Annotated in this window: 41 protein-coding genes, 3 tRNA genes and 1 pseudogene; 38 read left to right on the forward strand and 7 right to left on the reverse strand. The window is 36.9% G+C overall.

All coding sequences use genetic code 11. The features are described from left to right. Window positions 1-258: pseudogene (locus HWX04_RS03320) on the forward strand (late control protein); the annotation flags it as partial. Between the two features lie 126 nt (window positions 259-384). After that, the gene (locus tag HWX04_RS03325) at window positions 385-1,206 is read left to right on the forward strand and encodes a DNA adenine methylase (RefSeq protein ID WP_175868802.1); all 822 of its coding nucleotides are present in this window, start codon (window positions 385-387) and stop codon (window positions 1,204-1,206) included. A gap of 188 nt (window positions 1,207-1,394) precedes the next feature. On the opposite strand, the gene HWX04_RS03330 is transcribed toward HWX04_RS03325, so the two are convergent. After that, a tRNA-Ser gene (locus HWX04_RS03330) sits at window positions 1,395-1,484 on the reverse strand. 1,112 nt (window positions 1,485-2,596) lie between these two features. Continuing rightward, window positions 2,597-2,672, reverse strand: a tRNA-Val gene (locus HWX04_RS03335). A gap of 173 nt (window positions 2,673-2,845) precedes the next feature. On the opposite strand from HWX04_RS03335, the gene HWX04_RS03340 reads away from it, so the two are divergent. The 24 genes from HWX04_RS03340 (at window position 2,846) to HWX04_RS03455 (ending at window position 31,359) form a co-directional block, all read left to right on the forward strand. Next, window positions 2,846-2,922, forward strand: a tRNA-Asp gene (locus HWX04_RS03340). Window positions 2,923-3,213: 291 nt separating this feature from the next. Then, complete coding sequence (locus HWX04_RS03345) at window positions 3,214-3,579, forward strand: NADH-quinone oxidoreductase subunit A (protein ID WP_175868803.1); 366 nt, start codon at window positions 3,214-3,216, stop codon at window positions 3,577-3,579. Then, window positions 3,570-4,151 carry a NuoB/complex I 20 kDa subunit family protein gene (locus tag HWX04_RS03350; RefSeq protein ID WP_039758600.1) on the forward strand — a complete coding sequence of 194 codons (582 nt, stop codon included), beginning with the start codon at window positions 3,570-3,572 and terminating at the stop codon, window positions 4,149-4,151. The genes HWX04_RS03345 and HWX04_RS03350 overlap by 10 nt, the downstream gene beginning before the upstream one ends. 17 nt (window positions 4,152-4,168) lie before the next feature. Further along, a complete protein-coding gene (locus HWX04_RS03355) occupies window positions 4,169-4,777 on the forward strand; it encodes an NADH-quinone oxidoreductase subunit C (RefSeq protein ID WP_175868834.1) in 609 nt (202 codons plus the stop codon). Between the two features lie 119 nt (window positions 4,778-4,896). After that, a complete protein-coding gene (locus tag HWX04_RS03360) occupies window positions 4,897-6,087 on the forward strand; it encodes an NADH-quinone oxidoreductase subunit D (protein ID WP_175868804.1) in 1,191 nt (396 codons plus the stop codon). Then, a complete protein-coding gene (gene nuoE / locus HWX04_RS03365) occupies window positions 6,087-6,701 on the forward strand; it encodes an NADH-quinone oxidoreductase subunit NuoE (protein ID WP_175868805.1) in 615 nt (204 codons plus the stop codon). Before HWX04_RS03360 ends, nuoE begins: the two co-directional genes overlap by 1 nt. A gap of 206 nt (window positions 6,702-6,907) precedes the next feature. After that, window positions 6,908-8,215 (forward strand): NADH-quinone oxidoreductase subunit NuoF, encoded by a 1,308-nt coding sequence (gene nuoF, locus HWX04_RS03370; RefSeq protein WP_175868806.1) that lies wholly within the window; start codon window positions 6,908-6,910, stop codon window positions 8,213-8,215. Window positions 8,216-8,278: 63 nt separating this feature from the next. Beyond that, window positions 8,279-10,348, forward strand: a complete 2,070-nt coding sequence (nuoG, locus tag HWX04_RS03375) for an NADH-quinone oxidoreductase subunit NuoG (protein ID WP_175868807.1) — start codon at window positions 8,279-8,281, stop codon at window positions 10,346-10,348. Window positions 10,349-10,370: 22 nt separating this feature from the next. Beyond that, window positions 10,371-11,417, forward strand: a complete 1,047-nt coding sequence (gene nuoH / locus HWX04_RS03380) for an NADH-quinone oxidoreductase subunit NuoH (RefSeq protein WP_175868835.1) — start codon at window positions 10,371-10,373, stop codon at window positions 11,415-11,417. Between the two features lie 14 nt (window positions 11,418-11,431). Further along, entirely contained in the window at window positions 11,432-11,923 is a 492-nt protein-coding gene (gene nuoI / locus HWX04_RS03385; protein WP_175868808.1) for an NADH-quinone oxidoreductase subunit NuoI, read from the forward strand. Window positions 11,924-12,017: 94 nt separating this feature from the next. Beyond that, complete coding sequence (locus HWX04_RS03390) at window positions 12,018-12,638, forward strand: NADH-quinone oxidoreductase subunit J (protein WP_175868809.1); 621 nt, start codon at window positions 12,018-12,020, stop codon at window positions 12,636-12,638. A gap of 14 nt (window positions 12,639-12,652) precedes the next feature. Next, window positions 12,653-12,961: an NADH-quinone oxidoreductase subunit NuoK gene (gene nuoK, locus HWX04_RS03395; protein WP_175868836.1), complete on the forward strand. Its 309-nt coding sequence runs from the start codon at window positions 12,653-12,655 to the stop codon at window positions 12,959-12,961. A 6-nt stretch (window positions 12,962-12,967) separates the two neighbouring features. Next, on the forward strand, window positions 12,968-14,932 hold the full coding sequence (gene nuoL / locus HWX04_RS03400) for an NADH-quinone oxidoreductase subunit L (protein WP_175868810.1): 1,965 nt from the start codon (window positions 12,968-12,970) through the stop codon (window positions 14,930-14,932). Further along, window positions 14,932-16,401 carry an NADH-quinone oxidoreductase subunit M gene (locus HWX04_RS03405; protein ID WP_175868837.1) on the forward strand — a complete coding sequence of 490 codons (1,470 nt, stop codon included), beginning with the start codon at window positions 14,932-14,934 and terminating at the stop codon, window positions 16,399-16,401. Before nuoL ends, HWX04_RS03405 begins: the two co-directional genes overlap by 1 nt. Before the next feature lie 17 nt (window positions 16,402-16,418). Further along, complete coding sequence (gene nuoN / locus HWX04_RS03410) at window positions 16,419-17,873, forward strand: NADH-quinone oxidoreductase subunit NuoN (protein WP_175868811.1); 1,455 nt, start codon at window positions 16,419-16,421, stop codon at window positions 17,871-17,873. Then, window positions 17,873-18,682, forward strand: a complete 810-nt coding sequence (locus tag HWX04_RS03415) for a biotin--[acetyl-CoA-carboxylase] ligase (protein ID WP_175868812.1) — start codon at window positions 17,873-17,875, stop codon at window positions 18,680-18,682. Before nuoN ends, HWX04_RS03415 begins: the two co-directional genes overlap by 1 nt. 47 nt (window positions 18,683-18,729) lie before the next feature. Next, a complete protein-coding gene (locus tag HWX04_RS03420; RefSeq protein ID WP_175868813.1) occupies window positions 18,730-20,406 on the forward strand; it encodes a ribonuclease J in 1,677 nt (558 codons plus the stop codon). Between the two features lie 202 nt (window positions 20,407-20,608). After that, window positions 20,609-21,934 carry a proline--tRNA ligase gene (gene proS / locus HWX04_RS03425; protein ID WP_175868814.1) on the forward strand — a complete coding sequence of 442 codons (1,326 nt, stop codon included), beginning with the start codon at window positions 20,609-20,611 and terminating at the stop codon, window positions 21,932-21,934. Between the two features lie 11 nt (window positions 21,935-21,945). Beyond that, on the forward strand, window positions 21,946-23,214 hold the full coding sequence (locus tag HWX04_RS03430) for a lipoprotein-releasing ABC transporter permease subunit (protein WP_175868815.1): 1,269 nt from the start codon (window positions 21,946-21,948) through the stop codon (window positions 23,212-23,214). Beyond that, window positions 23,214-23,894 (forward strand): ABC transporter ATP-binding protein, encoded by a 681-nt coding sequence (locus HWX04_RS03435; protein WP_175868816.1) that lies wholly within the window; start codon window positions 23,214-23,216, stop codon window positions 23,892-23,894. The genes HWX04_RS03430 and HWX04_RS03435 overlap by 1 nt, the downstream gene beginning before the upstream one ends. A 66-nt stretch (window positions 23,895-23,960) precedes the next feature. Further along, window positions 23,961-24,248 (forward strand): FAD assembly factor SdhE, encoded by a 288-nt coding sequence (locus HWX04_RS03440; protein WP_175868817.1) that lies wholly within the window; start codon window positions 23,961-23,963, stop codon window positions 24,246-24,248. A 5-nt stretch (window positions 24,249-24,253) separates the two neighbouring features. Next, on the forward strand, window positions 24,254-27,754 hold the full coding sequence (mfd, locus tag HWX04_RS03445) for a transcription-repair coupling factor (protein ID WP_175868818.1): 3,501 nt from the start codon (window positions 24,254-24,256) through the stop codon (window positions 27,752-27,754). Between the two features lie 218 nt (window positions 27,755-27,972). Continuing rightward, the gene (locus HWX04_RS03450; protein WP_175868819.1) at window positions 27,973-28,830 is read left to right on the forward strand and encodes a hypothetical protein; all 858 of its coding nucleotides are present in this window, start codon (window positions 27,973-27,975) and stop codon (window positions 28,828-28,830) included. Window positions 28,831-30,747: 1,917 nt separating this feature from the next. Beyond that, window positions 30,748-31,359: an invasion associated locus B family protein gene (locus HWX04_RS03455; RefSeq protein WP_175868820.1), complete on the forward strand. Its 612-nt coding sequence runs from the start codon at window positions 30,748-30,750 to the stop codon at window positions 31,357-31,359. An 88-nt stretch (window positions 31,360-31,447) separates the two neighbouring features. On the opposite strand, the gene HWX04_RS03460 is transcribed toward HWX04_RS03455, so the two are convergent. Then, entirely contained in the window at window positions 31,448-34,078 is a 2,631-nt protein-coding gene (locus tag HWX04_RS03460; RefSeq protein ID WP_175868821.1) for an Rne/Rng family ribonuclease, read from the reverse strand. Between the two features lie 612 nt (window positions 34,079-34,690). On the opposite strand from HWX04_RS03460, the gene HWX04_RS03465 reads away from it, so the two are divergent. From HWX04_RS03465 to prfB, 3 genes are all read left to right on the forward strand, one after another. Then, complete coding sequence (locus tag HWX04_RS03465; RefSeq protein ID WP_175868822.1) at window positions 34,691-35,920, forward strand: N-acetylmuramoyl-L-alanine amidase; 1,230 nt, start codon at window positions 34,691-34,693, stop codon at window positions 35,918-35,920. Between the two features lie 162 nt (window positions 35,921-36,082). Continuing rightward, window positions 36,083-38,548, forward strand: coding sequence for a penicillin-binding protein 1A (locus HWX04_RS03470; RefSeq protein WP_175868823.1), 2,466 nt, complete (start codon window positions 36,083-36,085; stop codon window positions 38,546-38,548). Window positions 38,549-38,714: 166 nt separating this feature from the next. Continuing rightward, a protein-coding gene (gene prfB, locus HWX04_RS03475; protein ID WP_175868824.1) for a peptide chain release factor 2 occupies window positions 38,715-39,843 on the forward strand; the annotation gives its coding sequence in 2 pieces (ribosomal slippage) (window positions 38,715-38,783 and window positions 38,785-39,843; 1,128 coding nt in all). A 782-nt stretch (window positions 39,844-40,625) separates the two neighbouring features. On the opposite strand, the gene HWX04_RS03480 is transcribed toward prfB, so the two are convergent. The 3 genes from HWX04_RS03480 to HWX04_RS03490 form a co-directional block, all read right to left on the reverse strand. Then, complete coding sequence (locus HWX04_RS03480; protein WP_175868825.1) at window positions 40,626-41,111, reverse strand: peroxiredoxin; 486 nt, start codon at window positions 41,109-41,111, stop codon at window positions 40,626-40,628. A 173-nt stretch (window positions 41,112-41,284) separates the two neighbouring features. After that, entirely contained in the window at window positions 41,285-42,538 is a 1,254-nt protein-coding gene (gene tyrS, locus HWX04_RS03485) for a tyrosine--tRNA ligase (protein ID WP_175868826.1), read from the reverse strand. A 297-nt stretch (window positions 42,539-42,835) separates the two neighbouring features. Next, window positions 42,836-43,516 (reverse strand): alpha/beta hydrolase, encoded by a 681-nt coding sequence (locus tag HWX04_RS03490; RefSeq protein ID WP_175868827.1) that lies wholly within the window; start codon window positions 43,514-43,516, stop codon window positions 42,836-42,838. 161 nt (window positions 43,517-43,677) lie between these two features. Here HWX04_RS03490 and HWX04_RS03495 point away from each other — a divergent pair, with 161 nt between their 5' ends. The 9 genes from HWX04_RS03495 to HWX04_RS08530 all read left to right on the forward strand — a co-directional run bounded on the left by HWX04_RS03495 (window position 43,678) and on the right by HWX04_RS08530 (window position 51,589). Next, entirely contained in the window at window positions 43,678-44,823 is a 1,146-nt protein-coding gene (locus tag HWX04_RS03495; protein WP_175868828.1) for a cysteine desulfurase family protein, read from the forward strand. A 162-nt stretch (window positions 44,824-44,985) separates the two neighbouring features. After that, window positions 44,986-46,497, forward strand: coding sequence for a Fe-S cluster assembly protein SufB (sufB, locus tag HWX04_RS03500; RefSeq protein WP_175868829.1), 1,512 nt, complete (start codon window positions 44,986-44,988; stop codon window positions 46,495-46,497). Window positions 46,498-46,658: 161 nt separating this feature from the next. After that, window positions 46,659-47,414 (forward strand): Fe-S cluster assembly ATPase SufC, encoded by a 756-nt coding sequence (gene sufC, locus HWX04_RS03505; protein ID WP_175868838.1) that lies wholly within the window; start codon window positions 46,659-46,661, stop codon window positions 47,412-47,414. A 7-nt stretch (window positions 47,415-47,421) separates the two neighbouring features. Continuing rightward, a complete protein-coding gene (gene sufD, locus HWX04_RS03510; RefSeq protein ID WP_175868830.1) occupies window positions 47,422-48,684 on the forward strand; it encodes a Fe-S cluster assembly protein SufD in 1,263 nt (420 codons plus the stop codon). A 10-nt stretch (window positions 48,685-48,694) separates the two neighbouring features. Next, the gene (locus HWX04_RS03515) at window positions 48,695-49,939 is read left to right on the forward strand and encodes a cysteine desulfurase (protein WP_175868831.1); all 1,245 of its coding nucleotides are present in this window, start codon (window positions 48,695-48,697) and stop codon (window positions 49,937-49,939) included. After that, window positions 49,932-50,333: an SUF system Fe-S cluster assembly protein gene (locus HWX04_RS03520; RefSeq protein WP_175868832.1), complete on the forward strand. Its 402-nt coding sequence runs from the start codon at window positions 49,932-49,934 to the stop codon at window positions 50,331-50,333. Before HWX04_RS03515 ends, HWX04_RS03520 begins: the two co-directional genes overlap by 8 nt. Window positions 50,334-50,390: 57 nt before the next feature. Next, on the forward strand, window positions 50,391-51,140 hold the full coding sequence (locus HWX04_RS08520; RefSeq protein ID WP_246257388.1) for a site-specific DNA-methyltransferase: 750 nt from the start codon (window positions 50,391-50,393) through the stop codon (window positions 51,138-51,140). Window positions 51,141-51,158: 18 nt separating this feature from the next. After that, a complete protein-coding gene (locus HWX04_RS08525) occupies window positions 51,159-51,452 on the forward strand; it encodes a site-specific DNA-methyltransferase (RefSeq protein WP_246257392.1) in 294 nt (97 codons plus the stop codon). Further along, entirely contained in the window at window positions 51,383-51,589 is a 207-nt protein-coding gene (locus tag HWX04_RS08530; protein WP_246257395.1) for a DNA methyltransferase, read from the forward strand. The genes HWX04_RS08525 and HWX04_RS08530 overlap by 70 nt, the downstream gene beginning before the upstream one ends. A 563-nt stretch (window positions 51,590-52,152) precedes the next feature. On the opposite strand, the gene sodC is transcribed toward HWX04_RS08530, so the two are convergent. Continuing rightward, on the reverse strand, window positions 52,153-52,677 hold the full coding sequence (gene sodC / locus HWX04_RS03530) for a superoxide dismutase family protein (RefSeq protein ID WP_175868833.1): 525 nt from the start codon (window positions 52,675-52,677) through the stop codon (window positions 52,153-52,155). Window positions 52,678-52,837: the final 160 nt, after the last annotated feature.

Below are 52,837 nucleotides of genomic sequence, written 5' to 3' on the forward strand. Positions count from 1 at the left end.
CCCTTGTGAGGCAGAAGCTTTAGCAGCGGCTGCTTCCGAATCGGATAGGCTTTGTCGAGCCATGGGCAGTGGCTCTTTAAGCCTTGAGGGGCGCCCTGAAATCATGGCCGGTCAACCGCTTTTGCTTCAAGGTTTTCGAGGCGAAATCAATGGCCCAGGGAAAGCTGCAACCGTAACCCATCGCTATGAAAAGCAAAGCGGATACACCACAGAAATTACCTTTGAGGGGCACCAGATCAAGGAAAGGAACAAAAATAGAGGCTGGGCTGGTCACCCAGCCAACGGGAGATAGTTTTGCGAATACCTCGTCCGATGCAACTTAACTTAACATCGCAGCCACTTCTTATCACTTAAAGCAATGAGATGAAAGAGTGTTAAAAAATAATGGATATACTTCACAAAGAAAAATTAAAATCTGTCGAACCCATCTCGCCAGCTGCTGCTTATATTGGGGGCAAAATCAAGTTAGCCAAAACAATTATCAAAATCATTGAGGGCATTCCTCATCGTACTTATGCTGAACTTTTTGTTGCTATGGGAGGAATATTTTTTAGGAGAAAATTGATTCCCTTATATGAAGTTATCAATGATCGCTCAGGGGATGTGGTGAATTTTTTTCGGGTGTTGCAACGCCATTATCACCCTTTTATGGATCTGTTGCAGTTCCAGATAAGCAGCCGTGAGCTGTTTCAACGTTTCACTTCACAAGATCCAAGCACCCTCACGGATTTAGAGCGGGCTTTGCGGTTTTTATATCTCCAGCGATTGAGTTTCGCTGGTCAGGTGGCTAAGCGTACATTTGGAGTTGATCTTAACCGTGGAGTACGGTTTAATTCTTTAAAACTGGAAGGATTATTAAAGCTTATTTACTGCCGTTTAGCGGATATTACCATTGAACATTTAGATTGGTCTGATTTTATTGTGCGTTATGACCGGTCAAATACTTTGTTTTATCTTGATCCACCTTATTTTGGTGTTGAGGATTATTATGGCAAGGACTTGTTTCAGCGGGAGGATTACCAGACAATGTCTATGCTGCTTGCACAATTAAAGGGAAAGTTTCTTCTCTCTCTCAATGACGTGCCAGAAGTTCGCAAAACCTTCAATCAGTTTACCTTAAAAGAGGTGAGAACAACTTATTCCTGTAATTTGTCAAATAACGCGATTCCAGCAAAGGAACTGATCATTAGCAATTGCGATATTTAGGAGAAGAGAAAAAGATTCATTAAAGAGGCTTTAAATGATCTTTGAAAGGTCTTTGAAGACCCTTTGAGAACCCCTTAAAAATCATTGAATGAAAATAAATTGGTACAAAACCTAGTGTCAAAATATACAAAACCTAGTGGCAAGCTACATCTACAAAATCAATAAGTTATAGCACGATAAAAGTGTTGTGGCGGAGGGGGTGGGATTCGAACCCACGGTACAGTCTCCTGCACGCCGGTTTTCAAGACCGGTGCCTTAAACCGCTCGGCCACCCCTCCAAAGTAGATACGCCTTTTGACAAAATTTTTACAAAAGGTCAATCATTTTAGTATGCATTCTAAAGCGTTTTTTGTAAAATTATTTAAGTTTTAAGGAAAATAATTCCTCATAAGTCAATTCTTTGAGTGTGTTACCTAATAGTTTTATTTTAAAACATAATAATTCGTTCTGAAAAAATGAAAGGCAAAAATGGTATTTATCATTTCATTTTCCTGTCTAAAAGTTTTTCACAAAGCAATATTTTTTTAATTTAGGATAATCATTTTGTAATGATAAGATATATTCAATTGGAGATGTTTGATAAATTACATTAAATTGTTTTCGGACGTATATTTTTGAATTATTTTACCTTTCCAGATAGTTATTCTATTTAGATTGTTAATGTTATGCGAAAAGAAAATGTTATTGCTATGACAGTTTATGGAGGTGAATTGTAAGAACAACATATTATTCAAGATAAATTTGTATTGATTTTAAATAAGTATGATTTAATAAGAAAATTCTTTAAAAGATTTCAATTTTTTTAATAAAAATATTTAGATATCTCATACAGCGAAAGAGCAGCCTGAAGAAAACAGGAGATTTACTCTCATAGAGAAAAAACTGAAAAATTCAGCGAGAATCACAGCAAAATTTTTATTGATTAACAGTGATTTTTTTAATGCTTATACCATTTGAATAAAATTTTGCGCAATCTTTGCATTGACAGTGTAAAACCTCTTCCAAGCATGACTGGAAATTAGATATATTTATAACGCTTTTTTCTGTAAAATTAGTAAGAAGTTGATTTGAATAGAAGAAAAAGCTTATTGAGCGATACACTTAGATTAATAGAGAAAAATCCTTCTATAAAAGAATTAAAGCTTTCACAACAACATCTTTTAATTCTTTGAATTATAGAGGTAAAAGAAATGGACAGCGATTCTGAAAATACTAGAAGTTTGTTAAGGCCCTACATCGTTTTTCAAGTAGAAATTAAAAATGCTAATTCATATAGAAAAAAAGCATAAACCTTAATAGATAGGCTCTAAAAGTCTATTCGCTTATTCGGGTATCCGGCACATAAAAAACGTATGTAAAACCAATAGCTCATTTGTGATATGAAATCGTATGGTGGGCGATGAGAGACTCGAACTCCCGACATCCTCGGTGTAAACGAGGCGCTCTACCAGCTGAGCTAATCGCCCAATGCAATGATCAGCAACTGAATGAGACCTCTTTAAGGAAAATTTTTTCTAAACGCAAGAATAAAGATGGTATTTAATAATTTTTTTAAAAAATGCATAATCCTTCTTGACATAAACGAACGAACCCCTTACACGACCGCTTGTACCAAGARTAAATTGGTGCAAAAAAATGCGCGGGTGTAGCTCAGTTGGTTAGAGTGCTGGCCTGTCACGCCGGAGGTCGCGGGTTCGAGCCCCGTCACTCGCGCCATTTTATGTTTTCTTATGAAATTTCTTTTTAATTTATGTTCTGTGAATTAGGTCGTGGAGTGTCTAATTTAGGGGGGGGATATATTTTTTCTTCCTTTTTACATGGTTTATAAGAATAGGGCTTGCGTCTTTTGTTGCTCTGCGTTACCTATGCCGATAAGAAAAGTATCGCTCTGTATACCTTTCAAGCAGTATGTTAGAATGAATAGAGCGATTATAATTTGTCTGTTTGATCTCGCAATATCGAGTCATTGTGTTAAATTCAGGCATTTCGTTACGATGGAAGAGGGTTATGGCTTATTTATTGAGCTCTTATTTGCCAGTCTTGATTTTTATTATTGTCTCAGCGGTTATTGCTGGGGTTTTGTTGATTATACCTTACATTGTAGCATATCGTTCTCCCGATCCAGAAAAGTTATCAGCTTATGAATGTGGGTTTAATTCATTTAGTGATGCACGCATGAAGTTTGATATTCGTTTCTATTTGGTTTCAATTTTGTTTATTATTTTTGATCTTGAAGTTGCTTTTCTTTTTCCTTGGGCCGTTTCCTTCGAATCGATAGGTATATTTGGTTTTTGGTCGATGATTGTGTTTTTAGCGATTTTGACTATTGGATTTATATATGAATGGAAAAAAGGAGCTCTTGAATGGAATTAAGGTCTAATAATTCAACGATTACAGCTCCAAAACCGAAAGGAATCATTGATCCCAATACTGGTGAATTGATAGGATCAGATGATAAGTTTTTTCGTGATATTAATGCTGAGTTATCAGATAAGGGTTTTTTAGTTACCTCAGCAGATGCTTTGATTACTTGGGCACGTACCGGTTCTTTAATGTGGATGAGTTTTGGTTTGGCTTGTTGTGCTATTGAAATGATGCAATGCTCAATGCCTCATTATGATAATGAGCGTTTTGGATATGCGCCACGAGCTTCACCCCGTCAGTCCGATGTTATGGTGGTGGCAGGTACTTTAACAAATAAGATGGCACCTGCTTTAAGAAAAGTGTACGATCAGATGCCAGAGCCACGTTATGTGATTTCTATGGGATCATGTGCAAATGGTGGGGGATATTATCATTATTCCTATTCAGTGGTGCGTGGATGTGATCGTATCGTGCCTGTCGATATATATGTTCCAGGGTGTCCTCCTACAGCAGAGGCATTATTATACGGCATATTGTTGTTACAGAAAAAAATCCGTCGTACCGGATCTATAGAGCGATAGAGAGCTTTCGTGTCATGATGGATAAATCATTGGTTGAACTTGCTGCTTATTTGGAAAACAAGTTAGAAAATAAGCTTGAAGAGACTGTTCTTGCTTTTGGTGAATTAACCATTGTGGCACGCCTTGATGCAATTACTGATGTCTTAATGTTTGTTCGTGATGATTCTCGCTGTCAATTTATTAATCTTACAGACATTAGTGGTGTGGATTACCCTTCTCGCGATAAGCGCTTTGATGTCTCTTACCAATTATTGTCTCCTCGTGAGAATTTACGCTTACGTGTTAAGGTTCGTACGGATGAAAATACTCCTCTTGCTTCAGCTTGTACAGTTTATCCTGGAGCCGAGTGGTATGAACGTGAAGCCTATGATATGTATGGGATTTTATTTTCAGGTCATCCAGATTTGAGACGGATTTTAACAGATTATGGGTTTGAAGGATATCCTTTACGTAAAGACTTTCCTGTGACAGGATTTGTTGAATGCCGTTATGATAATGAAGCAAAAAGGGTGATTTATGAACCTGTTGTTTTGCGTCAAGAAATGCGTAACTTTGATTTTCTCTCTCCTTGGGAAGGCGGACAATATATTTTACCCTGTGATGGAAAAGCAAATGGAAAAAAATAAAATTGGTTGTGATAAGGCGTTATATTAGAGTAGTGTGTTCCTTAAATAATTAAATGTTTTTAGTGTGATAGATTTTTTAATATTTGATATGAAGTTTTTTAAAAAGCAAGGGGTTGATTGTGGCTGAGGTCAATGTTCGAAACTTTAATATCAATTTTGGTCCGCAGCATCCTGCAGCGCATGGTGTTTTGCGCATGGTTTTGGAGTTAGACGGTGAAGTTGTTGAGCGTGTAGATCCACATATTGGATTATTGCATCGCGGCACAGAAAAATTAATGGAAACAAAGACTTATCTTCAAGCGGTGCCTTATCTAGACCGTTTAGATTATGTTGCTCCTATGAATCAAGAACATGCTTTTGTTCTTGCGGTTGAAAAGTTATTAGGTGTTGAGGTCCCTAAAAGAGGGCAATTAATACGTGTTTTGTTTTCTGAAATTGGGCGTATTCTTAATCATTTGCTTAATGTAACAACACAGGCGATGGATGTTGGTGCTTTGACTCCACCGCTTTGGGGATTTGAGCAACGGGAAAGATTGATGATTTTTTATGAGCGTGCCTGTGGCGCTCGTCTTCATGCAAACTATTTTCGTCCTGGTGGCGTGCACCAAGACTTACCGGAATCTTTAGTTGAGGATATTGGTAATTTTATTGATCCGTTTCTTGATTCTCTTGGAAAACTTGATGCGCTTGTGACACCAAATCGGATTTTTAAGCAGCGTAATGTGGATATCGGTGTTGTCAGTATTGACGAAGCTTGGGCACGTGGCTTTTCTGGAGTGATGATCCGTGGAGCTGGTGTGCCATGGGATTTGCGGAAAAGTCAACCTTATGAATGTTACGATGAAATGGAATTTGATATTCCTATAGGTAAAAATAGTGATTGTTATGATCGCTATCTTATTCGTATGGAAGAAATGCGCCAATCAGCAAAAATTATGCGTCAATGCGTAGAACGATTACTTGGTGCTGAAAAGAATGGACCCGTTTCGAGTTTGGATCGCAAAATTGTACCACCAAGGCGAAGTGAAATGAAAAGCTCAATGGAAGCACTGATTCATCACTTTAAACTCTATACGGAGGGTTTTCATACGCCTCCTGGAGAAGTATATGTTGCAGTAGAAGCGCCTAAGGGTGAGTTTGGTGTTTATCTTGTTTCTGATGGAACCAATAAGCCTTATCGTGTTAAATTGCGTGCTCCTGGGTTTGCACATCTCCAAGCTATGGATTTTTTAACCCGAGGTCATATGTTGGCCGATGCTACAGCTATTTTGGGTTCAATTGATATTGTGTTTGGGGAGGTTGATCGCTAATGTCCGTACGCCGTCTTGCAGATGATGTCTATCAACCCGCTGAGTTTTCTTTTACAAAGGAAAATCAGGTATGGGTGAAAAATACCATAGAGAAATATCCTGTAGGGCGTGAACAATCGGCTGTTATTCCGTTGTTAATGCGTGCACAAGAGCAAGATGGTTGGGTGACGCGTGCTGCAATTGAGCATATTGCTCAAATTCTTTCTATGGCGTATATCCGAGTCCTAGAGGTTGCTACTTTTTATACTCAGTTTCAGCTTAAGCCTGTAGGGACAAAAGCGCATATTCAAGTGTGTGGTACGACTCCTTGTATGTTACGTGGTTCTGATGAATTGATTAAAGTTTGTCAGAAAAAAATTCATCGTGAACCTTTTACGACCAATCAGGATGGGACATTATCATGGGAAGAGGTGGAGTGTCTTGGCGCTTGTGTTAATGCTCCTATGGTTATGATTTTTAAAGATACTTATGAAGATCTCACGGCTGAACGCCTTGAAGAAATTATTGAAGCATTTGAGGCGGGAAAAGGTTCAGAGATAGCTGTTGGTCCACAAAACAATCGTCAATCGTCGGAGCCAATTAGTGGTTTAACATCTCTTCTTGATGATGAATAAAAAAGCAAATCTCTCAAATCTTCAAAGAAAAAGGATCATAAGGGAATGGGATCTTAGTTAAATATTTTTTTTGAAAAGATATTTCATTATTTTATCCATATTATAACGACATTTAATTAGAAGTAGAAAGTTTTAAGAAGTTTTTTAAAAAATTGCATTTGAGGAAAAGCTAAAAATGCTACGGGTAATAGAAAAAAAGGTGGGGTATGCTCGCTGATAAAGATCGTATCTTCACCAATATTTATGGTTTAAAAGACAAATCATTAAAGGCTGCGATGTTGCGTGGGCATTGGAATGGTCTGAAAGAGATTATTGATAAAGGTCGTGATTGGATCATTGATGAGGTGAAGGCGTCAGGTTTACGCGGTCGTGGTGGTGCTGGTTTTCCTACTGGAATGAAATGGTCCTTTATGCCAAAGCAGAATGATGGTCGCCCTCATTATTTGGTTGTTAATGCTGATGAATCAGAGCCTGGGACATGTAAAGACCGTGATATTTTACGACATGACCCCCATACTTTGATTGAAGGATGTGTAATTGCTACTTTTGCAATGGGAGCGAATATCGCTTTTATTTATATTCGTGGTGAATATATTCGTGAGCGTGAAGCGCTTCAAGCGGCTGTAGATGAATGTTATGAAGCAGGCTTGCTTGGCAAAAAAACAAAATATGGTCATGCTTGTGATATTATTATTCATCATGGGGCTGGAGCTTATATTTGTGGTGAAGAGACAGCGCTTCTCGAAAGTCTTGAGGGGAAAAAAGGACAACCTCGTCTCAAACCGCCATTTCCTGCCAATATGGGAATTTATGGCTGTCCAACAACAGTCAACAATGTTGAATCTATAGCGGTTGTTCCAACGATTTTACGTCGTGGGGCTTCGTGGTTTTCGTCAATTGGGCGTGCAAATAATGTCGGAACGAAATTGTTTATGGTTTCTGGGCATGTAAATGCTCCTTGTACCTTTGAAGACGCTCTCGGTATTTCTTTCCGTGAATTAATTGATAAACATACGGGGGGGATTCGTGGCGGATGGAATAATCTTTTAGCTGTTATTCCAGGAGGCGCGTCTTGTCCAGTTGTTCGTGGTGAGGATATGGTTGATGCAATCATGGATTTTGATGGAATGCGCGATGTCGGATCTTCTTTTGGCACGGGGGGGATGATTGTTATGGATAAATCGACGGATATCATAAAGGCAATTTGGCGTATAGCGGCTTTTTTTAAGCATGAAAGTTGTGGTCAATGTACACCATGTCGTGAAGGAACCGGATGGATGATGCGCCTTTTAGGACGTATGGTTGAGGGAAGAGCGCAAAAACGTGAAATTGATCTGTTATTTGAGGTTTCTAAACAGGTTGAAGGGCACACTATCTGCGCACTTGGCGATGCTGCAGCGTGGCCTGTCCAAGGGTTGATCCGCAATTTTCGTCCGGAAATCGAGCGTAGAATTGATGAATATACGCGAAATGTCGTTCAAAGAAAGAATATTGCTTTAGAAGCAGTGGGATAGAAAATTTTTTAAAGAGCAACTGAATGCAAATTTTAAGTGGATTGTCCGCAGGTTGGGTGGGTGATGATAAATATCAAAGTTGATGGTAAAGAGATTGAAGTCCCTGATTATTACACGTTGCTTCAGGCAGCGGAGGCGGCTGGTGCTGAAATCCCCCGTTTTTGTTTTCATGAAACTTTATCAATTGCTGGAAATTGTCGTATGTGCTTGGTTGAGGTCAAGGGAGGACCTCCAAAGCCTCAGGCTTCTTGTGCTATGGGGGTTCGCGATTTACGACTGGGTCCCAATGGTGAAGCACCAGAAATTTTTACCAATACCGAGATGGTAAAAAAAGCGCGTGAAGGTGTGATGGAGTTTCTTCTCATCAATCATCCTTTGGATTGTCCTGTTTGTGATCAGGGAGGGGAATGTGACCTTCAAGATCAAGCAATGCTCTATGGGCGTGATTGTTCTCGCTATACAGAAAATAAGCGTGCTGTAGAGGATAAATATATTGGACCTCTTGTCAAAACGGTGATGACACGGTGCATTCATTGCACGCGTTGTGTTCGTTTTACAACGGAAGTAGCAGGTATTTCTGAGCTTGGGTTGATCGGTCGTGGTGAAGATGCTGAAATTACGACATATCTTGAAAAAGCTATGACATCTGAATTACAGGGAAATGTTATAGATCTTTGTCCAGTGGGGGCTTTAACCTCAAAACCTTATGCTTTTCATGCGCGTCCTTGGGAGTTGTTTAAAACAGAATCGATTGACGTTATGGATGCACTTGGCAGTGCAATCCGTATTGATAGTCGCGGCCGTGAAGTTATGCGGATTATGCCGCGTACGAATGAAGATGTAAATGAGGAATGGATCTCTGATAAAACCCGTTTTATTTGGGATGGATTACGGACTCAGCGGCTTGATAAACCATATGTACGTAAAGACGGAAAGCTTCAACCTGTCAGTTGGACAGAAGCTTTTGCAAAAATTAAAATGATGCTTTCAAAAATCTTGCCAGAAAAAATTGGCGCTATTGCTGGGGATCTTGCTTCTGTTGAAGAAATGTATGCCCTTAAAGCATTACTAATCTCGTTGGGTTCCAAGCTCTTTGATTGTCGTCAAAAAGGCGTTGCTTTGTCGCCAGAGTTTGGACGTTCAAGTTATATTTTTAATCCTACAATTGCAGGGATTGAACAGGCTGATGCCTTGCTTATTGTGGGGTCTAATCCACGCCATGAAGCTGCTGTTTTAAATGCACGTATTTTAAAACGCCAACGGATGGGAAATTTTCCTATTGCGCTCATTGGAGAGGAAGTCGATTTACGTTATCCTTATTCTTATCTTGGATCTGGGAGTGATGCATTAAAAACACTTATTCGTGGAGAGGTTGCTTTTTTAAATGTCTTAAAAGAAGCAAAGAGACCTCTTATTCTTATCGGAGAGGGGGCGATTTGCGGAAATGAGGGGTTATCTGTTTTAAAAAATCTTGCTAAATTAGCGGATAATGTTGGTGCTCTTAGTGAAGAATGGAATGGGTTTGGGATTCTTCATAATGCAGCGTCAACCGTTGGAGGGTTAGACATAGGCTTTACGTCTCAGCTTGGGGTTGCAAATATTCTTAAAACCTGTGAAGTTTTATTTTTGCTTGGTGCTGATGAAGTGGAATTGACCAATATAAAAGCTTTTAAAGTTTATATTGGTAGTCATGGTGATAATGGTGCACATGCTGCTGATGTTATTTTGCCTGCATCGGCCTACACTGAAAAATCAGGGCTTTATGTGAATACAGAAGGGCGTGTTCAAATGACAAATCGTGCTGGTTTTGCTCCAGGTGAAGCAAAAGAAGATTGGGCTATTTTGCGTGCCTTATCAGATGTTTTAGGACAAAGACTTCCCTTTGATTCTCTTTCTCAATTAAGACAATGCTTGTTTAATGATTATCCACATCTTTATGCCGTTGATGATATAATGCCTTCTGATATAAGTGATCTTAAGGCGCTTGGTTCAAAAATGGTTTCCCTAGAAAGTCAAGCATTCACTTCTATGGTTAAAGACTTTTATTTGACAAATCCGATAGCACGTGCTTCTGCCGTTATGGCTGAATGTTCATCTCTTGCAAAAAGCCATGCTATACAAACTGTAGAGTAAGGGCAAAGGAAAAGGAATAATGATGTATGATTTCTTTATGACTTGGCTGTTGCCATTACTTATTATCGTTGGAAAAACACTTCTTCTTTTGGTTGTTCTTTTGCTCTTAATTGCTTATCTTCTCTATGCAGATAGAAAGATTTGGGCCGCGGTACAATTGCGACGGGGACCGAATGTTGTCGGTCCGTGGGGATTGTTACAATCTTTTGCAGATTTAATTAAATTTGCTGTTAAGGAACCTATTATCCCAGCAGGTGCCAATAAGGGGGTTTTCCTGTTGGCTCCTTTTGTTTCAGCGACACTTGCTTTATCAACTTGGGCTGTTATTCCTGTCAGTGAAGGATGGGAAGTTGCGAAGATTAATGTGGGATTGCTTTACATCTTAGCCATTTCATCTCTTGAAGTTTATGGTGTTATTATGGGGGGCTGGGCATCAAATTCAAAATATCCTTTCTTAGGAGCTCTTCGTTCGGCAGCACAAATGGTTTCTTATGAAGTTTCTATCGGTTTTGTGCTTGTGACTGTTATTTTAATAAGTGGGTCACTGGATCTTACAACAATTGTTCTTAAACAAACCAATGGCCTTGGTACAACTCTTGGTCTTCCTTTTAACAGTTTTCTCGATTGGAATTGGCTTATTCTTTTTCCAATGTTTATTATATTTTTTATTTCTGCGCTCGCAGAGACAAACCGTCCTCCATTCGATTTGGTGGAAGCGGAGTCTGAGCTTGTTGCTGGTCATATGGTAGAATATTCTTCAACGCTTTACATGCTCTTCTTTCTTGGGGAATATGTTGCTATTGTTTTAATGTGCACATTAACAACTATTTTATTTTTAGGGGGTTGGCTTCCTCCCTTAGATGTTTGGTGGCTTAATTGGGTTCCCGGTATCATTTGGTTTGTTTTAAAGGTCTGTTTTGTATTTTTTTTGTTTGCTATCGTTAAAGCATTTGTTCCACGCTATCGCTATGATCAGCTCATGCGGCTTGGTTGGAAGGTTTTTCTCCCTCTCTCATTGGCAATGGTCGTGATAACTGCGGCTTTTTTAAAATTTACGAATTTCGTTTAAGAGGAGATTTTTCGATGTCAAGTTTTATTCAGGCGGCAAAGTCACTCCTTCTATTGGAATTTATGAGTGCTTTTTTCTTAGCTATGCGTCAATTTTTTTCACCAAAGCCTACGATTAATTATCCTTATGAAAAGGGTTTTGTTTCTCAACGTTTTCGTGGTGAACATGCACTGCGTCGCTATCCGAATGGTGAAGAACGGTGTATTGCCTGTAAATTATGTGAAGCAATTTGCCCTGCACAAGCGATAACAATTGAGGCAGGTCCGCGACGTAATGATGGTACACGCAGAACTGTTCGTTATGATATTGATATGGTCAAGTGTATTTACTGTGGTTTTTGTCAAGAAGCATGTCCGGTAGAGGCTATTGTTGAAGGTCCAAATTTTGAATTTGCAACAGAAACGCGTGAAGAACTCTATTATGATAAAGAAAAGCTTTTAATGAATGGAGATCGGTGGGAGCGAGAAATTGCTCGAAATATATTAATGGATGCGCCTTATCGTTAAGTGTATCCTTAAATGAGGTGTCGGATAATTTTCCGATAAATTGTAATCTGGTATGAAGTTTGTACCAATTGTTTGGATAATTAAGGAGAAGCCTATGCTAACAGATCTAGCGGCGGCATTTTTCTATTTGTTTGCTTTTATTATGCTAACAAGTGCAGTGATTGTTATTACAGCACGCAATCCTGTGCATTCTGTTTTATTTTTAATCCTCGCATTTTTTAATGCTGCGGCTTTATTTTTACTTGCAGGAGCGGAGTTTTTGGGGCTTATTCTGCTTGTTGTTTATGTTGGAGCTGTTGCTGTTTTATTTTTATTTGTCGTTATGATGCTGGATGTTGATTTTTCTGAGTTAAAAAGTGGCGCTCTTCGATATGCGCCTATTGGAGCTCTTATTAGCGTTATTATCGCTGTAGAATTGATTGTTGTTTTTGTGAGTAGCCATTTTTCTCCAGTCTTGAGAACGCATGTTACGCAACCAATGCCAGATTTAGCGCAGCGAACAAATACACAAGCATTAGGAGATGTTCTCTATACGGATTATGTTTTCTATTTTCAAATTGCTGGAATAATTTTATTGGTTGCAATGATTGGTGCTATTGTTTTAACACTTTGTCATAAATCGGGAGTCAAGCGACAGTCTATTGCGGAGCAAGTTTCTAGAACGGTAGAAAGTGCTATTGAAATCAAGCAAGTTGAATCAGGTAAAGGTATTTAAGGGGGATTATGGATATGTATATCGATATTGCGCATTATCTCACTGTTTCTGCTTTGATGTTTACAATTGGTATTGCTGGAATTTTTCTCAACAGAAAAAATGTGATTATTATTTTGATGTCTATTGAACTTATATTACTCTCAGTTAATATCAATTTTGTTGCATGTTCAGCATTTCTTCATGATCTCGTTGGTCAGATATTCGCTTTATTTGTTTTAACCGTCGCAGCTGCTGAAGCTGCCATTGGTTTAGCAATTCTTGTCGTTTTTTTCCGTAATCGTGGTTCCATAGCGGTTGAAGATGTGAATGTAATGAAAGGCTAACCAGTGATGTATTATACGATTGTCTTTCTTCCGCTTTTGGGTTTTTTAATTGCTGCACTAGGTGGAAAAAACATAGGAGATCGTGCGAGCGAATTGATAACATCTAGCTTTATGGTGATTGTTGCCATATTGTCGTGGATAGCATTTTTCAATCTTGCACTTGGTCATTCTCCAGTGGTTGATGTATTGGTATTACATTGGCTCACCGTTGATGGTTTAAGCTTTAACTGGGCGCTCCATATTGATACATTAACAGCTGTTATGCTGATTGTGGTAAACAGTGTTTCGGCATTAGTGCATATTTATTCAATTGGTTATATGCATCATGACCCTTCAAGGTCCCGTTTTTTTTCTTATCTTTCTTTATTTACATTTATGATGCTTATGTTGGTGACGTCCAACAATTTGATTCAAATGTTTTTTGGCTGGGAAGGTGTGGGGCTTGCTTCTTATTTGCTTATTGGTTTTTGGTTTCAGCGCGATTCTGCTAATAAAGCTGCAATGAAAGCTTTTGTGGTCAATCGCGTTGGAGATTTTGGTTTTCTCTTAGGAATTTTTAGTATTTTTGTTTTATTCCAATCGGTTGATTTTGCCTCTATTTTTGCAAAAGCTGCAGACAATAGCTTTATACAAAATATGACATTTTTAGGTTGGCAGCTTGATGGTCAGGCAGTGCTTACCATTACATGTCTTTTATTATTTATTGGTGCGATGGGAAAATCAGCACAATTTCTTTTACATACTTGGCTTCCTGATGCAATGGAGGGACCAACCCCTGTATCAGCACTTATTCATGCTGCCACAATGGTAACGGCCGGTGTTTTTATGGTTGCGCGGATGTCGCCAATTTTTGAACTATCTTCAATTGCTTTGACTGTGATTATTATTGTTGGAGCCACGACGGCGTTTTTTGCAGCAACTGTAGGATTGGTGCAGAATGATATTAAGCGTGTTATTGCTTATTCTACATGTTCTCAACTTGGATATATGTTTGTGGCATTAGGTGTTGGAGCTTATGGCGCTGCTGTCTTTCATCTTTTTACGCATGCTTTTTTTAAAGCTTTATTATTTCTTGGCGCAGGCTCTGTCATTCATGCTCTATCTGATGAACAAGATATGCGAAAAATGGGTGGTTTACGCAAGTATATAAAGGTTACTTATTGGATGATGATGATCGGAACCATTGCATTAACTGGTGTTGGAATCCCAGGAACACTTTTGGGGACGGCTGGTTTTTTCTCCAAGGATGCCATTATAGAGTCTGCTTTTGCATCTCATAATATTGCTTCAGGATATGCTTTTTATCTTCTTGTTTTTGCGGCTTTATTGACAAGCTTTTATTCATGGCGGCTTATTTTTATGACATTCCATGGAAAACCACGGGCAACTGTTGATGTTATGCATCATGTTCATGAATCACCTCCAGTGATGTTAATGCCTCTCTTTATTTTATCACTTGGGGCAATATTTGCTGGTGTCTTTTTTCAGCCTTACTTTTTTGGTGACTTTTATGATGCTTTTTGGAAGGGAGCATTGTTTACAAGCAGCCACAATCATATTCTTCATGATGCCCACCATGTTTTTAATTGGGTAAAATGGTCGCCTTTTATAGCAATGGTTCTTGGCTTTATGTTTGCCTATTTATTCTATATTTCTTTTCCATTCTTACCTAAGAAAATGGCTAATGCCGTGCCAAGAGTATATCAATTTCTTTACCAAAAATGGTATTTTGATCAATTATATAACTTTTTCTTTGTTCTTCCTACCTTTAAGATTGGTTCTTTTCTTTGGAAAGTGGGAGATGGTAAAATTATTGATGGCCTAGGTCCTAATGGTATCGCAGCGCGTGTTGTTGATATTACAAATAGAGTTGTTCGGATGCAAACAGGCTATCTTTACCACTATGCATTTGCGATGCTTATAGGTGTTGCATTGCTGATTACATGGATGATGATCGGGGGCGTAAACTAATGACCGATTGGCCTATTCTTTCTACGGTTACATTTTTGCCACTTGTGGGTGTGCTTCTGATTTTGTTTATCAAGGATGATAGTGAAGCTGCGCGCCATAATATACGCAATGTTGCATTTTTTACGACGATATTTGTTTTTATTATTTCTTTAATTATTTGGATAGGATTTGATTCTAGCAACCCAAATTTTCAAATGGTTGAAAAATTCAGTTGGCTAGGGAATGGCATTAGCTATCATATGGGGGTTGATGGTATTTCTATTCTTTTTGTTGTTCTCTCAGCTTTTCTTTTGCCTTTTTGTATTTTAGCAAGTTGGGAGAATGTTAAAGAGAGATTAAAAGCTTATATGATTGCTTTTCTTCTTCTTGAAGTTGCGATTATTGGAGTCTTTTGTGCTCTTGACGCAATATTATTTTATGTTTTTTTTGAAGGCAGCCTCATTCCAATGTTTATCATTATAGGGGTGTGGGGTGGGGCACGTCGTGTTTATGCAAGTATCAAGTTTTTCTTATATACTTTACTTGGTTCAGTGCTTATGCTGGTTGCTCTTATGGCGATGTATTGGCAGGCAGGAACACTTGATATACCAACTTTACTCAATTATCAGTTTCCTGCTCATATGCAAATATGGTTATGGCTTGCATTTTTTGCTTCCTTTGCTGTTAAAATGCCGATGTGGCCAGTTCATACTTGGCTTCCTGATGCGCACGTGGAAGCCCCGACAGCAGGTTCTGTTATTTTAGCTGGTGTCTTACTTAAATTAGGTGGGTATGGTTTTCTTCGTTTTTCTTTACCTATGTTTCCTATCGCTTCAGCAGATTTTGCACCTTTTGTTTTCACATTATCGCTTATCGCTATTATTTATACCTCGTTGGTTGCACTTGTTCAAAGTGACATCAAAAAGCTTATTGCTTATTCCTCAATAGCGCATATGGGATATGTAACGATGGGTATTTTTGCGGCGAATGAACAGGGGATACAAGGGGCTATTTATCAAATGCTCTCGCACGGAATTGTTTCAGCAGCTTTATTTCTCTGTATTGGGGTGATCTATGATCGTCTGCATACACGTGAAATTTCAGCATTTGGTGGTTTAGTGAATAATATGCCCAAATATGCTGTTGTTTTCTTAATCTTCACGATGGCAAATGTGGGATTACCTGGAACTTCAGGATTTTTAGGTGAATTTTTAACCTTAATAGGTATTTTTCAAGTGAATAAATTGGTTGTTATTTTAGCGACAACGGGCGTTATCTTATCAGCAGCCTATGCCCTTTATCTTTATCGGCGTGTGGTTTTTGGTTCCTTGGATAAAGAGAATTTAAAAGTACTGATAGATCTTTCTTCAAGGGAAAAATTTATTCTTTATCCAATGGTTATTCTTACAATACTCTTTGGTATCTATCCAACGCCACTTCTTAAAGCAACGGCGTTTTCCGTAGAAGCCCTCATCAATAAATTACACTAGATAAGGGAAGAATTCTCATGCAAAGTGAAATAATAACACAACTCGTATTAATTCTTCCAGAGATTTTAATTGCATTAGGGGGAGTAGTATTGCTTTTGGTTGGAGTTTATTCCAATGCACGTGCTTCTTTCACAGTGACAGGTTTAGCCATGGCTCTTCTTGTGGCAACCATTATTATTCTCGTAGTTTTTCCGAAAAGTGGCTCATTTCAAACCAATGCACTTATTATTGATTCCTTTAGCCGTTATATGAAAATTTTAATGCTTATTGGCACACTCTTTTCGCTTATCATGTCCGTTGGTTTTGCCAATGCGCAAAAGTTCAATATATTTGAATTTCCAGTGCTTGTTCTTTTTGCAACCCTTGGCATGATGTTTATGATCTCAGCGGGGAATATGTTGTCGCTTTATATGGGGTTAGAACTACAATCCTTAGCTTTATATGTTTTAGCTGCGATTAATCGCAATAATGTAAAATCTTCTGAAGCTGGTATAAAATATTTTGTTTTAGGAGCATTATCTTCAGGATTGCTGCTTTACGGTATTTCTTTGCTTTATGGTTTTACTGGGCAAATTGGTTTTCATGAAATTGCTCTTGCTTTAAAAGGTGAAAATTTACAATTGGGGGTTATTTTTGGAATTGTATTTATTTTAGCTGGTTTGGCTTTCAAAATTTCTGCTGTTCCATTTCATATGTGGACACCTGATGTTTACGAAGGGGCCCCAACACCGATTACAGCGTTTTTTGCTGGGGCGCCTAAAGTTGCTGCAATGGCTTTAATCATCCGTATGATTGTGATGACTTTCATTCCCCTAGGGCGGGTTGATAGTGTGATGCCTGCATGGCAACAAATTTTGGTCTTTATGGCACTTGCGTCAATGATATTTGGTGCGTTTGCTGCAATTGGTCAAAATAATATTAAGCGCCTAATGGCTTATTCGTCGATCAGTCATATGGGCTATACACTTGTTGGTTTATCGGCAGGAGATATGCTTGGGGTAAAAAGTGTTATTCTTTATATGACCATTTATCTTGGTGTCACTCTTGGCTCATTTGCTTTTATTCTTGGAATGCGATCTCAGAGTGGCAATGTTGAAAATATTTATGATCTTTCAGGGTTAGCAAAGACAAATCCGTTTATGGCGATTGTCATGACAATACAGCTTTTCTCGCTAGCCAGTATACCTCCTATGGCTGGTTTTTTTGGGAAGTGGTATACATTTTCTGCTGCAGTTCATGCTGGACTGATACCCCTTGCTATTGTTGGTATGATAGCCTCCGTCATTGGCGCTTTTTATTATTTACGGGTTATTAAAATTATGTGGTTTGATGAGGCAAAAGCGCATTTCGTTATTTTATCAAAAGAGCTTCAGTTTTGTCTTGGTTTTTCTGCATTATTTATTTTATTTTATACCTTTTTGGGAATTTGGTTTGCTGAATTGGCAGAAAAAGCAGCCGCTGCATTATTTTAATGAATATGGTTTATATTTTATCAGATTTTGCACAAAAACAAGGATACACCGTTGAATCGTACGAAAGTGTTGATTCAACCAATCTCATTGCGCAACGAAAAGCGCAAACGGGTCATCAAGGTTATCTTTGGATTGTTGCGCAAGAGCAATTACAAGGTAGGGCAAGAAGAGGCAGGGCATGGAATAGTCCAAAGGGGAATCTTTATTCTAGTCTTTTGTTAATTGAGGATATTGTTCATCAAACTGCTGCTCAACTTGGTTTTGTTGCTGGAGTCAGTGTGGCAGAGGCAATAAAAAAATTTATAAAAGATGAAAAGCAAACAAATAATATTGTGAGCTTAAAATGGCCAAACGATATTTTGCTTAGAGGTGCTAAAAGCTCTGGAATTTTGCTCGAGATTTTTAAATTGCCATCACAACAAGATGCATTGGTTATTGGTATTGGAATAAATGTGAAATATAATTATGAAGATGCACTCTATCCCACTTCAAGTTTACAGAATATCGGTTCGCATATTGAAGCAGAACAGTTATTTACGGTTTTGACGGAATCTTTTTCTAAGAATTACCTTCTTTGGAAACAACCAAAGGGATATGAAATAATCCGAAATAAATGGCTTTTATATTCTGCTCACCTTGGAAAACATGTCAAAGTAATGAATGATGAAAAAATCATTGAGGGTATTTTTGATGGTCTTGATCGTGATTTTAACTGTATCATAAAACAAAAAAATGGTCAGACAGCTATTATAACAGCTGGAGATGTTCATTTTGGTTCGGCTGCTTCTGTTAATGCAGATTGTTATTAAAAAAATTATTTTACCATCAGATTATCTTAATGATTTGGGAGATGTTTATGGTTGCAACCAATGGATGTGAATTTGTTTTTTTACCTCTGGGAGGTGTGGGTGAAATAGGAATGAATTTGGCTGCTTATGGATTTGGCTCCCAAAATCTTCGTGAATGGGTGCTTGTTGATATGGGTGTTAGTTTTGCTGGTTCTGAATTACCAGGAGTCGATCTTATTTTCCCTGATATTCGTTTTCTAGAAAGTGAAAAACACAATATACGTGGTCTTGTTTTAACACATGCACATGAAGATCATTATGGTGCTGTTCTTGATTTATGGCCAAAGTTACAGATTCCACTTTATTGTACAGCGTTCACGGCAGGGTTATTAGAAAGTAAAAGGCAATCAGATTTTGAATCTCAAAAAATGTCATTCAATATTTTTCAAGCAGGGGATTGTTTTCAAGTTGGTCCTTTTGCCATAGAGGCTGTTGCTGTTAACCATTCGATACCAGAATCTGTATCTTTAGCCATTACAACGTCTTTGGGAACTGTGATCCATACTGGTGATTGGAAAATTGATCATACCCCTTCACTTGGAGCAGTAACGGATGAAAAAAGATTCCGCGATTTAGGCAATAAAGGTGTTTTAGCATTGCTTTGTGATTCCACAAACGCGTGTCGGGATGGTATATCTCCATCAGAGCAGCAAATTCAAACCAGTTTTTCTGAAATTATTTCGAAAGCTGAAGGGCGTGTTGCGATAGCAACTTTTTCTTCTAATATTGGGCGGATACGTTCTATTGCTCTTGCCGCTGAAGCTGTTGAGCGTAAAGTGCTTGTCATTGGGCGTTCCCTTAAGCGGAGTATTATGGTTGCACAAGAGCTGGGGTATATGAATGGGTTAGCGCCATTTGTAACGGAAGATGATTATGCCTACATCCCACGAAAAGAACTTGTTTTAATTGTCACAGGGAGTCAAGGTGAGCCATGCGCTGCTTTGGCTAAATTGTCACATGAGGGAATAAGGAATATTGCGCTTTCCACGGGTGATACTGTTATTTATTCATCACGAAGTATTCCAGGAAACGAAAAAGCGATTATAGAGGTACAAAATCGTTTCATCGATTTGGGGATTAAAGTTATTACGAATGAAGATGCACTTGTTCATGTTTCAGGTCATCCCCGTCGTTCAGAACTTTTACAGATGTATGATTGGATAAAACCACAGATACTTGTGCCTGTGCATGGTGAGGCAATACATCTTACGGCTCAAGCCGCTTTAGCACGTCAAGCAGGTATTAAAATTGTTAGGGATATTAGAAATGGTAATATGCTGCGTCTTGCACCAGCCCCTGTAGAAGTTATTGATCAAGTGCCTGTTGGTCGTATTTATAAGGATGGCTGTCTTCTTGGAGATGAGTATGAGCTAGGAATTCGTGAGCGTAGAAAATTAAGTTACGCTGGTCATGTAGCTGTTTCTCTCCATATGAATAGCAAGCATGAGTTATTAGATGATATAGGTCTAAGTATATTTGGACTCCCTGAGAATAATGAAGAGGGAAAAAAATTGAAAGATATTCTTTTAGAGGTTGTGGAAAATACCGTTTATAACATCCCACGCATGAAACGGAAAAATAATGAAGTTATTCGAGAGGCAACACGACGCGCAGTGAGGGCAGCTGTTTATGAAGTTTGGCAAAAAAAAACTCTCTGTACAGTTTTTTTACATCGGTCAAAATAAAGCATTTCCATATTACGTTATTTAAAAAGAAAAGAGCATTTTTATTTTATTGATCAATAAGAAAAATAGAGAATAAAGCACAACAAATTTTTAAACAATAAGATCGTTATATTTTCAAGTATTCAGAATATGGCTATAGATGAATAGAGGGTATGTTAAATTGTTCCAATATGATAGATCTGAGTAGGAGTTAATTATTTCAATGCGTCTTTCTCAATATTTCCTTCCACTTTTAAAAGAGAATCCTAAAGAAGCAGAAATTGTTTCTCATCGCTTCATGTTGCGTGCTGGAATGATTCGACAACAAACATCAGGGATTTATTCTTGGCTTCCGTTGGGGAAAAAAGTGCTTGATAAAGTTTGTAAAATTATTCGTGAAGAGCAAGAACGAGCTGGTACAATAGAAATATTGATGCCTACAATTCAATCCGCTGATCTTTGGCGTGAAAGCGGTCGTTATGATGATTACGGTTTGGAAATGCTCCGTATTAAAGATCGTCAAAAGCGTGATTTACTTTATGGTCCGACCAATGAAGAGATGGTGACAGATATTTTTCGCTCATATGTTCGTTCTTATAAAGATCTTCCGCTTAATTTGTACCATATTCAATGGAAATTTCGTGATGAAATTCGTCCACGTTTTGGTGTGATGCGGGCACGAGAATTTTTAATGAAAGATGCTTATTCTTTTGATCTTGATTATGAAGGCTCTAAAACATCTTATAATCGTATGTTTGTTGCTTATTTACGAACTTTTTCTCGCCTTGGTTTAAAAGCAATACCCATGCGTGCTGATACAGGTCCAATAGGGGGGGAACTCAGTCATGAGTTTATTATTTTGGCCGAAACAGGCGAGAGCGCTATCTTCTGTGATAGACAGTTTCTTAACCTCAGCGTTCCTCATAGTTCTGTCGATTTTAGTGATAAAGCTGTTTTAGATGATACGGTTAAACAGTGGACATCTTTTTATGCCGCGACGGAAGAAATGCATAATGAAGAAGAGTGGGCTAAAATTTCTGAAGAAAATCGTCTTTCAGCGCGTGGTATTGAAGTTGGGCATATTTTCCACTTTGGGACTAAATATTCTGCTTCGATGGGAGCAAAAGTTATGGGACAAGATGGAAAAGAGCATGTGGTCTCTATGGGGTCTTATGGGATTGGGCCTTCACGTCTTGTTGCAGCCGCTATTGAGGCTTCTCATGATGAAAATGGTATCATTTGGCCAAAGTCGATGGCACCGTTCGATTTTGGGATTATCAATATGAAACCCGATGATAAAAAATGTACAAAGGCATGTGAGTTTCTCTATCAAGGATTAAAAGATGTTGGTTTTGATCCATTATTAGATGATAGAAATGAACGTCCTGGATCAAAATTTGCAACAATGGATTTGATTGGCTTGCCAACGCAAATCATTGTTGGTCCTAACAGCATCGCACAAAATGAAGTTGAAATTAAAGATCGAAAAACAGGCGTAAAAAGATCTCTAAAGGTTGAAGATGTACTCAGCCAACTTTCTATACTTTAATAGGCAATGTTATGAAGAGGCTGAAAAATAAATGGTTTTCATCTTATGAGTGGATGATTGCTTTTCGTTATATGATTCCCAATAAAAAGCATGCCGTTGCATCTGTTATTTCCATTATTTCTCTTATTGGGATTATGTTGGGAGTCTTTGCGCTGGTTGTTGTTATGGCGGTGATGAATGGCTTTCGTACAGAACTTCTCAATCGTATTCTTGGTATGAATGGGCATCTTATTGTTCAAACAGTTGATTCTGGTTTTTCTGATTATAAGACTCTTATTTCTTCTTTAGAAGCTACAAATGGTGTGAAGTTTGCTTTGCCTGTTATTGAAGGTCAAGCGCTTGTTCAAGGTGAAGTCCAAGGTGGCTCTGGCGCGTTAGTTCGTGGTATGCGCAAACAAGATCTAGAAAAACTTAAAACAGTTTCTCAAAACATTAAATTAGGATCGATTTCTCGATTTGATCAAGAAGAAGGAGTTGCAATTGGAAGTGGCTTAGCAGAAAAATTAGGACTTACAGTTGGGAGAGATCTTCGTATTATTACTCCCGATGGTGATGAGACTCCTTTTGGAGTTACACCACGTGTAAAAGCTTATAAAGTCATTGCTATTTTTGAAGTTGGTATGTCTGAATATGATTCAATATTTGTTTTTATGCCTCTTCATGAAGCACAAATGTTTTTTAATTTAGGCGATAAGGTTCAGGCTTTAGAATTATTTCTAAACAATCCTGATACTGTTGATCAAATAAAACCTATGGTAGAAAAAGCAGTTGATCAACAGGTCTATTTAATTGATTGGCGTACGCGCAATCAGGCTTTTTTTTCAGCCTTACAAATTGAACGGAATGTCATGTTTTTCATTCTTTCTCTGATTGTTCTTGTTGCTGCTTTAAATATTATTTCAGGCCTTATTATGCTTGTAAAAGATAAAAGTCATGATATCGCAATTTTACGCACGATGGGTACTCAACAGAGTGCGATTTTGCGTATATTTATTATCACAGGAATGATGATTGGTTTTATTGGAACGATATTGGGCTTAATTTTAGGTGTTATCGCGACCGCGAATATTAATCATATCCAAGACTTTATATCTTGGTTATTTAATGTTGATGTTTTTAATCCTCAACTTTATTTTTTAACAAAATTGCCTGCACAAATTGATTGGAAACAAACTGTTTTGGTTGCTATTATGGCTTTATTCTTGTCATTTCTTGCTGCTCTCATTCCGGCATGGCGCGCTGCTAAGTTAGATCCTGTGCAAGCCTTGAGGTATGAATAATGACAGCGATTTTAGAGCTTGTAGAGATTGAAAGACGCTTTTTTGAGAGTCATAAACCGCTCATTGTTTTAGATAAAGTGAATTTTATTCTTAATCGTGGAGAGCTTGTTGCTCTTGTGGCTCCATCTGGAGCTGGAAAATCAACACTTCTTCATATTGCTGGGTTATTAGAAAAACCAACCGCTGGTGATGTGTTGGTACGGGGTGTTTCTTGTGCAAAACGCTCTGATAGCGAGCGAACAGCTATCAGACGAAATGATATTGGTTTTATCTATCAATTTCACCATTTACTTCCAGAGTTTACAGCTTTAGAAAATGTCATGATGCCGCAAATGATAGCAGGGTTAAATAAGTCCATCGCAGAAGATCGTGCGCGTAAATTATTGATGTACCTGCGTGTTTCTCATCGAGCGAACCATCGTCCCTCAGAGTTATCGGGAGGAGAGCAACAACGTGTTGCTATTGCACGTGCCGTAGCAAATGGCCCTTCGGTTCTTTTGGCGGATGAGCCTACAGGAAATCTCGATCCCGTCACTTCAGCTTATGTCTTTCAAGCTTTATCTGTCCTTGTTCGTCAATCTGGTCTTGCTGCTCTTATTGCAACACATAATTATGCTTTAGCAAAGCAAATGCATCGTCGAATTACACTTAAAGATCAGAAGATTATTGAACTTCCTTAAAGGCAAGGTATAAATTTTATACGACTAATTGAATGGTTTATATTACTTTATTCAAGGAGACTTTTTATGACAGGTTTTGTCGTTGACAAAAATCAATTGGATGTGCGTCGTCGCCGGTTGATTTTTCGTGCATGGCATCGTGGTATTCGTGAAATGGATCTCATTTTTGGACATTATGTTGATGCTCATATCACTGGAATGAATGATAAAATGCTTTCAGAACTTGAATATATTATGTCTTTTGATGATCGTGATTTACTCACATGGATTACCGGAGAAATTTTACCACCCTCTGAAATTGATAGTCCTCTTTTTCGTGATATTGCCAATTACCATATTTACTTAACTTATTGATTTCAATGTCTATATTTAAAAAAGTTGTTATTCCCAAAAATAGTCCTGTTCATATGATTTTTGATGGCGTTACTGATGGCTTTGAAGCCTTTGCCCTTGCTAAATTAAGTTCAGAAATTGCACAAGGTAAACCACTTATCTATGTTGTCCGAGACGGAACAAAAATTGCGCATTTACAACAAGTTTTAAATTTTATTGAGCCCAATTTGCCCGTCCTTCAATTTCCTGCATGGGATTGTTTGCCTTATGATCGCGTGTCACCAGGAATTGCTATTATGGCACGTCGACTATCAGCATTGGCACGCATGGCCAATTTACGTCAAAATCCGCATCCTGCAATTATACTGACAACAGTAAATGCAATTATGCAAAAATTACCTCCCCGTGAAATGATAGAAGCTCAGCTTATTCATGCACATGTGGGTCAACGCCATAACATGGGGAATCTCATTCAATTCCTAGAAACCAATGGTTTTGAACGCGTTACGGTTGTCCGTGATGTTGGTGAGTTTGCTGTAAGAGGAGGAATACTTGATATCTTTTCTCCTATGGATATTGAACCTTTACGTCTTGATTTTTTTGGAGACACCCTAGAAAGCATCCGCGTATTTGATCCAGAAAGTCAAAGAACAACACGCCAAAAAGATGAACTTTTACTACAGGCAATGAGCGAGGTTGTTTTGACAGCTGAATGCATCAGCCGTTTTAAAAGCAATTATACCCTTACATTTGGTGTATCACAGAAAAATAACATGCTTTATGAAGCAATTGCTCAAGGTCGGCGTTTTTCTGGTATGGAACATTGGCTTCCATTTTTTTATGAAAACCTTGATACTTTTTTTGACCATTGTGGCAACTTATCGCTTGTTTTTGAACATCTCATAGAAGAAGTCTTCATTGAGCGCTATCGCCTTATTGAAGACTATTATAACGCGCGTAAAGAGCGGAAAAATGATAAAGAAAATACGACGTCTTATCATCCGATAGATCCTAGTCTTCTCTATTTAACGCCAGAGCGTGTTTTAGAGTGTGTGCAACAATCTTCACAGCGGATTGATTTTTCACCTTTTAATATACCACAAAGTTTGGAACAAACAGTTATTCACACCAATATTAAACAGGGATATGATTTTGTAAAAGAGCGTAATGCGCAAGAAAAAAATGTTTTTTCAAGTGTTATTGATCACATCGCATCTTTACGCGCTGCTGGCAAAAAAATACTTTTAGCCTGTTGGAGTGAAGGATCTCTCAATCGTTTGCTACAAGTTCTTGAAGAGCATGGATTGAAAAAAATAGATGTAGTAAAATCCTTGCAAACTGTTAGAGCGACACCACGAGATCGCATATTAGCAGCTGTTATCATGATAGAGCATGGTTTTGAGGCTGAAGATTTAGCTGTTATAGCAGAGCAAGATATCTTAGGTGATCGCTTCATCAGATCGCCAAAGCGGCGTAAGAATAATACAAATTTTATTTCTGAGATTTCTGCTTTAAATTCTGGTGATTTTGTTGTGCATATTGATCACGGTATTGGCCAATTTATTGGTCTAAAAACCATCACCACGACGGGAATTTTACGAGATTACCTTGAAATTAAATATGCTGGAGGTGATTTACTCTTTTTACCTGTTGAAAATATTGAGCTTCTCTCACGTTATGGCTCAGAAGGAACAGAGGTAACTTTAGATAAATTAGGGGGTGTTGCTTGGCAAGCACGTAAAGCTCGGCTTAAAAAACATTTATTAGAAATGGCAGGGCAATTAATCCGTATAGCTGCGGAGCGTGCGACACGTGCTGCGCCTGCTTTACTTCCACCAATTGGACCGTTTGATGAATTTGTTGCATGCTTTCCTTATGAAGAGACAGAAGATCAAATGAATGCTATTGATGCTGTATTAGATGATTTGGCATCAGGTAAACCGATGGATCGCTTAATATGTGGCGATGTTGGCTTTGGAAAAACAGAAGTGGCCATTCGAAGTGCTTTTGTTGCGGCATTAAATGGATATCAGGTTGCTGTTGTTGTGCCTACAACTTTGCTCTCACGACAACATTACAAAACTTTTATTTCACGTTTTCAAGGGTTACCTGTTAAAATCGGTCACGCATCAAGACTTGTAAAAGCTAAAGAACTCGCACAAGTCAAAAAAGGAATTTCAGATGGTACGATTGATATTGCCATTGGAACCCATACACTCTTAAGTGGTGGAGTCAATTTTTTACGGTTAGGGCTTCTTATCATTGATGAGGAACAGCATTTTGGCGTCAAACATAAAGAACGCCTAAAAGAGCTTAAAAGCGATATTCATGTTCTTACACTTTCAGCCACTCCTATACCACGCACTTTAGGATTAGCATTATCAGGGGTTCGTGAACTTTCATTAATCACCACTCCACCCATTGATAGAATGGCGGTTCGTACTTTTATTTCACCGTTTGATTCAATTGTTATACGCGAAACATTGCTTCGAGAATACTACCGTGGTGGACAAAGTTTTTATGTCTGTCCTCGCATTTCAGATCTTGGCTTTGTAGAAGAATACCTTAAAACGCATGTTCCAGAGCTCAAGTTCGTGATAGCACATGGACAAATGCCGGCTGGACAACTTGATGATATTATGAATGCATTTTACGATGGGCAATATGATGTTTTGTTATCGACAACCATTATTGAATCCGGTCTTGATATTCCAACAGCCAATACATTAATTGTGCATCGTGCTGAAATGTTTGGTCTTGCTGCTCTTTATCAATTGCGTGGTAGAGTAGGGCGTTCAAAACAACGCGCTTACGCACTCTTTACTTATCCTTCGGGTAAAGTTTTAACCCCTGCAGCGGACCGTCGTCTTAAAGTGTTACAATCTCTTGATACATTGGGGGTTGGATTTCAGTTGGCAAGTCACGATATGGATATTCGTGGTTCGGGCAATTTTTTAGGTGAAGAACAATCAGGACATATCAAAGAAGTTGGATTTGAACTTTATCAAAAAATGCTTGAAGAGGCTGTTGCTGAATTAAAAGATGGAGAACAGAGTGAAGATAAACAATGGTCACCTCAAATTTCACTTGATACAACCGCGATTATACCAGAAAATTTCGTGCCTGATTTGCCGTTACGTATGGGATTTTATCGTCGTTTAACAGAACTTAATGATTTAGAACAAATCGATGAATTTGCAGCTGAATTAATTGATCGTTTTGGTCCTTTACCACTTGAAATTCAAAATCTTCTTAAAGTTTTTTATATTAAAATATTATGTCGAAAAGCCCATGTAGAAAAATTGGATGCTGGACCAAAGGGTATGATTATACAATTTCGTAATAATTATTTTTCAAATAGTGTTGCCCTTGTCCAGTGGATTGCAAAACAAGGTTCAATGGCAAAAATCAGACCAGACCAAACTATTGCCCTTATTCAGAATTGGCCCACAGTTAATGAAAGACTTATTGGAGCAGCAACGATTATGACACAGCTTGTAGAAATGGCAGAACAACATTCTGTTTAAAGAAGTTTCTTTTTCTTTTCAGAATTATCCCTTATTTTCATAAGATAAAATTTAAGTTGATAATAAAAGAATCCCTTACATAGCTATTTACGGATTATTTATTATAATACGTATTGATATAATTAAGAAAATAAATTATCCTATATAGCCACGATAAACACTTCCATATAAGTGCTTTTTGTAAATTCTCTAAACAATAAAATTTAGGTCAAGATGAGATGCTTTCTCCATTACAAAGGTTGCTAACGATAGTTTTTTTGTTACTCACTTTAATATATAGCGTAAAAAATTCTTATGCTGAGTTTAACTTGCCCAAATTATCACTTTCCGATTTAACGCTTGAGGAGAAATACAAGCGCATTAAAGAAAGAATACAAGCTATTGAAAAGAGGAGAAAATTTATTGAAACGAAATTTCCTGATTTAATGCTTTCGCAAATACGCATTTATAATATAGAGCATGATAAGCTTATACAAGAGCGAAAAGAGCTCATTGATGAAGGACTTCACTTAAGTTTTGAATTGCGTGATTTAGCGAAAGAAAAAGAGAAATTGGCATATGAAACGCATAAAGCAAAAGAGTATAAGATAGGGGAGTATGAAAAGAAGGTAGGTAAAGTAAAAGAATATTTGAAATCTCGGCGTGCTTATGAGTTGGGATTAAGTAGTGATGCGGAGGATATGGAGATTTTTAACGATAGAGCTATTGATAGAGTGATTAAGGAGTATCCTACTTTTATTCTTTCTTGTAAAATTCAAGAGAGTATATTGTACAGTGATGTAGGAACTTTATTACAGAGAGATTTTGGTTGGAAACAAGAAGATTTTAGTTGGGCGAAGGATGCAGTTAATTCAATAGATCCTGAATTAATCAAGTATTTTGAAGAAATGATGCTGGTTAGTGTCTCTGATTATGAAAAAAAGATAATCAATGGTATAAAGGATATGATGACAGTTGACTCTTCAGCTGTAAAAAGTGCTCCTTTATTTTGTAAAACTATTAGAAAAATACATAATATAATGCTTCCCGAAAAGAGAAAGAATATTATGAGCCATATGGAATCTTATGTTGAATAATAGTTTAATTAGAGGAATTTTTTTTACAATGTGTGTAAAATAGAAAGGCATTAATTTTTCATCAACGATGCATTTGAAACAGTTTATAAAAAATAGTTCTATAAGAATAAAGAATGGAGCATTAAAATTTACTCATGAAAATAAAGTAAAAATAACATCAGCTACTTTTTTATTATGCGTGAGTATATTTATTTTCAGATAATTAATCGTTTAGATGATGAATGTATTTCGTATCTTAAATATTGTTTATTAATACGATCAGAGCTATGCTTCATAGGTCTTAGTGGTTTTATATAGGCAGTAGAATGATGTTTTAAACTTATTCCTGTATTAAACTTATTAACGATTTATATATTTGATCCTGTGGAAGATGCTATTTGTACAGTGGTGGAATATGTGGATATTTAATATATAAGCTTAGAGCTATCCATTATTCGGAAAATTTAAAAAAGTAACTCGTTAAAAATTAAGAGCTTTGTTTAAGTCATGAACTGAAGCAATTAAGTCGACATCTAAATGTGTATTGAGCGCTGCTGTTATCATTGCTTCTATAGCAAGATTATTTGTTCCAAAAAAATTAAACCTCCTTTTAATCTTTGAAAAAATCAAACCTTGATAGTTTACTTGTTCGTTTTATGAAGAAAGGAAAGTTTTTAAATTTTGCTATAATTATATCGTATTCAGATATTTAAAAATGTTTTTGATTTGCTTATCATCGATAGTTCTTATTTCAATACGAATGCTCATATTGCTCAGTACACTTAAACTTATTTCATGAGGGTGTCCGTGAATAAAATTTCTCATGAAGTGTATAAGATCTATTATTATCATTTTTGTTTAATAAAAATATAAGCTGGCACTATCATACAATATTGAGGGCTGGCAAAGTGTGTGATGGTGCCAGCTTGTTTCCTTCATAAGCGTAAAATAAGGGGGCTTAATGGTTTTAATCATTATATCTGAAAGGCACTACCGCGAAATGGATTTAGGTGTCTTCAAAAAGCGCGTGAATAATGTAATACAATGGTACGCTGTTCTTCATGAGGGGTATTAACCCATTAAAAAAGTGCAATAAATAAAAGCCTGTGATAAAGCGTGGTTTTCAATATAAAAACGCTAAATTATTTTTATAAATTAAAATGTTATTCTCTTTTAAAGAAATTTTTTTATCAAAATATTTTCAACAGTTATAGGTTTTCTGTCCGAGAAAATATGTTGTTAAATTAAGAAAAAAGTAATTCCTTAGGAGCGTATTTTAAAAACTCCACGTTTTCAGCCAAAAGCTATAAAGCGCACAGTTTTATTACGAAAACTGTTTTGTGACAAAAGCATACCATTATTGTTTCATAAACAAGGATAAAAAATTGGCTACAGAAATTTTTTTTACAATTTTTCAAAAGCTGCAGATTAGGAATGGATTTAGTTCTTTAAATGTTCTTATAAGTTAACGTTATCCTTTTCATTTATGCTAGGGATGTATAAAAATATGAGTTTTATTTGACATTTTCAACTTCATGCATGGTAATATTTTTTACTAGAGCCTTATAGCCTAACATGAAAAATAATAAGTATAAAAAGTCTAAATTCGTAAGATTTTTAGAATAGAATGGGAGTTTATTTTAATTGATATTGCAATATTGATTCGTTTGTGTAATCTTAGCGCAAATGCACAGAGGTGTTTTATGGATGAATTGCATCAAGTACCCGTGTGTTTAAAGAGGGGAGTGCTATATGGGTGTACAAAGTTTAAATGGCTCGTCGTAGTTTTTTTCTCTAAWTTTGATTTTTTTTTATATATTGAAGTAAAAATAATAAGATTTAAGTGTTATTTCATTATAATTTAATAAATTTAAGTTGAAATTATATTTAATATTTTTTTAAGTTACTTAAGAGCGCGTTGAAAGGATTAACTCAATCATGTCGCATAAAAATGTTTATTCTGCTGTTTCAGTATTAGTTGGAGCCGCTGCCCTTTTTCTTATAGCTGGTATTTCTGCAAATGCGCAAACTTTATCGCAAGGTTGGTACAAAGTTTGCAGTAAACAGCAAGATGTTGATATTTGTAATACAATGAATACTGTATTATCGAATACGGGACAACCTTTAACGGCTTTTAATCTTGTTGAAATAAAAGGGAAGCAAAATGAAAAACGTATAGGCATTCAAGTGCCTACAGGTCGTTTTTTGCCAGAAGGTGTTCACATTCAAATAGGTGATGGCTTCTCTAAAAAAATTCCTTATATCATTTGTAATGGACCAAGTTGTATTGCCAATGATGTCTTAGATGATAAGCTTATTGCAGCTATGAAAAGTGGTACAAAAATGGTTGTTACCACAATTAATTTCCGTGGTTCAGCTAATCCTATTGAATTTTCTCTTAGTGGATTTACAGCAGCGTATACCGGTCCTGGTATGGAAGAAAAAGATTTCCAACAAGAACAAATAAAGCTGCAGCAAGCCATTCAATCAAATCAAAAAGAAATTGAAGAGCGTATGCGGGCTGAGCAAGAGAAAGCAAAACAAAATTAATACACACACGTCATAGAATTGGTTAAAACTTTYTTTATAAGTATTTATTAAGACCGCCACAATTTTTTGTGGCGGTTTCTTTTTATTATTAATTTTTTGAAAGAGTTTTGCGTTTCCACCAACCAATACGTGCAGTTTTAGGAGCATCATTAGACGTTGATGAGATAACAACAGGTTGGTTAATTGTTTCTTCAATTTGGGAAGGAGAAGGTTCAACAGCTTTCTCCATCTTCATATCAGTTTCTTTCGCTAATGTTTTTTGTATTTCTGTCGTCTCTTTAGACGATGATTTTTTACGTGTTCTACGTGTTGATTTCTTAGTATTTTCAGGAGTTTTCTCCTCTATCTCATGAACAGATTTGTCTGCTTTTTTTGTTTTAATTTTACGTACCGAACTGCTTTTGGGTTTTTCTTCAAGAGATTTTTGTTCTGCGACATTTTGAGCATTCTCTAGAGAAAAATTATTTTCTACCGCCTTTGAAAAACGTGTTTTACGTTTTTTAGGTTTAACACTTGTATCAACTTTTGTCGCTTCCTCTTTCTGTTGTACCTCGAGAGCTTGTGTATCGTTTTTTATTTCTTCAAGTTGAGAAGATTTAGCGGATGGAACACGACGTTTGCAGTGCGCTGCTTTAATTTCTTCTAAAGCCTGCTTAGCAAAATCTCCTACTGGTTCTGCGTAAGGAATGCGAATCTGATGAAAATTATTATCTTGATTACGTCGACCACCACGACGTCCTCGACGGCGTCCTCGACGATGAGAATCATCACTCAACGTATCTTCTTTTTTATGAACGATAGAGAGAGAATAATCAGTAATTTTATCGTTGCGATTTTTGCCTCGACGTTTTTGATTTGTTTCAATGGGAGGGGGATTTTCAATAGATTCACTTTTTATGAAAACAGAATTTTCAATTTCTTGCTTATTGTCATCTTCTAATGAAGATTGAGAAATGCTTTCTGCTATTGTGCCTTTAGAAATAACAAGATGTTGCGTTCCAATACTATCATCTGCTTCAATACTAATATTCAGTTTAAAGCGTGCTTCTAAATTAACAAGAATATTGCGTTTATGATTTAACACATAAAGCGCTGTTGCTACGGGTGTGCGCACAATAATATTATATTGCGAATTATGAAGAAGATATTCTTCAATTGAGCGCATGACATGTAAAGCAATGGATGATTCAGAACGTACACTTCCTGTTCCTGCGCAATGGGGGCAAGGTTGTGTTGTACTTTCTAAAACTGATATGCGAATACGTTGACGGCTCATTTCTAAAAGGCCGAAGTGTGAAATATGGCCAACTTGAATACGCGCACGATCATTTTTTAAACAGTCTTTTAATTTTTTTTCGACCAGTCGCACATTGCGTTCTTCAAGCATGTCAATAAAATCAATTACGATTAAACCAGCAAGATCACGTAAACGTAATTGACGCGCTACTTCTTCTGCAGCCTCAAGGTTTGTTTGTAAGGCTGTCTTTTCAACAGAGAATTCTCTCGTAGAGCGTCCAGAATTTACGTCAATAGCAACAAGTGCTTCTGTTTGATTAATAACAAGATAACCACCAGATTTTAAAGAAACCTGTGGTTGCAACATTTTATCAAGCTGAATTTCAATATTATTTCTTGCAAAAATAGGTGTAGGATCGCGATACGGTTGCACGACTTTTGCATGACTTGGCATAAGCATACGCATAAAGTCTTTCGCTTCACGATATCCTTGGTCTCCAGAGACAAGAATTTCACTAATGTTTTTATCGTAAAGATCTCTAATAGAACGCTTTATGAGATTGCTTTCTTCATGAACAAGGCATGGTGCCGTTGACTCAAGTGTCAAAGTGCGAATAGTGTCCCATAATCGCATAAGATATTCATAATCGCGTTTAATTTCAGCTTTTGTTCTATTAGCGCCAGCGGTTCGTAAGATAACGCCCATACCCTTTGGAACGGCTAACTCTTTTACGATTTCTTTAAGACGCTTACGGTCTTGCACATTCGTAATTTTTCGTGAAATACCACCACCGCGTGCTGTGTTGGGCATCAGAACAGAATAACGCCCTGCTAGAGAGAGGTATGTTGTAAGGGCGGCACCTTTATTACCACGTTCTTCCTTGATGACTTGCACCAACAAAATTTGACGTCGTTTAATCACTTCTTGAATTTTATACTGGCGCCCTTGTTTTCTTTGATACGTTGGGAGCTCTTCACGGATGTCTTCAGCACCGACCATTTCAATTTCATCATAAGAGACATCGGTATTTAATATTTCTTCTGTATGATTAATTGTTACAGCTTCGGATGCAATATCATTTTCAACATCGGCTGCTATAACATTGTTTTTCGCATTTTTTTTTGTTCTTCTGGAGCGTTTTTTATTTTTAGTTATTTCTTCCGTGAAAACATCTGCTGATTTTTCTCCTACAGCTGCTTTTTCCTCTTCTTCAAGAAGAGCAAGGCGATCAGCAATAGGAATTTGATAATAGTCAGGATGAATTTCAGAAAATGTTAAAAAACCATGTCTGTTTCCACCATATTCAACAAAAGCTGCTTGGAGAGATGGTTCCACACGCGTAATACGTGCAAGATAAATATTCCCCTTGAGCTGTTTTTTATGTTCTGATTCAAAATCAAGTTCTTCAATTTTGTTGCCGTGAACAACAACAACACGTGTTTCCTCCGGATGAGAGGCATCTATAAGCATTTTGTTTGACATAAGTTAATATCCTGAAGGCGACATGCACAATTTTATTCAAACGAACGGTATAATTATTCGTAGACGTAAAGGGCTGTCTGCCATAAAAGGGAGGTACCAGAAAAACAGGATGGAACATCACATGTAAATGCATGATTGCATTTACACCATTTCTCATCATTATCTTCATCTGTGTTTTATGACTCATATCTCTTAAAAGTCTCTGGTAAAATAATCTTTAAAACAGTTCGGATATCCGAACCAACGAATCTTAAGTAATGCAATCCTAATTTTATAACATAGAAATTTTTCATCCATAACAAAGTCTCAACGCATAATAAGCAACAACCCCTTTAAAGACAACTTACTATGAGTTACAGATAATTTGGTCTATTATCAGCTAGGAAGCACCAATATTCTTTTATGTTGATATCATGCGTTTGGCAAGTAACAATGTAAATCATGTATCATGATAATATTTTTATTACCTTAATTTTGCTTTTGGGTGCTTATAATGAATGGATTTAGCATTTATTGAAAAATAGACAATAAATTTGGTGTATCGTTTTTATATAACCAAGATAAATTATTATGAATATCGTCTAGAGTACTTTGCTTATGATAAGAGGGCTTATGATAAGAATTTTTTTTACCCAAAAGCTGAAAACAGCCCATTGGGCTGTTATTGTGCAATTCATATGCTTTTTATTATTTTTTTTGCTATGCCAAACCAGTGTTCAAGCCGCAGATCCTTTGAAACTTACCAACTTTCGAACCATTGGTGATAGTGCTCATACGCGTATAATTGCGGTTTTCAATACAAAACCAAATGTTCGTTTGCAGATTTTGGATAGGCCTGCACGTTTGGTTATCAATTTACCGACAATTGACTTTTCAATGCAAAATATGCCTTTAAAGAAACAGAATGCATTATCCCTTATGCTCTCAGATGTGCGTTATGCTTTCTCTGACATACAGACTTCACGCATTATTTTAACAAGTAAAACAGCTTTTGTTGTTGAAAAAACTATCATAAAAAGATTAGACAATGGTTTATGGCAGTTGTTGATTGATATTCATAAAAGTACACAAGAAAAATTTGATCAGATATTAAAGAGCCAGCAAAGGAGCAATTTTGATACAAAACTACCGTTGATTCCGGCACAAAATTTTCGTGTTGTTCTTGATCCTGGTCATGGTGGTATTGATGGTGGTGCACGGGGGGTTACTGGAATTTTAGAAAAAGATGTAACTTTAGATTTTGTGCGTGCATTGCGAGATGAATTACAAAAAGACTCTCATATTAGTGTTGCTTTAACGCGTGATTCTAATATTTTTTTAAGACTAAGTGAAAGAGTTAAAAAAGCGCAAGAGTTTGATGCTGATCTTTTTATATCCATTCATGCGGATACGATTGATGTACATTCCCTTCGCGGTGCTACAGTGTATACCATATCAGATAAAGCTTCTGATGCCATTGCGAAATCTTTAGCTGAAAGTGAAAATAAAGTTGATTTGCTTGATGGTTTGCCAGCAGATGAAACGCTTGAAGTTACAGATATCTTAATGGATCTTACACGACGTGAAACGCATACATTTTCGGTTAATTTTGCAAATAGTGTTATTTCAAGTTTATCAAAGAGTCATATCAACTTGATCAATAACCCTCATCGCTATGCTAATTTTCAAGTTTTAAGAGCTTCAGATATACCCTCTGTCTTGATAGAGATCGGTTATTTATCCAATAAAGAGGATGAAAAGTTATTAAACGATCCTCATTGGAGAAAACAAATGGCTGTTTCTATTGCTCATTCTATTCGTCAATTTGCTGATTATAGACAGAAAATGGTACAGCCTCTTTAAATTTGTAAGAAAATAGAGTAATCAATATGAGATTTTAGTGTACCCTAATTAAATATAAAGATACAATTTTTTTATCTCAATTTTGTGGTGATATCCACGTGGTGTGATTGAAGTAGCATATTTTTTCTTTGATCAATTCTTAAGAAAGCGATAGCCGTTTTTATGATGATTTTTTTAAAATATTTTCTTCGTTTTTTTGTTGCTACTGGACTTTGTGGCGTAATGACATGGGGTGTTATGACCAGTAGTCAAGCCAGTGCACTTCCTGATTATGAAGTTCTTTCACTTTATGAGCCATCGGTAATGACCCGTGTCCATGCTTCTGATGGCCGTCTTATGGCAGAGTTTGCAACAAAACATCGCCTCTATTTACCGATTCAATCAATCCCAAAGCTTGTTAAAGATGCTTTCATTTCGGCTGAAGACAAAAACTTTTATCATCATTTTGGTTTAGATCCCGAAGGACTTTCTCGAGCTTTGATCAACAATATTCGTAATATTGGCTCTGGAAGACGTCCAGAAGGCGCATCAACCATAACACAACAAGTCGCTAAAAACTTCCTTTTAAGTTCAGAAACAACGTTAGAGCGTAAATTTAAGGAAGGTATTTTAGCAATGCGTATAGAGAAAACCTACTCAAAAGATCATATTCTCGAACTATATCTCAATGAAATTTATTTAGGTCGTGGTACTTATGGTATAGCCTCTGCCTCTTTGACTTATTTCAATAAATCCGTCAATGATCTGACGTTAGAACAATGTGCTTATTTGGCTGCTCTTCCAAAAGGACCAGCAAATTATGATCCATTTAAGAATACACAGCGTGCTATTGATCGGCGCAATTGGGTTATAGACCGGATGGTTGCAAATGGGTATGTAACGCGTGAACAAGGCGAAAAAGCGAAAGCTAAGCCTTTGGGAGCGACAATACGCGGGAGCGATAGCTATGTTTTTGCAGCTGATTACTTTACTGAAGAAGTGCGTCGTCGTTTAATGCATCGCTATGGGGCTAAAACACTTTACGAAGGTGGGCTTTCCATCCGTACAACGCTTGATCCACATTTACAGTTTATGGCTCGTCGGGCTTTGCACAATGGGTTAATTAAATTTGATCATGCACAAGGATGGCGTGGAGCTTATGCTCATGTTGATAAGAAAGATGATTGGGGGGCTGAGCTTGCAAATATCACAGGGTTAAGTGATGTTCCTGAATGGCGTTTAGCTGTTGTTCTTTCTACAAATCCCAATAAAGTAGAGATTGGTTTACAGCCACAGCGCGAAGCTTCGGGTCTACTTTCAAAAAAGCGTGAAATTGCTGTTTTATCTGAAGCTGATTCAAAATGGGCACTCCATGTTGTGAAAGAAAAGGGATATCGAAGAACGGTTCAGAGCTTGTCTCACGTTCTGCAAGTTGGAGATATCATTTTTGTTGAAAAGCTACCCAATACAAATGACACTTATCGTTTACAACAAATCCCCAAGGTTGAAGGAGCCATCGTTGCTATGGAGCCTCATACGGGACGGGTTCTTGCAATGGTGGGAGGTTTTTCTTTTGCTGCATCAGAATTTAATCGTGCAACACAAGCTTATCGTCAGGCTGGTTCTGCGTTTAAGCCCATTGTGTACTCAGCGGCACTTGATAACGGGTATACACCAGCATCGGTTATTTTAGATGGTCCCATCGAAGTGCGCCAATATAATGGTGAGATTTGGCAACCTAAAAATTATGGTGGTACCTTTGCAGGTCCTTCAACACTGCGTTATGGTATTGAGCATTCTCGTAATCTTATGACAGTACGGCTTGCCAATGATATGGGAATGTCCCTTGTTGCTGAATATGCAGAGCGTTTTGGCGTGGTCGATAAATTGCAACCTTATCTTCCCATGGCCCTAGGGGCTGCTGAAACAACAGTGTTACGGATGGTTACAGCTTATTCTGTTATTGCCAATGGGGGCCGCTCTATTAAACCTTCTCTGATAGACCGAATTCAAGATCGTTATGGGAAGACAATTTATCGTCATGATGATCGTATTTGTGAAAATTGTAATACGTATTCATGGAATAATCAAAGAGAACCCACATTGATTGATGAGAGAGATCAAGTGCTTGACCCTATGACAGCTTATCAGATTACATCGATGATGGAAGGGGTTGTTCAGCGGGGTACTGCAGCGCGTTTACGTTATCTCAATAGACATATTGCCGCTAAAACAGGAACCACCAATGATTCTAAAGATGTATGGTTTATGGGATTTACGCCGGATCTCGTCGTTGGTATTTTTGTTGGGTATGATCAACCAGCATCGTTGGGATACAACGGGACAGGAAGTTCATTGGCAGCACCTATTTTTGGTGAATTTATGGAAGGTGCTCTTAAAGGAAAGCCGGATGTTCCCTTTAAGATGCCAAAGGGTATGATTTTAATGCCTATTAATCGGAAAACAGGAATGCTTGCGGAAAGAGGAGAGCAAGATGTCATTATAGAAGCATTTAAACCAGGGACTGGTCCTGCTGATATATATCAAGTCATTGGAGGTACGAATTCTTTTCAAGAAGGCATTCCTGCAGTAACCACTTCTCCACAAGTCAATAAAGCACTTGAAAGTGGGACAGGTGGACTGTATTAATCGACGAAATCTTTTTTGCTATGAGTCTTGGTTTTATCTGTTTTTTTATAGTGTTTGTCCTATAAATAGAATGATGAATCCGTTCCTTTTTTTGATAGAAGCTATTAATTTGTAGAAAATGCTAAGAGACATAACCAGAAAGAGTGAAAAAATACGGTGTTAAATTATGCGAGCAGAAATAGAAACATTAGTTGATGAAATTCGACAAGCAATTCAGTTGCTAAGGGGGCATCTTTGACTGGGATCAATCACTAAAGCGTCTCGAATATCTTAATCAAAAAGCAGAAGATCCTACACTTTGGGATGATGCACAACAAGCACAGGATATGATGCGTGAGCGTCAACGTCTTGATGATTCAATTAATGGTCTTTTATCATTTACAAAAACACTTGAAGAATGCATTGAGCTCATTGCGATGGGTGAAGAAGAAAGCGATGTTGAAATTATCGCTGATGCGGAAAATTCAATACGTAATCTTAAAAGTGAGATCGATAAAAGGCAAATTGATGTGCTTCTTTCAGGAGAGGCAGATCCCAATGATACCTATTTAGAAGTTCATGCTGGGGCAGGGGGAACAGAAAGCCAAGATTGGGCTTCTATGCTCTTGCGTATGTATATGCGCTGGGCTGAACAGCATGAAATGAAAGTTGAAGTTTTAGAAATTCATGATGGAGAAGAAGCAGGAATAAAGTCAGCGACGATTCTTGTAAAAGGGCATAATGCTTATGGATTGTTAAAAACAGAATCAGGCGTTCATCGCTTGGTGCGAATTTCCCCATTTGATTCGAATGCAAAGCGCCATACCTCTTTTGCAAGTATTTGGGTTTATCCGGTTATTGATGACGATATTGAGGTTGATGTTTCAGAAGCAGATGTGCGTATTGATACATATCGTGCATCGGGAGCAGGAGGACAACATGTTAATACAACAGATTCTGCCGTTCGCATTACCCATATAAAAACGGGTATTGTTGTTCAATGTCAAACTGAGCGTTCTCAGCATAAAAATCGTGCCACAGCTTGGTCAATGTTACGTGCCCGTCTTTATGAGGAAGAACTCAAAAAAAGAGAAGAAGAAACCAATGCTGTTGAATCTTCTAAAACAGAAATCGGATGGGGACATCAAATTAGATCTTATGTTCTTCAACCTTATCAACTTGTGAAAGACTTACGTACAGGGATTGAAAATACTGATCCACAATCCGTTCTTAACGGAAACTTAGATGCATTTATAGAGGCCGCACTTTCTCAACGTATTTATGGAAAAGACAAAGAGATTGAGGATATTCGTTAATAAATGGGGTCACGCCCCTCATGTAAAACAAAACGCCATCCAGTTGCCAATTTGCAGGATTTTTTTGAAGAAATATCTTTTAACGCTCGTCACACCCATTTCGCAGCGCTTATCGTGAATGGTATAAAGATAAAGCCATTTACCACTGCTATTTTTACGCTTGTAAAGAAGCACGCCGGCATTATCATTATATTTGTCAGCTTCTAATGTTGCACAGCTCTTGTATTAAGACAATTCATAAGAGGCATTTTTAGTTTTTTCTTGTACAGTTTTTACCCACACGCCAGCTCCACTTGTGATGTGCAAGCAGGTGATTTTGATCGATTCGACATATATAGATTTGAAATGAAAGAGTCTTACGATATTTTAGGCTTTCATTTAAGATGCAAAAAAGTAATTTATCATTATAGATCAATATCTTGTCAATGATATATCCCACCTTCAAACTGTATATATTTATTTCTTAAATTGCTCGTTTTATTGATGTTGTGTTGTCTCGATAGCTCTTGATACGAGACAGATTCAAAAAGGTATTTTCTTGTTCCTTTTTTCAACAGTTTCTTCTCATAAGTCAATCCTGCTTATGATGGGAGCAAATAAATTTTTTGATTAATTCAAAATAAGAAAGATCTGAAATGAGAAGAATTTACGATATCCAGAGGATTAATCTTAATGGTAAATAACCAACTGTTCTTATAAACCAACATATTGTAAAATTTAAATCCCTTAGAAAAATAAAATAAATTGGGGAGGGAGTCTGCTGAATACTGTGCACTCCTAGTTCATATGCCACCATGACGATGTAAAAGAGTTGCAGCTGCTAAAACATTTTCAGCGTGTCCAGATACGCTCACTTTGCGCCATTCTTCTGCGATTTTTCCATTTGCATCAATTAAAAAAGTGCTCCGTTCGACACCCATATATTTGCGTCCATACATGCTTTTTTCCACCCAAACACCATAAGCTTCAAGGGTTGTTTTTTCTTCATCAGAAACCAAAATGACATCAAGTCCATGTTTTACTTTAAATTTATCGTGTTTTTTTACATTATCTGGAGAAATGCCAATAACTGCAACACCGATTTCATCAAACTTCGTCTTTAATTGTGTAAAATCAAGTGCTTCGCTTGTGCATCCACTCGTATCATCTTTGGGATAAAAATATAAAACAACTGGTTTGCCTTTAAAGTCAGAAAGACAGACTGTCTCTCCTCCATCGCGTGGCAAATTAAAATCAGGAGCAAGGGTACCTTTCATTGATTTTGTCATTTTTTTCTTTCTTTTTGAGTAAAAAGATTAACTATCAGCATACAGAGAAGGAATAAAGTTTTAACTCTCTAGAATAAAATTATTTCAAAGACTTTTTGCTATCATATAAAAAATTATCCTATCATAAAAACTAAATAAAAAAATGAGCAAAAGAATGAATGAACCATCAATAATTATAGAGGTTTGATCAATATATGTTTTTTCTTACCAAAAGAAAGTTTAATGATTCTTTTTGCTGAGACATCTTTTTCAATAATAAGGTGTGTTTCATCCTTTATTATTTGATCATTAACACGTATCCCTCCACCTTGAATATGACGTCGTGCCTCACTGTTTGATTTTGCAAGTCCTGCTTTTACTAAAAGAGAGAGTAATCCAGCACCTGTTTTTAATTCTGTTGCGCTCATTTCAACCGTTGGAAGATTTTCTCCAAGTGTTTTTTCTTCAAATGTTTTGCGAGCAGTTTCTGCGGCTGCATCGGCAAGAGCCCGCCCATGCAACATGGCTGTAATTTCTGTTGCAAGAATTTTTTTTGCTTCGTTAATTTCAGTCCCTTGTAAGAGAGAAAGTTTGAGAATCTCATTCATTGGTAATGTCGTATAGAGCTTTAGAAATCGTATAACATCAGCATCTTCTGTATTGCGCCAATATTGCCAAAATTGATAAGGCGAAAGCATATCGGCATTAAGCCACACAGCACCATTCAATGATTTACCCATTTTGGCACCGGAAGAGGTCGTCAGCAATGGTGATGTTAATGCATATAATTGTGCTGTTCTCAAACGATGCCCTAATTCGATACCATTAACAATGTTGCCCCATTGATCAGAGCCTCCCATTTGCATACGCAGACCGTAACGCTTATAAAGTTCAACAAAGTCATAAGCTTGCAGAATCATATAATTAAACTCTAAGAAGGACAAAGAATGTTCACGCTCAAGTCTGAGTTTAACAGAATCAAATGACAACATACGGTTGACAGAAAAATGTTTTCCTACATCACGCAAAAATTCTAAGTAGTTTAAGTTGCACAACCATTCAGCATTATTCACAATACAAGCATCGGTTTCTTGATCACCGAATGTTAAATAGTTAGCAAATACCTTTTTAATACCATCAATATTGGCTGCAATATCATCTTGTGTTAGAAGTCGTCGTGCTTCATCTTTAAAGGAAGGATCACCAATCAATCCTGTTCCTCCACCCATTAAAGCAATGGGGCGATGGCCCGTTTTTTGTAACCAATAAAGCATCATAATCTGAAGAAGACTTCCAGCATGTAAGCTTGATGCTGTTGGATCAAATCCAATATAAGCGCTTACAGTTTCTTTTGAAAAAAGATCATCTAAGCCTTTTTCATCCGAAATTTGGTGGATAAAACCACGTTCGCTCATAATGTGTAAAAAATCAGATTTAAAGGCAAACACAGAGTCAATTTCCTAATTTAAGAGGGCAATCATTTTATATAATAGATGATTATATAATGGATCATTAATGCCTTATCTACCATAAATGACACACATCTCACAAGAGAACCAGACATATTGATAATGAAAATAATAATACGGGTATTATTCCCTTTTTATGCTAAAAAAGATATTTTTTTATCTTGGTTTTTATCCTAAAACAAAATTTAGAAAAGTCGCAAATATAGTCTGAAAAAATCACTTTATTATGATCAGAGATGATTTTTGCTAATTTTTTTATAAATCTGCTATGTTTTTCTAAGTGAGTGAAAGTATTTCAGGGGGAGGTGCGAGAAGTTCATTGCTGATATGATTATCTAAATAGTGGGCACATCGTTCAATAAGTTCTTCATGGTATCCACTAAAAAAGTGATTAGCTCCTTCCAGTATTTCTTGCGTGATGATGATACCTTTTTGTGTTTTTAATTTATCAACAAGCATTTGAACGTCTTTTGGGGGAGCAACTTTATCGATAGCACCATGAATGATAAGTCCAGAGGAGGGACACGGTGCAAGAAATGAAAAGTCATAAACATTGGGCTGAGGGGCAACAGAGATAAATCCCTCAATTTCCGGTCGGCGCATTAAAAGTTGCATACCAATCCATGATCCAAATGAATATCCTGCTACCCAGCAATTTTTCGAGTCTGGATGTTGTGTTTGCACCCAATCAAGAGCCGCCGCCGCATCTGAAAGTTCTCCTATTCCATAATCAAATTCACCTTGACTGCGACCAATACCACGAAAGTTAAAACGTAAAGTTGTAAAGCCACGTTGTTGGAACATATAAAAGAGATCGTAGACAATTTTATGATTCATCGTTCCACCAAATTGAGGATGAGGATGCAAAATGATCGCAATGGGCGCATTTTTTTGTTGTGAAGGTTGATAACGCCCTTCGAGCCGACCCGCGGGACCGTTAAAAATAATTTCTGGCATAAAATGCTCCTTAAATGCTATAAAAGGCTTTTCATTGACCTTGGTCGACTTTTACCATAGAATCTCTTAAATAATCATTAGATATTCTTTTTTAAGTGCACTTTTCAAGAAAATTGCGCTATTTTTAAATCAATTCATAAGATTAATGATTGCGATATAAAATGGTTGTAAAACGCCGATATTTTGATTACAATGCAACAACACCGCTCAAAAAAATGGCGCGGAGAGCGTTACTGGAATCTTTAGAGGTATTTGGTAATCCATCATCGGTTCATCAGGAAGGGCGTGCTGCTAAAACTTTATTACAAAAGGCGCGTCGGCAAGTCGCTGAAAATCTTAAAATAGATCCAGATAATGTTGTCTTTACCTCTGGTGCGAGTGAAGCAGCAATGACTTTATTAACACCTTTTTACACAATGGGGAATGCGAAGGTTCAATTTTCTCATCTTTACCTTGGAGCGACTGAACACCCTTCTGTTGCAGAGGGAGGGCGATTTTCTAGAGAATTGATCAGTGTCATTGCTGTTGATCAAGATGGGCTTATTCAACAAGATAAATTAGCATCACTCTTAAAGGCTCACGATAAGACAAAAGGTTTACCTCTTGTTGCTATTCAAGCTGCAAATAGTGAAACGGGTGTTATTCAACCTTTAAAAGAAATAGCTGCTATTGTTCGGGATTTAGGAGGCACTCTTATTGTTGATTTAACACAATATATCGATAAAAATGTTGTTGATATTAATCAGCTAGGAGGAGACTTTTTTATACTGTCTGCACATAAAGTTGGTGGTCCTAAAGGAGTTGGTGCTTTTGTTTCATGTGGCAATCTCCTCATGCCATATCCTCTTATTATCGGAGGGGAACAAGAAAAAGGCTTACGTGCAGGAACAGAAGCATTACCCCTTATTGCTGCTTTTGGAGCTGCGATAGCTGATTGTTTCACACAGGAAGAAATAAAACAGTTAATATATTTACGCAATAAATTAGAAGATGGACTCCAAAAGATAAGTCAAGATATTGAAATTTTTGGTAAAAGAGTTCAACGTTTGCCAAATACAACTTACTTTACTGTAGAAAATCTCAAAGCTGAAACGATGCAAATTGTTTTTGATTTGGCAGGCTTTTCTGTGTCAGCAGGCTATGCTTGTTCTTCGGGAAAAGTAAAACAAAGTAAAGTGTTGGAAGCCATGGGCTATCATGTTCCAAATGGAGCTATTCGTATTTCAATAGGACGGTGCACGACATCTCAAGACATCGATGATTTTTTATTGGTTTTTTCTCAGATTATCAGGAATAATAAGAAGTGAAATTTGTTATTTAAAATTTAGAACGATTTTAAAAATAAAATTAAGTTTTATTGAAATTTTCCCACTTTGTATATAATTTAAAGAGTAAATTGCTGCTTTAATCTTGTAAAAACAAGACTTTTAATCACCGGTTCTTGACACCGGAAGGAATGGAGAAAACTAATGCCGGCAGTGCAGGAAACGATACGCCAAGTACGTGAAATAGATGTTGATCAATATAAATATGGTTTTGAAACCAATATTGAAACAGATAAAGCCCCCAAGGGTTTAAATGAAGATATTATCAAATTTATTTCTGCTAAAAAAAATGAGCCTGAATGGATGCTAACATGGCGTTTACAAGCTTACCGCCGTTGGCTGACAATGCAAGAGCCTCATTGGGCGCGTCTTGAATATCCTAAAATTGATTTCCAGGAGCTTTATTATTATGCTGCTCCTAAAAATCATACAGGACCAAAATCTTTGGATGAAGTGGATCCTGAGTTGTTAGCAACGTACGAAAAACTTGGCATTCCCCTTAAAGAACAAGAGATTTTGGCAGGGGTAAGAAAACAGTCTGATCCCTCTATGTTTGATGACAGTGTATCTGTATCGGGGCAGGTGGCTGTTGATGCGGTCTTTGATTCTGTTTCAGTTGTGACAACATTTAAAAAAGAGTTGGCACGTGCTGGTGTAATTTTTTGTTCTATTTCAGAAGCAATTATCGAGCATTCTGATCTTATTAAAGAATATTTAGGAAGCGTTGTACCGGTGGGTGACAATTATTATGCCGCCTTAAACGCTGCTGTCTTTACAGATGGTTCATTTGTTTATATTCCCAAAGGGGTCCGTTGTCCGATGGAACTTTCAACCTACTTTAGGATTAATGAGCGTAATACAGGCCAATTTGAACGAACATTAATTATAGCAGATGAAGATTCCTATGTTTCTTATCTTGAAGGATGTACAGCGCCCCAACGTGATGAAAACCAACTTCATGCTGCTGTTGTTGAGCTTATTGCCCTTGAAAATGCAGAGATTAAATACTCTACAGTACAAAACTGGTACCCTGGCGATAAAGAGGGAAAGGGCGGTATTTATAATTTTGTGACGAAGCGTGGAGATTGTCGAGGGGATAACTCTAAAATTTCATGGACACAAGTTGAGACCGGTTCGGCAATTACTTGGAAATATCCATCCTGTTTACTCCGCGGAGATAATGCGCGTGGAGAATTTTATTCTATTGCTGTTGCAAATGGTCACCAACAAATTGATTCCGGTACAAAAATGATTCATTTAGGAAAAAATACCTCCAGTCGTATTATTTCCAAAGGAATTTCTGCTGGTTTTGCAAATAACACTTATCGAGGACAAGTCACAGCACATCGAAAAGCAAAAAATGCGCGTAACTTTACACAATGTGATAGTTTGTTAATCGGGAATGATTGTGGAGCTCATACAGTCCCTTATATTGAAGCAAAAAATGCAACAGCTCAGTTTGAACATGAAGCGACAACATCAAAAATTTCTGATGACCAACTTTTTTATGTTATGCAGAGAGGAATTCTCGAAGAAGAAGCTATCGCATTAATTGTTAATGGTTTTGTAAAAGAGGTCATTCAAAAACTTCCTATGGAATTTGCTGTTGAAGCACAAAAGCTTATTGGTATTAGCCTTGAGGGGAGTGTTGGATAATTTTATCTAATAAGATAAATTGAAGACTTAATGCAAAAAGGCTGTAACAGTAGAAAATAATGTAAAAAATGATCTCTATGGTGATTACAAAAGAAGATGGATGCTAAGGCAAAATAATATGCATTGGTATCTGAAAAAAACAGCCAGAACAGGATTTAATGATGTTAGAGATAAAAAATTTGCGTGCCCGTATTGCTGGGACGGATACAGAAGTTATTCGTAGTTTAAACTTGACGGTTCAAAATGGAGAAGTTGCCGCGATCATGGGGCAAAATGGTGCCGGAAAATCAACTTTGTCTTATTTGCTTGCTGGTCGAGATGATTATGAAATAACACAAGGAGATATTCTTTATAATGGACAATCACTTTTAGAAATGGATCCAGCAGAACGTGCAGCATATGGTATTTTTCTTGCATTTCAATATCCAATGGAAATACCAGGGGTAGCAACGATGGAGTTTTTAAAAGTCGCGATGAATTCTCAACGCAAAGCACGTGGTGATGAAGAGCTTAAAATTCCTGAATTTATAAAATATGTTAAAGAGGTTTCAGCCAAGCTTGAAATAGATATGGATATGCTAAAGCGTCCATTAAATGTAGGTTTTTCAGGGGGAGAAAAAAAACGTGCTGAAATTTTACAAATGGCACTTCTTGAACCTAAACTTTGCATTTTAGATGAAACAGATTCTGGTTTAGATATTGATGCATTAAAAATCGTTGCAGATGGTGTTAATAAACTTCGGAATTCAAAACGTTCATTTTTAGTGATTACCCATTATCAACGGCTGCTTAATTATATTATTCCTGATACGGTACATGTTCTTTATAAAGGACGAATTATCAAAAGCGGAGACAAATCCTTAGCGCTTTATTTAGAGCAAAATGGGTATGCTGATCTTATCAGGGAAGCGCTTTGAGGGTATTATGAAGATACAGCAAAACTTGTTAGCGGTTGAAGAAGATATACTGAAGAGTTTCAATCAGTATATCAACGACCTACCGGGGAATGAAGTCGTGCGAGCAATTCGCAAGAAAGCTATTGAGCAGTTTCAAATGAGGCGTCTTCCTTCCCGTAAAATCGAAAATTGGCATTATACCAATCTGCGCACGTTACTGAAGTCTGTGAGCAATTTTTCAAAAGACCAAGACAATCAATTGGTTGACGCATTATTTTCAGAAAGTGCTATTTTTTCCATGAACAATGGAAAAATAGAAACACAGTCAAAGATAGATAAGATTACAGTAAAACGTCTTTCAGATGTATTAGAAGATAATTCTGTACCGATAGATCAAAACATTTCTGATGAGGATTTTATTGGGCAATTAAATACAGCTTTTGTCACAGATGGTTGGCTTTTTCACATTCCTGAAAATATAAAGTTAAATAGCCCCATTGAATTACAAAATATACAAATGGGAGGACAATCCCATACTTTTTCAGACATAAAAGTTGATAAAAATAGTCAAGTTACGTTTGTTGAACATCAGGTTGGCAATGATCAAGATACTTTTGTCAGTTCATTGTTTTCATTAGATATTGCCGCTCATAGTAATGTTACGTGGATTCTTATTCGCAATCGTGGTTTTAATTCTACGCAGTTTGGCCGATTTCATGCTGTTCTTGCTCAAGGAGCAAAGTTATCACTTTATGTCATTAATATAGGGAGTCAACTCAATCGTCAGGAAGTTGAAATTGAGTTACAAGGGGAAGAATCTGATTTTCAATTACGCGTTATAAATTTATTATCAGGACAAACACATAGTGATCTTACAATGACCGTTCGTCATGTAGAAGAAAAATCAACATCAGCTGAAATTATACGCAATGTGGTTACAGATAAGGCTGTTGGTGTTTTTCAAGGAATCATACGTGTTGCTCAAAAAGCGCAAAAAACCGATGCACGCATGGCCTGTAATAGCCTTATCCTTTCAGATGATGCAGAATTTAATGCAAAGCCTGAACTGGAGATTTTTGCTGATGATGTTGCATGCGGTCATGGCGCAACAGTTGCTAATATTAATCATGATTATCTTTTCTATCTCATGGCCCGCGGTATTCCCTTTAAAACGGCTCGTGCTCTTTTGATTAAAGGATTTATTGCTGAGCTCATTGATGACATCAAACAAGATAATATTCAGACTGTTTTGGAGAATATCCTTGGTCAGTGGCTTGAAAAAAATGTTTAAGAGAGAAAAAATGGAAAATGACGTACAAACATTCAATTATAATGTCGATGAAATTCGACGTGATTTTCCTCTTTTGCACCATCAAGTTTATGGAAAGCGATTAGCATATCTTGATAGTGGTGCTTCTGCTCAAAAACCGCAATCAGTACTCAATGCAATGAATAATTATTATCACTATCGTTATGCTAATGTGCATAGGGGAATGTATTTTTTAGCCAATGCAGCAACACAATCCTATGAAAATTCTCGTGAAACTGTCCGCCTTTTTCTAAATGCTCAAAAAGCTGAGGAAATTGTTTTTACGAAAAATGCAACGGAAGCTATTAATACGGTTGCTTATGGTTGGGCTATGCCCAAACTCAAGGAAGGTGATGAGATTGTTTTAACGATCATGGAACATCATGCAAATATTATCCCTTGGCATTTTCTCCGTGAACAAAAAGGGGTTAAACTTATTTTTGTTCCTGTTGATGAAAATGGTGTTCTACATATTGAAGATTTCCAAAAGGCTTTGAGCGAAAAAACGCGGCTTGTCGCTATAACGCATATGTCTAATATATTAGGGACTGTGCCTCCTGTTAAAGAGATAATTAAGCAAGCACATCAAAATTCTATTCCTGTTCTTGTTGATGGTTCTCAAGGAGCAATACATTTAACCGTTGATGTACAAGATCTCGATTGTGATTGGTATGTCTTTACAGGTCATAAGCTTTATGGTCCCACGGGTGTTGGTGTTCTTTATGGTAAGGAACATCGGTTAGAAGAAATGCGTCCTTTTCAAGGGGGAGGTGAAATGATCGAGGAGGTAACAACCGATAAGGTGCTTTATAATGCTCCTCCTTATCGTTTTGAAGCAGGTACATCTCCTATCGTTGAAGCTATTGGATTAGCTGCAGCTATTGACTATATACAAGAGAAAGGTCGCAGTGTAATTCATGCCCATGAAATGTCTCTTTCAGTTTATGCGCATGAAAAACTTAAAACAGTTGAATCATTGCGTATTTATGGTCATGCCCCCAATAAAGGCGCGATTATATCATTTACAATTGAAGGTATTCATGCTCATGATATCGCTATGTTTATTGATAGAAAAGGGGTTGCAATACGTGCGGGAACGCATTGTGCCCAACCTTTATTACAACGCTTTGGTCTAACATCTATTTGTCGTGCATCGTTAGCTATGTATAATACTCAAGAAGATATAGATCAATTAGTCGAAGCATTAAGAGAAACAAGGACATTTTTTAATGGCTGAGTTAATAGAAGAGTGTCATTCTACGGAATCTGTTGAAACTGTAAGTGAAAATGAAAAATCTTACATGTCAGCAATGCCAGCAGACGAAATTGATCGTATGACGAATGATATTATTGCTGCTCTTAAAACAGTTTATGATCCAGAGATTCCTGCTGATATTTATGAGCTAGGACTGATTTATCGTATTGATATTGAAGATGATCGTTCAGTAAAAATTGAAATGACTCTGACAGCGCCGGGCTGTCCTGTTGCTGGTGAAATGCCAGGATGGGTAGAAAATGCTGTCAGCGCTGTTGAAGGGGTTTCGCATGTTGAAGTCACTATGACTTTTGATCCACCATGGACACCTGAGTGTATGTCAGAAGAAGCGCAAATTGCTGTCGGATGGTATTAACAATATTATTCGTGAGTACATCGTTTTTCGCAAACAGTTGGATTTAAAAACGATTACATGCATTATAATAAACAAAAATTAGAACTTAACTGGATTGGAAAAGAAAAACGCCCTAAACTGGAACCTCGTATCTTATTAGAAGATTTTGAAAAATCTTATCATGCCTCGCATCAAATATCATCTCAAGATATTTTTGATAATAAACTTATTTTTGGTGATAATTTGCTCGCACTCAAAGCGCTTGAGCAAGAATATACGGGGAAGCTGAAATGTATCTATATTAATCCACCTTATAATACAGGCAATGCTTTTGAGCATTATGAAGATGGTTTAGAGCACTCCATATGGCTCAGTCTTATGAGAGATCGGCTAGAATTGTTACATCACTTATTAGCATATGATGGAAGTATCTGGATATCGATTGATGATGATGAACAAGCCTATCTTAAAGTGATTATGGATGAAATTTTTGGTCGCCCAAATTTCATCAACAATATTATTTGGCAAAAAAAATATGCTCCACAAAATGATACGAAATGGTTTTCTGATAATCATGATTTTATAATGGTTTATACCAAAGACAAAACGATTTGGTGCCCTCACTTGCTTCCTCGTTCAAATGATATGGATGCCCGCTATAAAAATCCTGATAATGATCCTCGTGGTCCTTGGAAATCCGGAGACTTATCCGTAAAAAGGGTAACTCTTAAGGATATTTATGAAATCATCACACCTTCTGGACGAAAAGTAATGCCTCCGCATGGCAGAAGTTGGACTGTGAGTGAAAAAAACTCTCTGAATTATTGAAAGATAATCGCATTTGGTTTGGTCCAAACGGGAAACAATGTTCCTTCTCGAAAGCGTTTTTTATCAGAAGTAAAAGATGGTATGGTTTCAATGACCATTTGGCCCTATACGGAGGTAGGGCATAATCAAGATGCAAAAAGAGAAGTCAAAGCCTTTAATTCTGAGAGTGTCTTTACAACTCCCAAACCTGAGCGTCTAATGGAACGCATCATTAACTTGCAAGTAAGCCTGGTGATCTTGTACTGGATTCCTTTGCAGGTTCTGGCACGACTGGTGCTGTTGCTCATAAAATGGGACGCAAGTGGATTATGATGGAACTTGGTGAACATTGTCACACCCATATTATTCCTCGTTTAAAACAAGTGATTGATGGAACGGATCAAGGGGGAATTTCCAAAAATGTCAATTGGCAAGGTGGTGGTGGATTTCATTATTATCGCATTGTTTAAACGCTCTCTTTTTAAGTGATGAAATCACTATCACTGTTTTATTTAACTGATTATATTGATTTATAATGACAGTTAATCTCATTTAACTTAAATGGGAGGCTAGAATATTGTAACATTCCATCATTTTAAACCATCTTATATTGATATTGAATCAATCAAAATTTTTGCGTACGTATCAAGTAGGGGTGAGTAAAATCTGTTTTAGACCTGTTCTATTTTTTGGGTTGAGCGTGATCGCATTAGATATTAGACTTATGATTATCATTCAATTTGCTATTGTAGAAAGTGAAATTCAACTTTTTTGCTTTGTTGCATAAAGCATTGAAAGTATTGTTTCATCATATTTAAGTTTTCTTACAGAGAATTTTCACTGCTATTTCTTTAGTTCCGATTGCTGTTTGTTTAACTACTTTATCATTTGCATTAAACATTCAAAAAGAAATATGAATTTTATAAAATATTTCCATAGTTCATTTAATCTCTTGAAGTGGATTTTAAACAATGAATTTCTATCACATTTTATGATAAAGAGAGTGTATACAATAGAGAAAGACTTTCTTTATTTATTCAATAACACCGCATGCCAAACGTGCTCCACCTCCACCAAATGGTAATGGCATATCTGATTGATTATCACCCCCTAAATGAATCATTAATGAGTGCCTTTTAATTTCAGAGATTTTTTTCAATCGTGGAGCAAGAACGCTCATCATGGCATATCCTTGCTTATCAACATAAAGTGCTGGTAAATCACCAAGATGACCATTAACGTTATACGGTCCTAAATGTTTTCCGGTATGTTCAGGATCATAATGCCCACCTGCATTTCCACCAATTATGCCATCTTTTGTATCACATGAAGGATTTACATGTACATGAAAACCATGCATCCCTTCTGGTAAAGTAGATAAATTAGGGACGAAAATAAGACCGTATGTGTTTTCTTCAATTTTAATGCTACCAATAGCCTTTTGGGAGTTATTATCCTCTAGTTTATAAATATTTATTGTTGTTGATAGTGCTAATGCAGAGTTTTTATGCATTAAAAATGACATAAAAACGAACAATGAAAATAATATTTTTTTCATAAAATACCTTTATACTTACTTTAAATAATTTTTAACTATAATGTAATTTAATATATAAATATTATTTTTTATAAATATAATAAATTAAAGTATATTTTTTAAAAACTTTTATTTTTTGATCTATAAAAAATATATCTTTTATAGATGGATAATTATATCT

It is taken from the genome of Bartonella gabonensis (assembly GCF_903679515.1).
Lineage (GTDB): Bacteria > Pseudomonadota > Alphaproteobacteria > Rhizobiales > Rhizobiaceae > Bartonella > Bartonella gabonensis.

Coding starts and splice junctions, on each gene's coding strand:
- HWX04_RS03325 (WP_175868802.1), top strand. CDS start 385: ATGGATATACTTCACAAAGAAAAATTAAAATCTGTCGAACCCATCTCG.
- HWX04_RS03345 (WP_175868803.1), top strand. CDS start 3,214: ATGGCTTATTTATTGAGCTCTTATTTGCCAGTCTTGATTTTTATTATT.
- HWX04_RS03350 (WP_039758600.1), top strand. CDS start 3,570: ATGGAATTAAGGTCTAATAATTCAACGATTACAGCTCCAAAACCGAAA.
- HWX04_RS03355 (WP_175868834.1), top strand. CDS start 4,169: ATGGATAAATCATTGGTTGAACTTGCTGCTTATTTGGAAAACAAGTTA.
- nuoE (WP_175868805.1), top strand. CDS start 6,087: ATGTCCGTACGCCGTCTTGCAGATGATGTCTATCAACCCGCTGAGTTT.
- nuoF (WP_175868806.1), top strand. CDS start 6,908: ATGCTCGCTGATAAAGATCGTATCTTCACCAATATTTATGGTTTAAAA.
- nuoG (WP_175868807.1), top strand. CDS start 8,279: ATGATAAATATCAAAGTTGATGGTAAAGAGATTGAAGTCCCTGATTAT.
- nuoH (WP_175868835.1), top strand. CDS start 10,371: ATGTATGATTTCTTTATGACTTGGCTGTTGCCATTACTTATTATCGTT.
- nuoI (WP_175868808.1), top strand. CDS start 11,432: ATGTCAAGTTTTATTCAGGCGGCAAAGTCACTCCTTCTATTGGAATTT.
- HWX04_RS03390 (WP_175868809.1), top strand. CDS start 12,018: ATGCTAACAGATCTAGCGGCGGCATTTTTCTATTTGTTTGCTTTTATT.
- nuoK (WP_175868836.1), top strand. CDS start 12,653: ATGTATATCGATATTGCGCATTATCTCACTGTTTCTGCTTTGATGTTT.
- nuoL (WP_175868810.1), top strand. CDS start 12,968: ATGTATTATACGATTGTCTTTCTTCCGCTTTTGGGTTTTTTAATTGCT.
- HWX04_RS03405 (WP_175868837.1), top strand. CDS start 14,932: ATGACCGATTGGCCTATTCTTTCTACGGTTACATTTTTGCCACTTGTG.
- nuoN (WP_175868811.1), top strand. CDS start 16,419: ATGCAAAGTGAAATAATAACACAACTCGTATTAATTCTTCCAGAGATT.
- HWX04_RS03415 (WP_175868812.1), top strand. CDS start 17,873: ATGAATATGGTTTATATTTTATCAGATTTTGCACAAAAACAAGGATAC.
- HWX04_RS03420 (WP_175868813.1), top strand. CDS start 18,730: ATGGTTGCAACCAATGGATGTGAATTTGTTTTTTTACCTCTGGGAGGT.
- proS (WP_175868814.1), top strand. CDS start 20,609: ATGCGTCTTTCTCAATATTTCCTTCCACTTTTAAAAGAGAATCCTAAA.
- HWX04_RS03430 (WP_175868815.1), top strand. CDS start 21,946: ATGAAGAGGCTGAAAAATAAATGGTTTTCATCTTATGAGTGGATGATT.
- HWX04_RS03435 (WP_175868816.1), top strand. CDS start 23,214: ATGACAGCGATTTTAGAGCTTGTAGAGATTGAAAGACGCTTTTTTGAG.
- HWX04_RS03440 (WP_175868817.1), top strand. CDS start 23,961: ATGACAGGTTTTGTCGTTGACAAAAATCAATTGGATGTGCGTCGTCGC.
- mfd (WP_175868818.1), top strand. CDS start 24,254: ATGTCTATATTTAAAAAAGTTGTTATTCCCAAAAATAGTCCTGTTCAT.
- HWX04_RS03450 (WP_175868819.1), top strand. CDS start 27,973: ATGCTTTCTCCATTACAAAGGTTGCTAACGATAGTTTTTTTGTTACTC.
- HWX04_RS03455 (WP_175868820.1), top strand. CDS start 30,748: ATGTCGCATAAAAATGTTTATTCTGCTGTTTCAGTATTAGTTGGAGCC.
- HWX04_RS03460 (WP_175868821.1), bottom strand. CDS start 34,078: ATGTCAAACAAAATGCTTATAGATGCCTCTCATCCGGAGGAAACACGT.
- HWX04_RS03465 (WP_175868822.1), top strand. CDS start 34,691: ATGATAAGAATTTTTTTTACCCAAAAGCTGAAAACAGCCCATTGGGCT.
- HWX04_RS03470 (WP_175868823.1), top strand. CDS start 36,083: ATGATGATTTTTTTAAAATATTTTCTTCGTTTTTTTGTTGCTACTGGA.
- HWX04_RS03480 (WP_175868825.1), bottom strand. CDS start 41,111: ATGACAAAATCAATGAAAGGTACCCTTGCTCCTGATTTTAATTTGCCA.
- HWX04_RS03490 (WP_175868827.1), bottom strand. CDS start 43,516: ATGCCAGAAATTATTTTTAACGGTCCCGCGGGTCGGCTCGAAGGGCGT.
- HWX04_RS03495 (WP_175868828.1), top strand. CDS start 43,678: ATGGTTGTAAAACGCCGATATTTTGATTACAATGCAACAACACCGCTC.
- sufB (WP_175868829.1), top strand. CDS start 44,986: ATGCCGGCAGTGCAGGAAACGATACGCCAAGTACGTGAAATAGATGTT.
- sufC (WP_175868838.1), top strand. CDS start 46,659: ATGTTAGAGATAAAAAATTTGCGTGCCCGTATTGCTGGGACGGATACA.
- sufD (WP_175868830.1), top strand. CDS start 47,422: ATGAAGATACAGCAAAACTTGTTAGCGGTTGAAGAAGATATACTGAAG.
- HWX04_RS03515 (WP_175868831.1), top strand. CDS start 48,695: ATGGAAAATGACGTACAAACATTCAATTATAATGTCGATGAAATTCGA.
- HWX04_RS03520 (WP_175868832.1), top strand. CDS start 49,932: ATGGCTGAGTTAATAGAAGAGTGTCATTCTACGGAATCTGTTGAAACT.
- HWX04_RS08520 (WP_246257388.1), top strand. CDS start 50,391: ATGCATTATAATAAACAAAAATTAGAACTTAACTGGATTGGAAAAGAA.
- sodC (WP_175868833.1), bottom strand. CDS start 52,677: ATGAAAAAAATATTATTTTCATTGTTCGTTTTTATGTCATTTTTAATG.